Annotated in this window: 59 protein-coding genes and 1 tRNA gene (2 of these 60 only partly in view); 39 read left to right on the forward strand and 21 right to left on the reverse strand. The window is 52.5% G+C overall.

Going from position 1 to position 55,853, the window contains the following annotated elements; genetic code table 11:
• A protein-coding gene (locus INP78_RS06850) for a C40 family peptidase (protein WP_194741436.1) crosses the window boundary here: on the reverse strand, window positions 1–173 show its 5' portion. Its footprint begins 382 nt before the window's first position; 173 of the gene's 555 nt are visible here — the first part of the coding sequence; it begins with the start codon at window positions 171–173; the stop codon falls past the left edge of the window.
• Between the two features lie 185 nt (window positions 174–358).
• Between INP78_RS06850 and INP78_RS06855 the strand changes: the two genes are divergently transcribed.
• Window positions 359–2,311 carry an ATP-dependent DNA helicase gene (locus tag INP78_RS06855; protein ID WP_194741437.1) on the forward strand — a complete coding sequence of 651 codons (1,953 nt, stop codon included), beginning with the start codon at window positions 359–361 and terminating at the stop codon, window positions 2,309–2,311.
• Window positions 2,308–2,709, forward strand: a complete 402-nt coding sequence (gene arfB, locus INP78_RS06860; RefSeq protein ID WP_194741438.1) for an alternative ribosome rescue aminoacyl-tRNA hydrolase ArfB — start codon at window positions 2,308–2,310, stop codon at window positions 2,707–2,709. Before INP78_RS06855 ends, arfB begins: the two co-directional genes overlap by 4 nt.
• Before the next feature lie 709 nt (window positions 2,710–3,418).
• Here arfB and argJ read toward each other — a convergent pair.
• Complete coding sequence (gene argJ / locus INP78_RS06865; protein WP_194741439.1) at window positions 3,419–4,645, reverse strand: bifunctional glutamate N-acetyltransferase/amino-acid acetyltransferase ArgJ; 1,227 nt, start codon at window positions 4,643–4,645, stop codon at window positions 3,419–3,421.
• A 42-nt stretch (window positions 4,646–4,687) separates the two neighbouring features.
• Window positions 4,688–6,046 carry a cysteine--tRNA ligase gene (cysS, locus tag INP78_RS06870; protein ID WP_194741440.1) on the reverse strand — a complete coding sequence of 453 codons (1,359 nt, stop codon included), beginning with the start codon at window positions 6,044–6,046 and terminating at the stop codon, window positions 4,688–4,690.
• Between the two features lie 261 nt (window positions 6,047–6,307).
• Here cysS and INP78_RS06875 point away from each other — a divergent pair, with 261 nt between their 5' ends.
• The 7 genes from INP78_RS06875 (at window position 6,308) to INP78_RS14690 (ending at window position 11,306) form a co-directional block, all read left to right on the forward strand.
• Complete coding sequence (locus tag INP78_RS06875) at window positions 6,308–7,402, forward strand: tetratricopeptide repeat protein (protein ID WP_194741441.1); 1,095 nt, start codon at window positions 6,308–6,310, stop codon at window positions 7,400–7,402.
• Window positions 7,403–7,503: 101 nt separating this feature from the next.
• On the forward strand, window positions 7,504–8,751 hold the full coding sequence (locus INP78_RS06880) for a L,D-transpeptidase family protein (RefSeq protein WP_194741442.1): 1,248 nt from the start codon (window positions 7,504–7,506) through the stop codon (window positions 8,749–8,751).
• On the forward strand, window positions 8,751–9,320 hold the full coding sequence (locus INP78_RS06885; protein WP_194741443.1) for a peptidylprolyl isomerase: 570 nt from the start codon (window positions 8,751–8,753) through the stop codon (window positions 9,318–9,320). The genes INP78_RS06880 and INP78_RS06885 overlap by 1 nt, the downstream gene beginning before the upstream one ends.
• A gap of 45 nt (window positions 9,321–9,365) precedes the next feature.
• The gene (locus INP78_RS06890; protein WP_194741444.1) at window positions 9,366–9,860 is read left to right on the forward strand and encodes a peptidylprolyl isomerase; all 495 of its coding nucleotides are present in this window, start codon (window positions 9,366–9,368) and stop codon (window positions 9,858–9,860) included.
• 3 nt (window positions 9,861–9,863) lie between these two features.
• Complete coding sequence (locus tag INP78_RS06895; protein ID WP_194741445.1) at window positions 9,864–10,607, forward strand: UDP-2,3-diacylglucosamine diphosphatase; 744 nt, start codon at window positions 9,864–9,866, stop codon at window positions 10,605–10,607.
• Between the two features lie 223 nt (window positions 10,608–10,830).
• On the forward strand, window positions 10,831–11,124 hold the full coding sequence (locus INP78_RS06900) for a hypothetical protein (RefSeq protein ID WP_194741446.1): 294 nt from the start codon (window positions 10,831–10,833) through the stop codon (window positions 11,122–11,124).
• Window positions 11,125–11,216: 92 nt separating this feature from the next.
• A complete protein-coding gene (locus INP78_RS14690; RefSeq protein ID WP_368667976.1) occupies window positions 11,217–11,306 on the forward strand; it encodes a PEP-CTERM sorting domain-containing protein in 90 nt (29 codons plus the stop codon).
• A gap of 88 nt (window positions 11,307–11,394) precedes the next feature.
• Here the strand turns inward: INP78_RS14690 and nusB are convergent, their stop codons facing one another.
• Genes nusB through INP78_RS06920 form a run of 3 tightly spaced genes read right to left on the reverse strand, consistent with a single transcriptional unit; the run spans window position 11,395 to window position 14,090 of the window.
• Window positions 11,395–11,907: a transcription antitermination factor NusB gene (gene nusB, locus INP78_RS06910; protein WP_194741448.1), complete on the reverse strand. Its 513-nt coding sequence runs from the start codon at window positions 11,905–11,907 to the stop codon at window positions 11,395–11,397.
• Window positions 11,904–12,353 (reverse strand): 6,7-dimethyl-8-ribityllumazine synthase, encoded by a 450-nt coding sequence (gene ribH / locus INP78_RS06915; RefSeq protein WP_194741449.1) that lies wholly within the window; start codon window positions 12,351–12,353, stop codon window positions 11,904–11,906. The genes nusB and ribH overlap by 4 nt, the downstream gene beginning before the upstream one ends.
• A 60-nt stretch (window positions 12,354–12,413) precedes the next feature.
• Window positions 12,414–14,090, reverse strand: coding sequence for an OFA family MFS transporter (locus tag INP78_RS06920; protein ID WP_194741450.1), 1,677 nt, complete (start codon window positions 14,088–14,090; stop codon window positions 12,414–12,416).
• 153 nt (window positions 14,091–14,243) lie between these two features.
• On the opposite strand from INP78_RS06920, the gene phoB reads away from it, so the two are divergent.
• The 6 genes from phoB to lnt all read left to right on the forward strand — a co-directional run bounded on the left by phoB (window position 14,244) and on the right by lnt (window position 20,423).
• Window positions 14,244–14,948, forward strand: a complete 705-nt coding sequence (gene phoB, locus INP78_RS06925) for a phosphate regulon transcriptional regulator PhoB (protein WP_019883356.1) — start codon at window positions 14,244–14,246, stop codon at window positions 14,946–14,948.
• Between the two features lie 110 nt (window positions 14,949–15,058).
• Window positions 15,059–16,687, forward strand: a complete 1,629-nt coding sequence (locus INP78_RS06930) for a hypothetical protein (RefSeq protein WP_194741451.1) — start codon at window positions 15,059–15,061, stop codon at window positions 16,685–16,687.
• 47 nt (window positions 16,688–16,734) lie between these two features.
• Window positions 16,735–17,712 (forward strand): glycosyltransferase family 2 protein, encoded by a 978-nt coding sequence (locus INP78_RS06935; RefSeq protein ID WP_194741452.1) that lies wholly within the window; start codon window positions 16,735–16,737, stop codon window positions 17,710–17,712.
• An 8-nt stretch (window positions 17,713–17,720) separates the two neighbouring features.
• On the forward strand, window positions 17,721–18,095 hold the full coding sequence (locus tag INP78_RS06940; protein WP_194741453.1) for a GtrA family protein: 375 nt from the start codon (window positions 17,721–17,723) through the stop codon (window positions 18,093–18,095).
• Between the two features lie 8 nt (window positions 18,096–18,103).
• Entirely contained in the window at window positions 18,104–18,934 is an 831-nt protein-coding gene (locus tag INP78_RS06945; RefSeq protein ID WP_194741454.1) for a ChbG/HpnK family deacetylase, read from the forward strand.
• 10 nt (window positions 18,935–18,944) lie between these two features.
• The gene (gene lnt / locus INP78_RS06950; RefSeq protein ID WP_194741455.1) at window positions 18,945–20,423 is read left to right on the forward strand and encodes an apolipoprotein N-acyltransferase; all 1,479 of its coding nucleotides are present in this window, start codon (window positions 18,945–18,947) and stop codon (window positions 20,421–20,423) included.
• Between the two features lie 676 nt (window positions 20,424–21,099).
• Here lnt and INP78_RS06955 read toward each other — a convergent pair.
• The 4 genes from INP78_RS06955 to INP78_RS06970 form a co-directional block, all read right to left on the reverse strand.
• Window positions 21,100–24,174 carry an efflux RND transporter permease subunit gene (locus INP78_RS06955; RefSeq protein ID WP_194741456.1) on the reverse strand — a complete coding sequence of 1,025 codons (3,075 nt, stop codon included), beginning with the start codon at window positions 24,172–24,174 and terminating at the stop codon, window positions 21,100–21,102.
• Window positions 24,175–24,177: 3 nt separating this feature from the next.
• Window positions 24,178–25,266, reverse strand: a complete 1,089-nt coding sequence (locus INP78_RS06960) for an efflux RND transporter periplasmic adaptor subunit (RefSeq protein ID WP_194741457.1) — start codon at window positions 25,264–25,266, stop codon at window positions 24,178–24,180.
• Complete coding sequence (locus tag INP78_RS06965) at window positions 25,263–26,483, reverse strand: TolC family protein (RefSeq protein ID WP_194741458.1); 1,221 nt, start codon at window positions 26,481–26,483, stop codon at window positions 25,263–25,265. Before INP78_RS06965 ends, INP78_RS06960 begins: the two co-directional genes overlap by 4 nt.
• Before the next feature lie 123 nt (window positions 26,484–26,606).
• Window positions 26,607–27,041 carry a hypothetical protein gene (locus INP78_RS06970; protein WP_194741459.1) on the reverse strand — a complete coding sequence of 145 codons (435 nt, stop codon included), beginning with the start codon at window positions 27,039–27,041 and terminating at the stop codon, window positions 26,607–26,609.
• Window positions 27,042–27,194: 153 nt separating this feature from the next.
• Here INP78_RS06970 and glyQ point away from each other — a divergent pair, with 153 nt between their 5' ends.
• The 5 genes from glyQ to INP78_RS06995 are packed head-to-tail and all read left to right on the forward strand — an operon-like array spanning window position 27,195 to window position 32,223.
• Window positions 27,195–28,136 (forward strand): glycine--tRNA ligase subunit alpha, encoded by a 942-nt coding sequence (gene glyQ / locus INP78_RS06975; RefSeq protein WP_194741739.1) that lies wholly within the window; start codon window positions 27,195–27,197, stop codon window positions 28,134–28,136.
• Window positions 28,133–30,232, forward strand: a complete 2,100-nt coding sequence (glyS, locus tag INP78_RS06980) for a glycine--tRNA ligase subunit beta (RefSeq protein WP_194741460.1) — start codon at window positions 28,133–28,135, stop codon at window positions 30,230–30,232. Before glyQ ends, glyS begins: the two co-directional genes overlap by 4 nt.
• A gap of 25 nt (window positions 30,233–30,257) precedes the next feature.
• A complete protein-coding gene (gmhB, locus tag INP78_RS06985; RefSeq protein ID WP_194741461.1) occupies window positions 30,258–30,800 on the forward strand; it encodes a D-glycero-beta-D-manno-heptose 1,7-bisphosphate 7-phosphatase in 543 nt (180 codons plus the stop codon).
• Window positions 30,800–31,513, forward strand: coding sequence for a 1-acyl-sn-glycerol-3-phosphate acyltransferase (locus INP78_RS06990; protein ID WP_194741462.1), 714 nt, complete (start codon window positions 30,800–30,802; stop codon window positions 31,511–31,513). The genes gmhB and INP78_RS06990 overlap by 1 nt, the downstream gene beginning before the upstream one ends.
• Complete coding sequence (locus INP78_RS06995) at window positions 31,510–32,223, forward strand: SprT family zinc-dependent metalloprotease (RefSeq protein ID WP_194741463.1); 714 nt, start codon at window positions 31,510–31,512, stop codon at window positions 32,221–32,223. The genes INP78_RS06990 and INP78_RS06995 overlap by 4 nt, the downstream gene beginning before the upstream one ends.
• Here INP78_RS06995 and INP78_RS07000 read toward each other — a convergent pair.
• From INP78_RS07000 to INP78_RS07025, 6 genes are all read right to left on the reverse strand, one after another.
• The gene (locus tag INP78_RS07000) at window positions 32,220–32,726 is read right to left on the reverse strand and encodes an SRPBCC family protein (RefSeq protein WP_194741464.1); all 507 of its coding nucleotides are present in this window, start codon (window positions 32,724–32,726) and stop codon (window positions 32,220–32,222) included. The genes INP78_RS06995 and INP78_RS07000 overlap by 4 nt on opposite strands.
• A gap of 66 nt (window positions 32,727–32,792) precedes the next feature.
• Entirely contained in the window at window positions 32,793–33,716 is a 924-nt protein-coding gene (locus INP78_RS07005) for a DMT family transporter (RefSeq protein ID WP_194741465.1), read from the reverse strand.
• Between the two features lie 116 nt (window positions 33,717–33,832).
• Window positions 33,833–34,099: a bacterioferritin-associated ferredoxin gene (locus INP78_RS07010; RefSeq protein ID WP_368667972.1), complete on the reverse strand. Its 267-nt coding sequence runs from the start codon at window positions 34,097–34,099 to the stop codon at window positions 33,833–33,835.
• Between the two features lie 95 nt (window positions 34,100–34,194).
• Complete coding sequence (gene bfr / locus INP78_RS07015) at window positions 34,195–34,671, reverse strand: bacterioferritin (RefSeq protein WP_194741467.1); 477 nt, start codon at window positions 34,669–34,671, stop codon at window positions 34,195–34,197.
• Window positions 34,672–34,680: 9 nt separating this feature from the next.
• Window positions 34,681–35,169 (reverse strand): bacterioferritin, encoded by a 489-nt coding sequence (gene bfr, locus INP78_RS07020; RefSeq protein WP_194741468.1) that lies wholly within the window; start codon window positions 35,167–35,169, stop codon window positions 34,681–34,683.
• A 169-nt stretch (window positions 35,170–35,338) separates the two neighbouring features.
• Window positions 35,339–35,929 carry an SCO family protein gene (locus INP78_RS07025; protein WP_194741469.1) on the reverse strand — a complete coding sequence of 197 codons (591 nt, stop codon included), beginning with the start codon at window positions 35,927–35,929 and terminating at the stop codon, window positions 35,339–35,341.
• A 112-nt stretch (window positions 35,930–36,041) separates the two neighbouring features.
• Here INP78_RS07025 and INP78_RS07030 point away from each other — a divergent pair, with 112 nt between their 5' ends.
• Together INP78_RS07030 and INP78_RS07035 are read left to right on the forward strand one after the other, a co-directional pair.
• Window positions 36,042–36,977, forward strand: coding sequence for a branched-chain amino acid transaminase (locus INP78_RS07030; protein ID WP_194741470.1), 936 nt, complete (start codon window positions 36,042–36,044; stop codon window positions 36,975–36,977).
• A gap of 49 nt (window positions 36,978–37,026) precedes the next feature.
• Complete coding sequence (locus INP78_RS07035) at window positions 37,027–37,215, forward strand: zinc-finger domain-containing protein (protein ID WP_194741471.1); 189 nt, start codon at window positions 37,027–37,029, stop codon at window positions 37,213–37,215.
• Between the two features lie 843 nt (window positions 37,216–38,058).
• Here the strand turns inward: INP78_RS07035 and murI are convergent.
• Window positions 38,059–38,841 carry a glutamate racemase gene (murI, locus tag INP78_RS07040; protein WP_194741472.1) on the reverse strand — a complete coding sequence of 261 codons (783 nt, stop codon included), beginning with the start codon at window positions 38,839–38,841 and terminating at the stop codon, window positions 38,059–38,061.
• Between the two features lie 62 nt (window positions 38,842–38,903).
• Between murI and INP78_RS07045 the strand changes: the two genes are divergently transcribed.
• The 5 genes from INP78_RS07045 to panB are packed head-to-tail and all read left to right on the forward strand — an operon-like array spanning window position 38,904 to window position 42,830.
• Window positions 38,904–39,455, forward strand: a complete 552-nt coding sequence (locus tag INP78_RS07045; protein ID WP_194741473.1) for a cob(I)yrinic acid a,c-diamide adenosyltransferase — start codon at window positions 38,904–38,906, stop codon at window positions 39,453–39,455.
• A gap of 36 nt (window positions 39,456–39,491) precedes the next feature.
• Window positions 39,492–40,838 (forward strand): polynucleotide adenylyltransferase PcnB, encoded by a 1,347-nt coding sequence (gene pcnB / locus INP78_RS07050; protein ID WP_194741474.1) that lies wholly within the window; start codon window positions 39,492–39,494, stop codon window positions 40,836–40,838.
• Window positions 40,838–41,323, forward strand: a complete 486-nt coding sequence (gene folK / locus INP78_RS07055) for a 2-amino-4-hydroxy-6-hydroxymethyldihydropteridine diphosphokinase (protein ID WP_194741475.1) — start codon at window positions 40,838–40,840, stop codon at window positions 41,321–41,323. Before pcnB ends, folK begins: the two co-directional genes overlap by 1 nt.
• A gap of 20 nt (window positions 41,324–41,343) precedes the next feature.
• Window positions 41,344–41,982 carry a deoxynucleoside kinase gene (locus INP78_RS07060; RefSeq protein WP_194741476.1) on the forward strand — a complete coding sequence of 213 codons (639 nt, stop codon included), beginning with the start codon at window positions 41,344–41,346 and terminating at the stop codon, window positions 41,980–41,982.
• 38 nt (window positions 41,983–42,020) lie between these two features.
• A complete protein-coding gene (panB, locus tag INP78_RS07065; protein WP_194741477.1) occupies window positions 42,021–42,830 on the forward strand; it encodes a 3-methyl-2-oxobutanoate hydroxymethyltransferase in 810 nt (269 codons plus the stop codon).
• 843 nt (window positions 42,831–43,673) lie between these two features.
• On the opposite strand, the gene INP78_RS07070 is transcribed toward panB, so the two are convergent.
• Complete coding sequence (locus INP78_RS07070; RefSeq protein ID WP_194741478.1) at window positions 43,674–44,348, reverse strand: PEP-CTERM sorting domain-containing protein; 675 nt, start codon at window positions 44,346–44,348, stop codon at window positions 43,674–43,676.
• 171 nt (window positions 44,349–44,519) lie between these two features.
• Here INP78_RS07070 and tsaB point away from each other — a divergent pair, with 171 nt between their 5' ends.
• From tsaB to INP78_RS07105, 7 genes are all read left to right on the forward strand, one after another.
• Complete coding sequence (gene tsaB / locus INP78_RS07075) at window positions 44,520–45,221, forward strand: tRNA (adenosine(37)-N6)-threonylcarbamoyltransferase complex dimerization subunit type 1 TsaB (RefSeq protein WP_194741740.1); 702 nt, start codon at window positions 44,520–44,522, stop codon at window positions 45,219–45,221.
• Window positions 45,222–45,226: 5 nt separating this feature from the next.
• Window positions 45,227–45,688, forward strand: a complete 462-nt coding sequence (gene rimI, locus INP78_RS07080) for a ribosomal protein S18-alanine N-acetyltransferase (RefSeq protein WP_228520006.1) — start codon at window positions 45,227–45,229, stop codon at window positions 45,686–45,688.
• Window positions 45,689–45,701: 13 nt separating this feature from the next.
• Complete coding sequence (locus INP78_RS07085) at window positions 45,702–46,355, forward strand: hypothetical protein (RefSeq protein WP_368667973.1); 654 nt, start codon at window positions 45,702–45,704, stop codon at window positions 46,353–46,355.
• A 78-nt stretch (window positions 46,356–46,433) separates the two neighbouring features.
• Window positions 46,434–47,030, forward strand: coding sequence for a LemA family protein (locus tag INP78_RS07090; RefSeq protein WP_194741479.1), 597 nt, complete (start codon window positions 46,434–46,436; stop codon window positions 47,028–47,030).
• Between the two features lie 9 nt (window positions 47,031–47,039).
• The gene (locus tag INP78_RS07095) at window positions 47,040–47,912 is read left to right on the forward strand and encodes a YgcG family protein (protein ID WP_194741480.1); all 873 of its coding nucleotides are present in this window, start codon (window positions 47,040–47,042) and stop codon (window positions 47,910–47,912) included.
• A gap of 9 nt (window positions 47,913–47,921) precedes the next feature.
• On the forward strand, window positions 47,922–48,431 hold the full coding sequence (locus tag INP78_RS07100; RefSeq protein ID WP_194741481.1) for a TPM domain-containing protein: 510 nt from the start codon (window positions 47,922–47,924) through the stop codon (window positions 48,429–48,431).
• A gap of 34 nt (window positions 48,432–48,465) precedes the next feature.
• Window positions 48,466–49,047: a hypothetical protein gene (locus INP78_RS07105; RefSeq protein ID WP_228522720.1), complete on the forward strand. Its 582-nt coding sequence runs from the start codon at window positions 48,466–48,468 to the stop codon at window positions 49,045–49,047.
• A gap of 36 nt (window positions 49,048–49,083) precedes the next feature.
• Here INP78_RS07105 and INP78_RS07110 read toward each other — a convergent pair whose 3' ends face one another.
• Window positions 49,084–49,893: a hypothetical protein gene (locus INP78_RS07110; RefSeq protein ID WP_194741482.1), complete on the reverse strand. Its 810-nt coding sequence runs from the start codon at window positions 49,891–49,893 to the stop codon at window positions 49,084–49,086.
• A 228-nt stretch (window positions 49,894–50,121) separates the two neighbouring features.
• On the opposite strand from INP78_RS07110, the gene INP78_RS07115 reads away from it, so the two are divergent.
• Window positions 50,122–51,831, forward strand: coding sequence for a proline--tRNA ligase (locus tag INP78_RS07115; RefSeq protein WP_194741483.1), 1,710 nt, complete (start codon window positions 50,122–50,124; stop codon window positions 51,829–51,831).
• A 64-nt stretch (window positions 51,832–51,895) separates the two neighbouring features.
• Window positions 51,896–52,537 (forward strand): lytic transglycosylase domain-containing protein, encoded by a 642-nt coding sequence (locus tag INP78_RS07120; protein WP_194741484.1) that lies wholly within the window; start codon window positions 51,896–51,898, stop codon window positions 52,535–52,537.
• Window positions 52,538–52,600: 63 nt separating this feature from the next.
• Here INP78_RS07120 and INP78_RS07125 read toward each other — a convergent pair whose 3' ends face one another.
• The gene (locus tag INP78_RS07125) at window positions 52,601–53,473 is read right to left on the reverse strand and encodes a hypothetical protein (protein WP_194741485.1); all 873 of its coding nucleotides are present in this window, start codon (window positions 53,471–53,473) and stop codon (window positions 52,601–52,603) included.
• Window positions 53,474–53,530: 57 nt separating this feature from the next.
• The gene (gene queA, locus INP78_RS07130) at window positions 53,531–54,571 is read right to left on the reverse strand and encodes a tRNA preQ1(34) S-adenosylmethionine ribosyltransferase-isomerase QueA (RefSeq protein WP_194741486.1); all 1,041 of its coding nucleotides are present in this window, start codon (window positions 54,569–54,571) and stop codon (window positions 53,531–53,533) included.
• Window positions 54,572–54,627: 56 nt separating this feature from the next.
• Here queA and INP78_RS07135 point away from each other — a divergent pair.
• The 3 genes from INP78_RS07135 to INP78_RS07145 form a co-directional block, all read left to right on the forward strand.
• A tRNA-Leu gene (locus INP78_RS07135) sits at window positions 54,628–54,712 on the forward strand.
• A gap of 249 nt (window positions 54,713–54,961) precedes the next feature.
• Window positions 54,962–55,084 carry a YHYH domain-containing protein gene (locus INP78_RS14695; protein ID WP_194741487.1) on the forward strand — a complete coding sequence of 41 codons (123 nt, stop codon included), beginning with the start codon at window positions 54,962–54,964 and terminating at the stop codon, window positions 55,082–55,084.
• A gap of 119 nt (window positions 55,085–55,203) precedes the next feature.
• Window positions 55,204–55,853, forward strand: partial view of a type I restriction enzyme HsdR N-terminal domain-containing protein gene (locus INP78_RS07145; RefSeq protein WP_194741488.1) — the 5' portion only. It continues 115 nt past the right edge of the window; the window shows 650 of its 765 coding nt (coding positions 1–650); its start codon is at window positions 55,204–55,206; its stop codon lies beyond the right edge, outside the window.

Consider the following 55,853-nt stretch of genomic DNA (forward strand, 5'->3'; position numbering starts at 1 on the left):
ACTTTTTCTGACCAAGAGCCCGCAATGCCGGACTGGCTTTCCATCACTTGCTCTTGTGAGTAACTGTAGGCGTTTTGCCAGCGCTTATCATCGCCGGGTGCGGCGACGCTTTTACATTGGCATAACAACGCGCTGACTAGTAAAGCAGCCAGCCGAATAAACGATTTATTCATCACAATCAAGGGCTTGGAGAAAAGGGTTTTTGATGACACAGAAGTGACTACGGCCTAAACCTTGCCATACTTTAACAACATGCGCAAGTTTTTTGGGCTTTTTTAATCCGTTTCTGCCGCCATGCACCCACGCATTTATTGAAAAAGCCTGTCTGATTTATGGTGGCTCGTGGGATAATTCATGCATGTCTTTATCGCAGCAAGTCAGTTCCGTATTTTCAGAAAATGGGCCTCTCGCTCAGGCCATGCCTGCTTTCCGTAGCCGTCCGCAACAGCAGGAAATGGCGCAGGCGATTGCAGAGGCCATCGAACAGCAGCAGCAATTAGTGGCTGAGGCGGGCACCGGCACCGGTAAAACCTATGCTTACCTGGTGCCTGCCTTATTGTCTGGCGGTAAGGTGATTATTTCTACCGGCACCAAAACGCTGCAAGACCAGCTCTACCAGCGCGACCTGCCTGCGATCCGGGCAGCGTTAAAAGTGCCAGTGTCTGTGGCTATGCTCAAAGGCCGCGCCAACTACATTTGCCACTATCATTTGCAACGTGCCAGCCAGGAAGGCCGCTTTCAGTCGCGCGAAGATGCGCAATATATTCCTATTTTGCAAACCTTTGCCGAACACAGCCTGACAGGCGATAAAGCCGAGCTGGTCGAGGTGCCAGAGCAAGCCACCGTGTGGCAGCAAGTGACCTCCACGCGTGATAACTGCGTGGGCCAGGATTGCCAGTTTTATAAGCAATGTTTTGTGATGGAGGCACGTAAGCAGGCCTTGGCTGCCGATGTGGTGGTGGTCAACCATCACCTATTTTTTGCCGACGTGATGCTGCGCGACGAAGGCGTGGCCGAGCTGTTGCCGAGTGCCAATACCGTGGTGTTTGACGAAGCGCACCAACTGCCGGAAGTGGCGGGGCTGTTTTTTGGCGAAGATATTTCTACCTCACAATTGATGGACCTGGCACGCGATAGCCAGATGGCTTACTTGACGCTGGCCAAAGATTGCGTGCCGCTGGGTGAAGCCGTGCCGCCGCTGGAGAAAGCCTGCCGTGATTTCAGGTTGGTCTTCCAGTTTGAAGGGTCGCGCATGCCGGTGCAAAAGGCGCAGGCATTAAAAAATTTTGATTCTGCCTATCAGCACCTGCTGGAAACCTTGAGCGCCCTGACTGCGGTGCTCGAAACACAAGCCGGCCGCGACCCCTTGCTGGAAAAATGCTGGCAGCGTGGCGAAGCCTTGCTGGCGTTGCTGGAGGCCTGGTTAAAAGGCAACCATGCCAACCTGGTGCGCTGGGTGGAGGTGTTCAGCCAAAGCGTGCAACTGCACGCCACGCCGCTTAGTGTTGCTGATGGCTTTGGTAAACAGCTCAATGCCCAGCCACGCGCCTGGATTTTTACCTCGGCCACGCTGGCCGTTAAAAGTGACTTTACTCACTACCAAGGCCAGATGGGCTTGTTGGCCGCACAGACCAAGCATTGGCAAAGCCCTTTTGACTATGGCCAGCAGGCTTTGCTCTACGTGCCCTCCGGCATGCCCGAGCCGAATAGCAGTGCCTACACGGCGGCAGTGGCGGCCATGAGTTTGCCGGTGTTGCAAGCCAGCCGCGGCCGGGCCTTTGTGTTATGTACCTCGCTCAAAGCCATGCGCGAAGTGCATGCGCTACTTAAGCAGGCATTTGAGGAGCAAGGCATGGACTATCCGCTGCTCATGCAAGGCGAGAGTAATCGGACAGAGTTGCTGGATAGATTCCGTGCCCACGGCAACGCCGTGCTGGTGGGCTCGCAGAGCTTCTGGGAAGGGGTGGACGTGCGCGGCGAGGCTTTGTCCTGCGTGATTATCGACAAGTTGCCATTTGCGCCGCCAGACGACCCGGTGCTTTCTGCGCGCATCGAAAAAATGAACGCCGAAGGCAAAAATGCCTTTATGGACTATCAACTACCTTATGCTGTGATCACGCTCAAACAAGGTGCCGGGCGCCTGATTCGCGACGAGCAGGATTTTGGCGTGCTGATGATTTGTGATCCACGTCTGGTCGATAAACCTTACGGGCGACGTATCTGGCAAAGCCTGCCACCCTTCAGGCGCACCCGCGTGCAGCAAGAGGTGGATGACTTTTTTACTTACATCAATAACGCCCTGCAAGCATGATCACGATCGCCGCCCACGAATACACACTCACGGCCATCCGTGCGCAAGGGGCGGGTGGGCAAAACGTCAATAAAGTCTCTTCAGCCATCCATCTGCGCTTTGATATTCACAGCTCTAGCTTGAGTGACGTGGTCAAGGCCCGGTTGTTGCATAGCAAAGACCAGCGTATCACCGCAGAAGGTGTGCTGGTGATTAAAGCGCAGCAATACCGCACACAAGAAGCTAATAAGCGCGATGCGATTGCGCGGTTGCATGCGATTGTAGATGCCGCCAGTCATGTGCATGCGGTGCGTTATGCGACCAGGCCGACGCTGGCGTCTAAAAAACGTCGGGTGGCGGGGAAGTTGCAACGTGGGGTGGTGAAGCAGGGGCGGGGGAGAGTGGTTGGGGATGATTGAGAAGGTAATTCTTCGATTTCTTGGCTATATTCATCGTCAGAATTATCTGGTGGGGATTGATGCTCGCGCGGATTTTGTTGTTTGTTAGGTTACGTTTCGCCCTTAGGCGAGTTACTTTTCTTTGCTTGCCCAAAGAACAAGTAACCAAAAGAAAGTGCACCCCAGCTTCCGCTTGATTCCTGCGTTGCTCGTCAAAATAAGCGGTCACGAAACTCAACCTAGTAGCTCACACAGAACGTGAGCTACTGCGGGATTCGAACAGTCGCTCCCTTCTTCCTTATTTTGTCTGCGCTACTCGGCGCGTCAGATGGGGACCCCGAACACCATACGACTGCAACCATCGATAACTTTAATAAAAGAATCTGGTTTTTAACCGTCCAAATTGCTACGGTGCAAGTTTGGCGCGAATAATCCCATTCCATCACGCTGAGTAGCGGAGACAAAAATAAGAGTAGAGGGAGCGACTGTCTGAATCCCGCGGTGGCTTGCGTCTTTTGCAAGCTGCTAGGGCGAGTTTCGATGGACGCCCACTTTGTTGAGCAACGCAAGGGAGCCGCAGGCCGTGATGGCTGGGTGCCCTCTTTTTGGTTACTTTTTTGGGGCAAGCAAAAAAAGTAACTCGCCAACAAGGCGAAATAAAAAAGCCACTCAAACGACTAGGCGTCAAAGTGGCTTTTCAGTGATTTAAAGTAGGCTGGTTACTTGCGCATTACGATCTGTAATCCGCATTAATCTTCACATAATCATAAGAAAAATCGCAGGTCCATACTGTGGCATCCGCATTGCCGCGGTTCAGCACCACGCGTACTAAAATGTCACTTTCCTTCATCACCGCTGCGCCTTGTTCTTCAACATAGCTCTCTGCGCGGCCACCTTTTTCAGCCACCAACACATTGCCCAAATACAACTGCATGGTGGTAACGTCTAAATCGTCAATGCCTGCATAACCAATCGCGGCCAGAATGCGGCCTAGGTTAGGGTCAGAGGCGAAGAAGGCTGTTTTGATCAGCGGGGAGTGGGCGATGGCATAGGCCACTTTGCGGCATTCTTCTGCATCTTTGCCGGCTTCAACCTGAATGGTCATGAACTTGGTGGCGCCTTCGCCGTCGCGTACGATGGCTTGTGCCAGCTCGGTGGCGACATCGGTTAAGGCGTCGCGCAAAGTGGCAAAGTCCGCGCTTTGTTCGTTAATTGTCGAATTGCCCGCCTGGCCGGTGGCCATCAAGATCAGGCTGTCGTTAGTGCTGGTGTCGCCGTCGACTGTAATACAGTTAAATGATTTATTCACGGCGTGCTGGATGATGCTGTCTAGCGCGGCCTGGCTGATGGCGGCGTCGGTGGCAATATAACCCAGCATGGTGGCCATGTTTGGGTGGATCATGCCTGAGCCTTTACTGATGCCCGTGATGGTGACTTGCTTGCCATCAATCGTCAGCGTGCGTGACGTGCCTTTGGCCACAATATCGGTGGTCATAATCGCCTCAGCGGCATTCAGCCAGTTGTTTTCCTGCAGGTTGGCTACTGCCGGGGCGATGCCTGCCAGCAATCTTTCCATCGGCAGCGTTTCCAGAATCACGCCGGTAGAAAATGGCAACACTTGCTCTGGGCTAATGTTCAACGCCTGTGCGACCCCGATACAGCTGGCGCGTGCATCGTCCAGGCCTTGCTGGCCCGTGCCTGCGTTAGCGCAACCGGTATTCACCAACAGGGCGCGGATGCCTTTATTCAGTTGCAAATGCTCTTTGCAGGCCGTCACTGGTGCTGCGCAAAAACGGTTGAGTGTGAATACGCCAGACACGCTACTGCCCTCAGGCACGGTGATCACCAGTACGTCTTTGCGGTTGGGTTTGCGGATATGTGCCTGGGCAAAACCTAGTTGTACGCCTTTGACAGGCAGCAGTGCTTCGGCGGTGGGAGCAGACAGTTTAACGGGCATCCGTTTTCCTTCAGTTTTTCAAAAGAATGGTGTTTTTATAAATCAGGCGCGGCGCCAGGTGGTGCCTTGCGCAGTATCCTCTAATACGATGCCTGCATCGGCCAGTGTTTTGCGGATACGGTCTGCTTCGGCATAGTTTTTAGCAGTTTTGGCGGCAATACGTGCTGCGATCAGGCCTTCAATATCCAGCTCGCTGCTGGTTTCACCTTGCATAAAGCTTTCTGGGTCGCGTTGTAGCAAGCCGATAATCGCAGCCAATTGTTTCAATAATGCGGCAGTGGCAGCGGATTTATCTTTGTTTAAATCGTTGGCGAGTTCAAATAATACGGCAATCGCTTCAGGTGTATTGAAGTCGTCATCCATGGCGGCCTTGAATTTGGCTGCTTGTGGCAAGGCCCAGTCTATGGCGCTGTCGGTGATTTCAATGCCACGCAATGCCGTATACAGGCGTGTCAAAGAGGCTTTGGCATCGTCCAGGTGTTTGTCTGAGTAGTTGAGCGGGCTGCGGTAATGTGCGCGTAGAATAAAGAAGCGCACGACCTCTGGGTCGTATTGCTCCAGCACTTCACGAATAGTAAAGAAGTTACCCAGCGACTTGGACATTTTTTCGTCATCGACACGGATAAAACCGTTGTGCATCCAATAGTTGGCCATGGTGCAGCCGTGCGTGGCTTCGGATTGGGCGATTTCGTTTTCGTGGTGCGGAAACTGCAAATCCTGGCCGCCGCCGTGGATGTCAAAATGCTGCCCCAGGTGCGCGGCGCTCATGACTGAACATTCAATGTGCCAGCCCGGGCGGCCATTGCCCCAGGGCGATTCCCAGTAAGGTTCGCCAGGCTTGACCGATTTCCACAATACAAAGTCCAGCGGATCCTGTTTGTGGTTATCGACATCCACGCGCTCACCGGCGCGCAGGTCTTCCAGTGACTTGCCGGACAGTTTGCCGTAGTCGCTAAAACTGCGCACTTTGTAAAACACATCGCCATTGCTGGCCTGGTAGGCAAAGCCTTTTTCGATGAGCTGGCTGATCATGTCGAGCATACCTTGCACGTGTTCGGTGGCGCGCGGCTCAAGGTCCGGGCGGATAATGCCGAGTTTGGCCGAGTCTTCGTCCATCGCAGTAATAAAGCGCTGGGTCAGGCTTTGGATGCTTTCGTTGTTTTCGTTAGCACGTTTGATGATTTTGTCGTCAATATCGGTGATGTTGCGTACATAAGTCACTTTGTAGCCGCTGGCGCGAAACCAGCGGGCAACCATATCAAACACGACCATAACGCGCGCGTGGCCCAGGTGGCAGAAGTCATAGACGGTCATGCCGCAGACGTACATACTGACTGTTTTTTCTGTGATGGGCTGGAAGACTTGCTTGCTGCGGGAAAGGGTGTTGTGTAGTTTTAACATGCTAACGAAATGTAAAAAGGATGAAGGCGTGATAAAATTAGCAGAAATATTGTAGTGTTTAATTTATGTTAACACGCATGGTGCTTGTTCTTTTGGTGTCGGCGAGGGTTGCCATTGCTTGATCGTTTGTTGTCAGGTAAGCCCGCAGGACACAAATTGGTGCTGAATCATCGCGTAATAATCACCTAAACGCGCACTGTCTCTTGTACAATCCAAGTATAACATACTGCTAAAATCAACGATTGCTCAGGTAATAAACTCATGAACGCAACATTAAAAAAATCTTTGCTGGTGTTGGGTGTCCTTTTAAGCCAGGTCACCTTGTCTCATTCTGTTTTGGCGGGCCAAACCAATGTGGAGCTGCGAGAAATTAACCAGCTGTCCGAACAGGGCAATCAGGCTGCCGCGCTGGAGCGTGTGAATACTTACTTGTCTGCCAACCCTAAAAACGCTGAGGCCATGTTTATGCGCGGCGTCATTCTGGTGGAATTGGGCAAGCGTGATGATGCGATCAAATCCTTTACCGAGCTCACTGAAAAATATCCTAACTTGCCTGAGCCATATAACAACCTGGCTGTGTTGTACGCAGACCAGGGCCAGTATGACAAAGCCAGAAAGGCGCTGGAGTCTGCGATCAAGACGCATCCAAGCTACGCCACTGCGCATGAAAATCTGGGCGATATTTATGCGCGCCTGGCATCAGAAGCATATGACAAGGCGCTGAAATTAGACACTTCCAATAGCCGGGCGCAAAGCAAGCTGGCGATGATTACCGATTTGTTTGGCGGTAAGCGCACTGTGGCGCGTACGACAACGACGGTGCCGCCTGCGCCAGCAGCTACGACGCCAGCGGTGACTACACCAGCCAATCCTGCACCAGTGAATCCGCCAGCGACACAAGCTGCTGTGACACCAACGCCGTCCGCTGCTGTTGTGCCGCCGGTAGTAGAGACCAAAAAGCCTGCGGTGGTTGAATCTAAGCCAGTAGAAGAGAAGTCGGCTGCTAACCATCAGGAACGTGCAGTGCTTGATGCAGTGAATGCATGGGCGGATGCTTGGGCTGCGCAAAATGTAGACAAGTATCTGGATAGCTACGCCAAAGAGTTTAAAACGCCTGGTGGCGAATCGCGCAAACAGTGGGAGTCTACCCGCCGTGACCGTGTGAGCCGCCCAAGCAAGATTTCGGTCAAGCTGAGCAATCTGTCAGTCAAGATGGAGAGTGATAGCGCAGCCAAAGTGACATTCCGCCAGATGTATAAAGCAACAGGTCTGGATGCAAACTCGAACAAGACGCTGAATCTGGTCAAAGAAGGTGGTCGCTGGTTGATTCAACAAGAGCGCGTCGGTAAGTTCTAAGCTACGTTTTAATCACCGCCCTGACCGGCGGTATGCCTGTCAAAAACGCTCAATTAGGGGCGAATTTGGCAGGTTAAGCACGCAAGATTTTAATTAAACAAATGTATAATATCGGTATGAGGAGTTTAAGAAAGTACTGCTATATTGCGTTTGTCAGTGCTGCGCTATTGCCTTGGAATGCAACCGCGGTTAACCATGAAGCGTTGACCGCGCGTTTGTTCGTCCAAAACAAAAACACCAATGCGGTTGAACGCATGCTGGTGCAAACTCTGCAATCGATTAAAGAAGGCCGTTTGCAACAGGCGCTGGATTACGTAGACCAGTTGCTGACGATCTCTCCCAACTTTGCCCTCGCGCACCTGATTCACGGTGATTTACTCTCTGCCAAAGCCAGGATCTTAAACAATTTTGGTGATGCGAATACGGCAGATGTCACCCGTATCCAGGATTTCAAAGAAGAAGCTGAAATCCGTATCCGCAATTACTTTGACCGTAATCGCGGCCTGACCCAGCCGAATATGCTGGTTGAACTGTCTGAAAAGCAAAGCCACGTCTTGTTTGTAGATACCGCGCGTTCCCGCCTGTATGTGTATGAAAAAGGCGAGGGCGATGTGTTGCGCTATATTGCCGACTACTATGTCACCATCGGTAAAAACGGGATTGGTAAAAAAGACCAGGGTGACAAACGCACGCCTATCGGTGTCTATTTTGCCTCGCGCAAACTCAATCGCCCTTTGCCTGACTTGTATGGCGATGCTGCCTATCCACTGAATTATCCTAATGAAATTGATAGCTACGAGCGTAAAACCGGCTCTGGCATCTGGATTCATGGCACGCCTCGCGATACCTACAGCCGCCCACCGCGTGCCAGTGATGGTTGTGTGGTGCTGTCTAACCCGGACATGAAAGCCTTGCAGGAAGTGTTGCAGGCAGGCAATACGCCAGTCGTAATTGGCGTTAACTTTCAGTGGGTGAATCCTGATTCTGTGCGCAATCAGGACCGTGATAAAGCAGCGTTGAAATCGGCGATTGAGCAATGGCGTAAAGATTGGGCCGCGCAAAAGACCGATGCTTACCTGTCTCATTACACCAGCGATTTCTTCTATTCTGAAGGCGATTTGTCCAGATGGTCTAGCTACAAGCGACAGATTCAGGCGGCGAAGCCCAAGGTGAGTGTCAACTTGTCTGAAGTGAGTATGTTCACTTATCCGAACTCCAAGCGCAACATGGTGGTCGTAGATTTTGAGCAGGAATATGTGAGCGCTGCCTTGCGTAATGTCATGAAAAAACGACAGTACTGGGTGCAGGAAAACGGTGAATGGAAAATTTTGTACGAAGGATCAGCTTGATGCGAGTGTTGTCTTGGATGTTAGGGTGTTGCCTGTTGGCCGCTGTGGGTATGGCCAATGCGGCAACGCAAGTGCTGTTTGAAACCAATCAGGGTAATTTTGCCGTTGAGGTATATGCTGATAAAGCGCCTAAAACGGTTGAAAACTTTTTGCAGTATGTGAAAGATGGTTTTTATACCAATACCATTTTTCATCGCGTGATCGGCCGTTTCATGATTCAGGGCGGTGGCTTTGATCGCGAGCTGACAGAGAAACCAACGCGTGCACCCGTGGTGAACGAGGCTGGTAATGGCCTGGTGAACCAGACCGGCACCATTGCCATGGCGCGTACCCCGGACCCCAACTCGGCTACGGCCCAGTTTTTTGTCAATGTGGCCGACAACCAGTTTCTTGATTACGGTGGCCCGGAACCAGACCGGATTGGTTACTGTGTCTTTGGTAAAGTGGTGTCTGGTATGGACGTCGTGTTTAAAATCAGTAATTTGCCAACAGGCAACCAACGCGGCTTTTCGGATGTGCCGATTCGGACGGTCATCATTAAACGTGCATCGATAGTGACTAGCAAGTAACTGTTAGCAAATCACTATCATCATCCTCAATAAACGGAGAATATTTTGGTCAAACTGACTACCAACTTTGGCGATATTACGATCGAACTGAACGCAGAAAAAGCCCCGATTACCGTGGCAAACTTTTTAAGCTACGTTGAAAAAGGCTTTTATGATGGCGTAATTTTTCATCGCGTGATCAATGACTTTATGATTCAAGGTGGTGGTTTTGACACCAACATGAAGCAAAAAGCAACGGATGCTACCATCAAAAATGAGGCTGATAACGGTTTGTCCAACGACAAATACACCTTGGCCATGGCGCGTACCATGGTGCCTGACTCTGCTTCTGCACAATTCTTTATCAATGTGAAAGATAACGATTTCCTCAACTTCTCTGCACCAACGACTCAGGGCTGGGGCTACTGTGTGTTCGGTAAAGTGGTTGAAGGCATGGATATCGTTGATAAAATCAAAGCCGTACCGACTACCAGCCGTGCTGGTCACCAAGACGTGCCAGTAGAACCTGTGATCATCGAAAAAGCTGTGGTGGTTGCCTAAGGCATGACCACCTGGATCATTTCTGATCTGCACTTATGTGCGCAAAGGCCTGCGGTAACGCAGGCTTTTTTGCATTGGTTACGCACCGAGGTGGCCAAGGCAGAGGCGCTGTATATCCTTGGTGATTTTGTTGAAGTATGGGTAGGGGATGATATTCTCGCTGACCCGCAACATGGCGCCGAGTTTGTGCCTATCGTTCAGGCGCTACGTGCCTTGTCGGCACAAGGCGTGCGACTGTACTTGATGCATGGTAATCGCGACTTTTTAATCGGTGAGGGCTTTGCGCAAGCCTGCGGTTTGCAATTGCTGCCTGACCCGGCGTTGCTGGAGTTGGGCGGTCAACGCATTTTGTTGAGCCATGGCGATGCGTTATGCACTGACGATGTTGCCTACCAGCAGTTTCGGGCACAAGTGCGCAGCCCGCAATGGCAACAGGCTTTTCTTAGCCAGCCGCTGGCCGCCAGGCTGGCATTTGCCGCGCAGGCACGTAGCACCAGCGCGCAGAACAAAGCCGTACAAACCATGGATATTATGGATGTCAACGCGGAGGCCGTGGTCGCCCAGTTGCGCGCATATGACTACCCGGATGTGCTGTTGCATGGACACACTCACCGGCCAGGCCGTCACCCGCTGACTGTGGACGGTTATCAGTGCGAGCGGGTGGTGCTTGGAGACTGGCACGACACCGCAGTCGTTGCAAACATCAATCATGCATCCTGCGAGCTACAAACACTCACCTTAAGCTAATACCATCCCATCAAGATACATAAGTATTGCAGCGCTGTATTGGTGACAGCGCATGGCTTGCAAACCTCTGCTGCAGATAAACAACAATTGGATAGTCGCCTAACTACGCATGTTGGTTTTATTTGAATTGTAAATTTATTTTAATTAAAGTGGGGTTTGGCTTGCGTTGGCCACTTTAAGACGCATCCATCACAATCACCCTTTTGAGAATGAGGAGCACTCCATGCGTCACTTCAACCTTAAACACATTGCCATCCCTCTGAGCCTGCTCGTCGCCAGTGTTAATGCGCAGGCTTTTGAACAGAAAAACGTTCACACGACGTTTTCTTGCAACAGCGCGGGTAATTGTATCTTTAACCTTGACGTGCCAGACAGTGATCCTATTACCAGCTTTCATGTGCAAGTCAAAACAGATCCTACCGCCCTGACACTGATGTCAGTCACACCAGCCAGCTGGACTACTGGTAGCAATGCTGGATCGGTTTTTTTCAAGGGGATAGCTATTATGGAGACCTAAAATTTGTGATTGGTATCTCTAAAACGGACATCATTAGTTGGTCTTACGATTATCTGGATGGTGCTGGAAACACCGTTGTTACGTCACCTACGATGGTGCCCGAACCGCAGACTTATGCGATGCTTCTCTCCGGTTTGTTGATGGTCGGTTTGCTCAGGCAGTATAAAAGCTCACAAAAGTAGCATTTGCGAATGAAGTAAAAAACCCCGTACATTGAGCACGGGGTTTTTTGCAGCCAGGCAAATGACATGCCCTAGCACAAGCACATGATTATCTTTTGGTTTGCTGGCCAAACTCATGAGGCCGTGCTTGTGCGGCAATTTTATCCAGCACACCGTTGATGTATTTGTGGCCATCAATGCCGCCATACGCTTTGGCCAATTCAACCCCTTCGTTGATCGCCACGCGGTAAGGGATGCTGACATCAAACATGAGCTCGTAGCCGGAAATGCGCAAGATGGCATGCTCAATCGGGCTCAACTCTTCTAGCTGGCGGTCAATAAACTGGCTGATCATGGCGTCAATATCGGCGGTGTGATCCAACACACCAGTCAGTAATTGCTTGAAGTAGGTTTCATCGGCCTTGAAGTAATCAGGGTCGTCCAGGCTATCCAGGCGCAGTTGTTTCACATCGCCCGCATTCATGCGGTTGCGGTACAGCGCTTTCAGCGCCAATTCGCGTGATTTGCGGCGGTTTTTGCTGCCTTTGCTTTTGGCTGGCGCCGATTTTTCCTGGCTCACCGCTGCTTTATCTTCACTCCCCGCTGATTTATCCTCACTCATAGTGCGCTCACTAAATTCGCCATTTCAATCGCGGCCTGGGCGGCTTCAGCGCCTTTTACCGCGACGCGCACTTCAGCTTGCTCATCATTTTCTGTGGTGAGAATCGCATTGGCAACTGGCACGCCGGTGTCGCGTTGTACTTCTGAAATGCCGCGCGCAGACTCATTGGAAACCACTTCGAAATGGTAGGTCTCGCCGCGGATGATGGCACCCAGCGCGATCAAGGCATCGTATTTTTCAGTCATCGCCATATGCAACAGGATCAAGGGGGTTTCCAGTGCGCCAGGCACGGTAGCGAGAGTGATGTCTTCAGCGTTTACGCCCAGTTTGAGCAGTTCTTGTTCGCAGGCCTGTAGCAAGCCAGCGCCAATATTTTCATTAAAACGGGAGAGGACGATACCGATTTTTTTACCGTTACCGTCCAGGTTTTTAGCAATTTTGTTCACTTGTGCGTCCGTGGGTTAAAACATAAACCGCTATTTTAACCCAAACGGCTACGTTACGGATTATGCGAATAGTGACCAGGCTTTTTGTACTGTCATCCAGATGCCGTAGCTGATGGGAATCAGCACTGCCAGCCATGCCAGTTTCACCAAGATGCCAGGCGTTTTCTGGTCATTTTGAGCGGCGCTAGTGGTCTCGCTGGCGGTTTTTTTGCCGCCACTTTGTTCTGCTGCCAATTCGCTATCTGACATAAAGTATTTGTCAGCGACCGGCCGTACCAGCAGGTTGGCTACAAAGCCGACACCCAGCAAGGCCGCCAGCGTCATAAAGATAGGCGCATAAATATCGGCATAGGGAACATTGGCTTCCAGTCGTACATCGTGCAGGTAGTTCACAATCACTGGCCCCAGGATGCCTGCGGTTGACCAGGCAGTGAGCAGGCGGCCGTGGATGGCCCCCACAAACTGCGTGCCGAACAAGTCAGCCAGATAAGCCGGAATCGTGGCAAAGCCGCCGCCGTACATCGAGGCGATGATGCAGAACACCAGCAGGAACAAGGCCAGTTGATGATGATTTGCTGCGTAAGTACCGCAAACATACATCATGATGCCGAGGACAAAAAAGATGAAGTAAGTTGTTTGACGGCCCAGTTTGTCTGACGAAGTGGCCCAGCCAATACGGCCAAAAATATTAAACAGTGAAATCAGCCCGACAAATCCGGCGCCTACCGCTGCGGCAGCGGCTGTGAGGGCTTCGTCAGCCTTGATGTCGGCAAAGCCAAGCGTGGGCTGGCCAATCAATACGCCACCAAATGTTTCCTGCAACATGGGGGCTGCCGCACCGATAATGCCAATCGCCGCAGATACGTTCATGCACAGAATCAGCCACAGTAACCAGAATTGCGGTGTTTTGTGCGCATTTTTCAGGTGCACATGGCGCGTGGCGACCAGGCGGTTGTGCTGGGTATCAGGCGGTGTCCAGCCAGCCGGTTTCCAGTTGGCGGCTGGCACGCGATAACCCAATGAGCCGCAGGTCATAAACACGGCATAAATCAGGGCCAGTACGACGAAGGTTTGCCATACGCCGGGGGCGGTTGGTGTGGCGAAGATGCTCATGAGTTTGGTGGCCAGTGGTGAGCCTATCATGGCGCCACCGCCAAAGCCCATGATCGCCAAGCCTGTGGCCATGCCGCGACGATCAGGAAACCATTTGATCAGGGTAGACACGGGTGAAATATAGCCCAGCCCGAGGCCGATGCCGCCAATGACGCCACTCCCCAGCCACATCATCCACAGTTGGTGTTGATAGACGCCGAGCGCCGAAATCAGCAGGCCGCCGCACCAGCAAAGCATGGCCACCAGGCCTGCTTTGCGTGGGCCAGCACGTTCCAGCCAGCCACCCCAGACGGCGGCTGAGCAGCCCAGCAGCACAAAAAATAAGGTATACATCCAGCCGAGGTCAAACTGGGTCCAGTTGCAATCCGTAGCGGTCAGCGCTTTGGCGGTGCCTGCCAGTTTGTCGGCAAAGGTACTGGCCCCTGCGGCGCAGGCGGCGACTGGTTTGCCATCTGGCCCAGTGAGCGCGTTGCCCAGCGGTTTCCAGAAGACGCTGAAGCCATAAGCCATGCCGATAGAAAGATGGACTGCCAGTGCTGCCGGTGGTACCAGCCAGCGATTGAAATGGTTGCCGGCGGTGATATGTTCTTTGGAAAGATTAAGCAAGATTAAAAACCCCTTCATTTTTGTGCGTTACATCTTGTTACAATTTGCTTTAAAAGGCAATAACAGCAAAATTAAATTTATGTGATGTTGTCATTAAAATGTCATAATTCATTCATAAACTGGCGAGCATTCAATCAATACTTTGATCTCAAATTGCTTAAAGGGAGTGTCATGGCTGCAGCGAACATTTTGGTGGTAGAAGACGAACCGGCGATCCAGGAATTGCTGGCGTTGAATATCAAACAAGCGGGGCATCATGCGATCCGTGCCACCAGCGTTGAACATGCGCAAATGCTATTACGTGAAACCATGCCAGACCTGATCTTGCTGGACTGGATGTTGCCAGGCATGAGCGGCATTGAGTTTGCGCGTCGCCTGAAATCAGACAGCCTGACCAAAGAAGTGCCGATTATCATGCTGACCGCCCGTGGCGACGAGTTTGATAAAGTACGCGGCCTGGAAGTCGGCGCCGATGATTATGTGACCAAGCCGTTCAGTCCTCGCGAGTTGAATGCGCGTATCAAGGCGGTGTTGCGCAGACGTGCACCGCAAATGACGGATGATCCGATTGAAATTGCCGGGTTGCACCTAGACCCGACCACCCACCGCGTGACTGGCCATAATGTGCATATTCCACTGGGCCCAACCGAGTTTAAGTTGCTGCACTTCTTTATGACCAATCCTGAGCGCGTACATAGCCGTACGCAATTGCTGGATAAAGTCTGGGGTGACCGTGTGTTCGTCGAAGACCGTACGGTGGACGTGCATATTCGCCGCTTGCGCAATGCACTAGTGGCTTCCAAGCATGAAGAAATGATCCAGACCGTGCGTGGTTCCGGTTATCGCTTCTCGGTACATACCGATCCCGGTAATTAATCTGGCAGTTTTGCCCAGATTTATTTGAGCGTGACAGGGGTCGCGCTCTATCCTCAGGCAGGGTGTCGTGATACGCTTGCGCGTGTTGATTTTTCACGATTAAATAGCCCATGAAACACCTTTTTACCCAAGCTTGCTCAGCTGCCACGTATCGCTGGTTGATACGTTTCTTTTGGCTGGCGCTCATCCTTTGGGTAGCCCTCACGTTCCGCCAGCATGGCATCAGCAACGACGAGTATGTGCAGCATACTTACGGCCAGATGCTGCTCGACTGGTATCAGTCCGGCTTTAAAGACCAGGACGCTTTTCACTACCGCAATCTCTACCTTTACGGCGGTCTGTTTGACATCATTGCCGCTGCGCTGGACCCCTATATCCCGATCATGATCTGGGATATTCGCCATTTGCTTTCGGCTTTGTTTGGCCTGCTGGGTTTTTACGGCGTCTCCAGGTTTGCGCATTTGCTGGGCGGTGAGCGTCTGGCGTTGCTGGCGATGACGCTGCTGTTCCTCACCGTGTCATGGTCTGGCACCATGTTTACGCATACCAAAGATGTGCCGTTTGCCACCTGCATGTTATGGGCACTGTATGCCACCGCGCTGGTGGTGCGTGATATGGAAAACGTCAGTGGTAAAGCCATTGTGTTGCTGGGGTTCGCGGTCGGCGGCGCCTTGGGCTTGCGCGTCGGCGGCGCTTTTGCCGTGATTTATCTGGTGTTGCTGGTGCTTACTCGGGTCTTGCTCGACCATAGATCTGAACGCACCCCGATCTGGTCGCGCTTACTGCGTATGGTGGTTGTTTTGCTGCCTGCCGCCGTGCTGGCGTTTGTCTTTATGGCAATGTGCTGGCCGTGGAGTGTGATTGAGCCGGACAACCTGCTGGAAGCAGCCAAGTCCTTCTCGCATTTTGACTTTAATATGCAGACCATTGCCAATGGCGTGGTCTACAACATCAGCGAAGTGCCTCGCAGCTACCTGTTCCAATACCTGGCAGTCAAATTGCCAGAGGCGGCTTTGTTGGGCATTGTCAGCCTGCCCGTGATGTGGTTAGCGTGCCGACCAGCTCTGCGCCTGGCTGATCAGTCTACACGTATGGTCATGTACACTTTGTTGATGGGCATCTTATTCCCGCTCGTTTTTGTGATGGATGACCGGCCAGCACTCTATAACGGCGTGCGCCACTTTACCTTTTTGTTGCCTTTGCTGGCGATTTTCTCCGCTTGGACTATTGTGGCCGTGTGGCAGGCATTGGCCACTAGCAAATTACAGGCGCGAGTGGCTTATCAAGCGATTTGGACGGGCGTGATGGCTGGCCTGATGCTGGTGACGCTGGTCGATATTGTGCAACTGCATCCATACCAATACACCAGACTCAACCGCCTGGCAGGGGATCAAACGCAGGCCCAGTTTAAGTGGGAGGGCGATTACTGGTCGAGCGCCTTACGTGCCGCCACCGATCAACTCACCGAGATGCCTTTGCCTGCGCGTGACAAACCCTACTGGGTGGCCGCTTGTGTGGATACCCCGCAAATCGAACCTTACCTGGATGGCCGTTTTAGCGTCACCCGCCGTTGGGAAGAGGCCGACTTTTTCCTGTCCACCACCAATATGCATTGCCATGAGGTCATGAAGGGCAAGCTGGTTGGGGGGGTGCAGCGGCAGGGCATGTGGCTGGCCGTGATTAAAGATCGTCGCCAATTACAAGGGGCTGACCGTCTGGCCACCCCGGCTAAAAACTAGCGCCAATCCACTACAATAACCGCACCGAACCTGCTAACCTGATGACCATGACTACTGTTGACGCTCACCGCCCTACCGCCCAGCCGCATATCACGGTGATGGTGCCTGCTTACAATGAAGAAAAAAACATTGCACATACGCTGCAAAATATCCGTAGCGTGTTGCAGCAGATGTCACCGCATTGGGATATGGTAGTGGTCGATGATGGCAGCCGTGACCAGACCTCACAGGTGGTGCAGTCACTGGTGGAAGAGTGCCATGTCACTTTGGTCAGGTTTTCGCGTAACTTTGGCAAAGAAAACGCCATTAGCGCTGGCCTGAGTTATGCCAAAGGTGACGTGGTTATCTGCATGGATGCGGATGGCCAACATGCTTCAGAGCTCATGTTTACCATGCTGGAAAAGTGGCGTGAAGGCTATGACATGGTGTATGCCGTGCGCCAGGACCGTGAGCAGGAGTCTTCCTTTAAATTATGGGGTTCGCGCCTGTTTTACCGCATGATGAGCGCCAGTACCCATGTTGAAATCCCGCGTGATGCGGGTGATTTCCGCCTGATGAACCGCGCGGTGGTGGATGCTTTGTGCGCTTTGCCTGAGCGTAACCGTTTTATGAAAGGCATTTATGCCTGGGTCGGCTACAAGTCCATCGGCATTCCTTATACGCCTTTGCCACGTTTGCATGGCGAGAGTGCTTATTCAAAACTCAAATTGATTGCCCTGGCGTGGACGGGCATTACCAGTTTCTCGGTCTTGCCATTGCGCCTGGCCAGTTTAACCGGTGCCACACTTGCCTTGTTGGCATTTGCCTATGGCGCCGTGGTGGTGATTGATGCCTTGTTTTTCCATGAATCTGTGCCTGGTTGGCCGACGGTGGTGGCCAGCATGATGTTCTTCGCTGGTGTGCAACTGCTGTTTATTGGTGTGCTTGGCGAATACCTCGCCCGCGTCTATGACGAAGTCAAAGGCCGTCCGCCTTATATTGTGGCTGAAGTCGTTGCGCCTGTCGCAACGAGGCGCCAGCCCTGAGTGTTGATATGCGCGCCTCGGTCTTAGGGTTTGTCAGCGTCGGTGCACTGGCGGCGGCCGTGCATTATGTTGTGGCATTGCTGGCACACGCCTGGGGCTGGCAGCCTGCAGGGGCGAATTGGCTAGGCTTTTTATGCGCCTTTCCCGTGAGTTATATTGGGCATCGCCGCTGGTCGTTTCGTGGCACACAGGCCAGCCATGTGGCTGCCTTTTTCAAATTTCTGGCCGTGGCCTTGCTTGGCTTTTTTGGCAACCAGGCCTTGTTGTGGCTGGCGTTAACTTATACGCCATTGCCTTTTTGGTTTGTGCTTGGTGTGGTGATGGTGTTGATTGCGGTCAGCACCTGGTTGCTGAGCCGTTTCTGGGCTTTTCAGCATGATTAAGGCGTTGTATGGCTAAGGTGATTATTTGTGCAGATGACTATGCCCAGTCGGCCGCGATTGATGCCGCTATCCTGACGCTGATTGAGCGCGGGATATTAACCGCCACCTCTTGCATGACGCTGAGTCCACGCTGGCCAGAGAGTGCGCGGCAGCTCACCCCGCAATTGCGCATCAAGGCAGACCTTGGCCTGCATCTCGATTTCACCCAGTTTTCGCGTAGCATGCGAGTCTCTCATCCCGTGCTGGTGGTACGTAGCTTAACTGGCTTGCTCAGCACACAAACCGTGATGGCCAATATCAAGCAACAGCTGGATGCGTTTGAAGATGCGTTACATACGCCGCCAGATTATATTGATGGCCATTTACACGTCCATCAGCTGCCCATCATCCGTGAGGCACTGCTCACCATTTTGCAACATCGATACAGCCACTTGGCCCCGGCTAAGCGGCCATGGTTGCGCATATCCAGTCCCCCGGTTGGCAGTGGTCTCAAGGCGCGTATCATCCATTGGCTGGGGGCAGAAAAGCTGAAGCAACTGGCTGCGGCGGCCGGGTTCCGTGTGTCACCCATATTATTGGGCGTATATGATTTCCAGGGGGATGCCGCAGCCTATCAGGCGCGTTGGTTACACTGGGCCAGACAACTCAAGCAACTGGACATCCCTGAAAAAGACCTGCCCCCCGTCCTGATGTGCCATCCGGCACGCCCGACACAAGTCATCGACCCGCATGACCCAATCGCCATCGCCAGGATGATTGAATGGCAAGTCATGCAGTCGGCCGACTTTTCTGCCTGGCTGACCATGGCGGATATACAAGCTGTTAAAGGCGCATCGTGAAAGGGTCGCATTGAGTTTTGTTCAGGCCTGGGCAAGTCATGCCCCCATGTGGCAACGCGCCACAGTGGCACTATTGATAGGCGCGCTTAGCGTATTTGGTTTTGCGCCCTATGGTTTGTTCTGGCTGCCCTGGCTCACCTTGGCGGTGCTGCTTTACTTATGGCAACAGGCGGCCACACCTGCACAGGTCTTTAAACTGGGCCTGGCCTTCGGTCTCGGCCTGTATGGATTTGGCATCTATTGGATTTACATCAGTCTGCATATCTTTGGCGGCATGCCCTGGTGGTTTGCCGGGTTTGCCACCTTGTGCCTGTGTGCATTTATGGCGCTGTTTCCGGCACTTGCCGGTTACCTGGCCAAGCGATTGCGGTATTTGTTGTGGGCCGCACCGCTGTTGTGGGCGTTGTCAGACTGGGTGCGTAGCTGGATTTTCACCGGCTTCCCCTGGTTAACGCTAGGCTATACGCAGGCACCAGACAGCCCATTGGCAGGGTTCTTACCCGTGCTGGGTGTCTATGGCGTCTCTGCGCTGGTGATGCTGTTTGCGGCCTGTTTGGTCGCAGTGGCTAGCTCTGGTCAGCGTTTGCGCGTCGCAGTTGTCCTGTTGATTTTGCTCATCAGTGGCAGTGCGCTTACCCAGGTGCCGTGGACCAAGCCTGTCGGCAAGTCAGTCAGTGTGGCCTTGTTGCAAGGCAATATCAGCCAAACCATCAAATGGTCGCCCGAGCATGCCGAACAGACATTACGTCAATATTTCGACATGGTGCAGCAAGCCAACGCGCAGTTAATCGTCCTGCCGGAAACCGCGTTACCCGTATTGCTTGAACAGCTTGCCCCTGTGTACCTCGATGCACTGAAACAACACGCACAAAAACAGCAAGGCGATTTGCTGGTCGGTGTCGTAGAAAGTAAGCAGGGTGAATACTTTAATAGCGCTATCAGTCTCGGCGCGTCACCCAACCAATCCTATTCCAAAAGCCACCTGGTGCCTTTCGGCGAATTTATTCCACTCAAAAGCGTGTTCGGCTGGATTTACCGCGACTGGCTGCATATGCCGCTGAGTGATTTATCGCGCGGTACCTCTAAAAAACCACTGCTCATCGCCGGGCAAAAAGTCGGCGTCAACATCTGTTACGAAGACGTATTTGGCGAAGAAATTGCACAACAACTGCCGCAAGCAGAGTTGCTGGTGAATATCAGCAACGATGCCTGGTATGGCCAATCGTTTGCGGCGGATCAGCATATGCAGTTTAGCCAGGTGCGTGCGATAGAAACCGGACGCATGGTGTTGCGTAGCACCAATACCGGGGCGACGGCCATTATTGATAAAAACGGGCAGGTAATTCAACATGCGCCACATGATGAGGCGGTGGTCTTGACCGGGAATGCGCAGAGTTATCGTGGGCAGACGCCTTATGTGTGGTGGGGGAACTGGGCGTTTCTGGTGTTGAGTGTTGGTGGGTTGTTTTGGATTTGGCTGAGAAGGTAATTCTTTAGGTTTGTGGTTGTAAGTTATTGTAGGGTGGGCATCGATGCCCACGCGGTTGTGGTTGTTTGTTAGGTTGCCTTTCGCCTTTTCGGCGACCATTCTTTCTTATGCTTGTCCATAAGAAAGAAGGCAAAGAACAAGACACCCCAGCTTCCGCTTGATTCCTGCGTTGCTCGTCAAAATAAGCGGTCACGAAACTCATCCTGGTAGCTCACACAAAACGTGAGCTACTGCGGGATTCGAACAGTCGCTCCCTTCTTCCTTATTTTGCCTGCGCTACTCGGCGCGTCAGATGGGGACCCCGAACACCATGCGACTGCAACCGCTAGCTAATTCAATAAAACAGAATATGGTTTTTTAACCGTCCAAATTTCCACGCTGCTACTTAAATGAGATAAATCCCATTCATCACGCTGAGTAGCGGAAACAAAATAAGAGTAGAGGGAGCGACTGTGTGAGCTCCGCAACAAGCCACGAAGTGTGTGGCTTGTCAGGGCGAGTTTCGTGACCGGCTTATTTTGTTGAGCAACGCAAGGGAGCCGAAGGCCGTGATGGCTGGGTGTCGTCCTCTTTGGTTACTTTCTGGGGGACAAGCACCAGAAAGTGACTCGCCAACAGGCGAAAAAGGTATTTGTTTAGCGCACCATTCTAAAGCTCCAAAGAATTACTTTCTCATTTAATCCACTCTCTCTTTACCAAAAAAATGCTGATATAAAATCGGCAATACAAACAGTGTCAAGAACGTTGCCGTAATCAACCCACCAATCACCACAATCGCCAATGGCCGTTGAATCTCCGCCCCTGGTCCCGTAGCAAACAGCAACGGAATCAACCCAAACGCGGTGATGCTAGCCGTCATCAGCACGGGCCGCAGGCGTCGTTTGGCGCCTTCATAAGCAATCTTGCTCGCCGCCATGCCTTGTGCTGCCAACTGCTGAAAATGACTCACCATCACCACGCCATTGAGCACGGCGATGCCTAGCAAGGCAATAAAACCAACCGAGGCGGGTACAGATAAATATTCCCCTGACAGCCACAGTGCAAAGACGCCGCCTATCATGGCAAACGGAATATTAGCCAGTATCAGCAGCGCTTTAGGCAGCGAGCCAAAAGTCATAAATAGCAGCAGGGCGATGAGGGCAATGGCGATCGGGATGACGATGCTCAGGCGTGCCGCGGCGCGTTGCTGATTTTCAAACTGACCGCCCCATTTGAGCCAGTAGCCTTCGGGTAGTTTGACTTGTTGCTCGACTTTTTGCTTGGCTTCTTCGACAAAACTCACCAGGTCACGGCCTTTGACGTTGGCGGTGACGACGACCATGCGGTTGCCACGTTCGCGGTCTATTTTGACCGGGCCTTCTTCTCGCACAACATGGGCGACGCTGGAAAGCGGCACGGTGCCGCCTTGCGGGAGCGCCAGCATGAGTTGGCTGAAGTCGGAGGCGGATTCGCGTACGACCTGACTGCCGCGAAGCAAGATGGGCGTGCGGCGGGTCCCTTCGAGCACGATGCCTAACAATTTGCCTTCAAGCTGGCTTTGTAGCAAGGCATTGATGTCGGCCACACTGAGGCCCAGCCTGCCGGCGGCGACACGGTCTATGCGGATTTGCAGGTATTGCACGCCACTGTTTTGCGGGGTGTAAACATCCTGATTACCGGGCACCGATTCCAGCACCTTGATAATCTCATGCGCCTTCTGGTTAAGTACGTTGAGGTCGGTGCCAAAGATTTTCAGCGCCAGGTCACCCCGCACACCGAGGATCATTTCATTGACGCGCATTTCGATCGGTTGCGTAAAGTTGTAATCCAAGCCAGGCACGCTTTGCATGACGTGCCGCAGTTTTTCGATCAGCGCGGCTTTGTCCGGCACCAGCCATTGCGCGCGCGGCTTGAGCACCAGAAAATTATCTGTCTGGTTGACGCCCATCGGGTCCAGCCCCAGTTCATCCGAACCTGCTCGCGAATACACACCCTTAATCTCAGGCACTTGTTGCAACAGGGTTTGCTGTAAATGGCTATCGGTGGCCACGCTTTGCGCCAGTGCGATGGATGGCAGTTTTTCGGTACCGATAATGACATCGCCTTCATCCATGGTTGGCATAAAGGTTTTGCCGATGAGTGGATAGACGACCACTGTGAGCGCCAGCAGAGTGGCGGCCACCAGTAACACCGGGCGTTTGTGTTGCATGGTGGCGCTCAGGCTGCGGGCGTACCAGCGATTGAGGTGGCGGATTAACCATGGGTCTTCAGCGGCATGGTCCTGGATCAGGAACGATGCCAGCACTGGGATGATAGTCAGCGACAGCAGCAATGAGGAACCGAGTGCAAACATGATGCTGAGCGCCACTGGGGCAAACAGTTTGCCTTCCAGCCCTTGCAGCGTGAGCAAGGGTAAAAACACTGTAATAATAATCACGATACCGGCACTGACCGGCACGCTGACTTCACGCATGGCGGCGAGGATAATGCTGAGTTTGCTTTGCTCAGGCGTTTTTTGCGCATGCGCCAGATGGTCGACGATGTTTTCTACCACCACCACGGCAGAGTCGACCAGCATGCCGATGGCAATTGCCAGCCCGCCTAATGACATCAGGTTAGCTGACATGCCGTAGCGCTGCATCAGCCAGAACGTTGCCAGCATGGACAGTGGCAGCGCGCAGGCGACGGTGAGCGCGGCACGCAGGTTGCCCAGAAACAATACCAGTAACACCAGCACCAGCACGACCGCTTCCATCAGCGCTTTGTTGACGGTGTGCACGGCCTGTTCTACCAGGTTGCCGCGGTCGTAAAAGACTTCTATCTTCACACCCTTGGGCAATGCGGGCGCCATTTCGGCCAGTTTGGCGCGTACGCCTTCCACCACTTGCCGCGCGTTGGCGCCACGCAGGCCCAACACCAGACCTTCGACGGCTTCACCTTTGCCATTGCGGCTAACGGCGCCATAACGCGTCAAGGCGCCGATGCGCACCTCAGCCACATCGCCTATGCGTACCGGGCTACCTTGATGGCCTTTGAGGACAGTGTTGCGTACATCATCCAGTGTTTTGAAGGCGCCTTCGGCACGCACCAGCAAGGACTCTTCACCGTCTTGCAGGCGACCTGCGCCATCGTTGTGGTTGTTGTCGCTGATCGCTAGCTGCAATTCACTGAGGGCAATGCCACGCGCCTGCAATTTCGCATTGTCGGGCACGATCTCAAAACTGCGCACTAAGCCGCCCAGCGCGTTGACGTCAGCGACACCAGGCACCGTGCGCAAACGCGGGCGAATCACCCAGTCGAGCAGGGAGCGTTTTTCCTGCAGGCTTAGCGTGTCTGACTCAATGGTGAACATAAACATCTCGCCCAGCGGCGTGGTCATCGGCGCGATGCCGCCGGAGACTTGGCTGGGTAGGTTAGGCCAGGCATTGTTGAGCCGCTCGGTGACCTGCTGGCGCGCCCAGTAAATATCGGTGCCGTCTTCAAAGTCGATGGTGATGTCGGTCAGTGCGTATTTGGCTACTGCGCGCAAACTGGTCTGCTTGGGGATGCCCAGCATCTCGACTTCAATCGGCGCGGTTATCCTTGCCTCGACTTCTTCCGGCGTCATGCCGGGCGATTTGATGATGATTTTGACCTGGGTCGAGGACACGTCCGGGAACGCATCAATCGGGATGGTTTGATACGCGGTCCAGCCAGCGAAGAGCAAGCCGATGGCAAAGACGCAGATGAGCAACCTTTGCTTGAGCGAGGTTTCTATGAGCCAATTGAGCATGGTCTACTCCCCACCCAGGCCAAGCCAGTGGCCTTTCAGCGCGGCCACGCCTTGCACGGCGATGGTCTCGTTGCCACGCAAATCGGCTTGTACGGTTAACTGCTGGTCTTGCTCCAGCATGACTTTCACCGGCGTCACCGCCACGCCCTTGGCCTGCTGCACAAAGATCACCGCCTGCTCGCCTTGTCTGGCCACCGCGCTTCTGGGCAAGGCAAAACTGCCTGGTGCGGTTTGTTCCACCAGTGCCACATCGACCACTTGCCCTACCGAGAGCTGTTCTGCCCCCTGACTGATGGTGGCCCGCACTTGTGTGGTCTGGTTGTTTTTATTCAACTGCCGTAATACGGTTTCGACCTTGGCCGTCAAGTTGTGCTTAGGCAAGCGCACTAAGGTACCGGGGCGCAGTTGCTGGGCTTGCGCAATCGGCACTTGTATCATCAGCCATAATGGACTTGGATTGCTGATGGTATAGATCGGCATCGCCATGTCTACGCGTGCGCCTACCTGCTGTTGCTGCTCCATAATCTGCCCGCTGATCGGCGCGATAATCGCCATGCCATTTTGCATGCTGCGCTTTTGCGCCAGTTGCTGGATTTGGCCGTCACTCATGCCCGCCAGTTTCAAGGTCTGTTTGCGCTCGTGCATGAGTGCCTGGCTGGTTTCATAAGCGCTTTGTGTTTCCTGCATGCGGCGCTGAGCAATAATGCCATCTTTAAACAATTCCTGATCGCGTTTGAGCGCCTGTTCGTGCAGCCTGGCCTGGGTGTCGCTCTGCAAATAATTGCTTTGCAAGGCCACTAAATCCGGGCTGCTGAGTTGGCCGATGACTTGGCCTTGTTTGACGCTATCCCCCACGCTGACGCTGAGTCGCGTAATCAAGCCGCCTTGTGGTGCCGTGACGACGCGGGTTTGTGTCGGCGGTAACACCACTTCTGCCGGATAACTGGCGGATAGCCCTTCTTGCTGGGCTTGCAAATGACCCCATTGCACCTGCATTTGTTTGAGCTGTGCGGGTGAGAGCGGTAACAGGGTCGCTGCCAAGGTGTGCAACGACAGGCAAATTGCGCTGATTAAAAACAGAATTCTTTTCATGGCAGGACTCCTACGGCCTGGTTGTATTTGGCAATGTTCCATTGCACTTGTAGCTGCTGGCTGCTCAAGCTGCGTTCCGCTTCAAAGGCCAGTAATTGCAGGCGTAATAATTGGTTGAGATCGAGTTCGCCCAAGCGATAGGCTTTACGCGCCAGGCTGGCGTTTTCAGTGGCGATGGCTTGTTGTTGCTGGATGAGCGTGAGTTCCTGGCGGCTGACGTGCAGGTTATGCTCGGCTTCGTGCAGGTTGTTTTCCAGTTGGCGGCGCAATGTTTCCAGCTGGGTACGCGCATCGCCGATGTTCTGCTCGGCATTAGCCAATAGGGGCGCGCGTTGCACTTCGCTTTGTAGCGGAATATTGATCGCCACGCCCATGCTGGAGTTGTAGGCATAATCAAAGCCGCCCTGGATGGTGCGCGTGCTCAGGGTAAGCTGCGGGTTTTGCCGCTGCTCTATCATGGTCAGGTCGCGCTGGCCTTCTGCCAGCTTGACCTTGGCTTGCGCGGCCTGCCAGTAAGGCGAGTCGGCATAGTCCTCACGGGTCGATAGTGATTCTTCCAGTTTTGCCGGAATTTCGTTGAGCCCGGTGAGTTGCTGGTAGCGGAATTGTGCATGCATGAGCTCGGCATGGGCGGTCACGCGCAGGCGCTCGGCTTGCAGGGTTTCCTGGTCTACCTGCATCACCTCCAGCTTAGCCACTTCGCCCGCCTTAAAGCGTTTTTGTACATCTTCGCTCAGGCTGCGCATGGTGTTGCGACGGGCGTCAGCCAGGCCGACGTCGTTGCGGCGCATGGCAATATCCCAGACCGCATTGCGGAGCAGGTCTGCGGCCAGTTGCTGCAAACCCGCACGGTCTTGTGACAGGCTGTCGTCGGCCAGGCTGGCCACCTGGCTGCGTGCCTGGCGCTGGCCGGGTAACCAGATCGGGATTTGTACTTGCGCTTGCCATTCACGCTCGTCGCGGTTGCTCATCAAGGCATCGTTTTGATGCGAGAAGCCGACTGACGGCGCTTGCGGCAACCAGCTATTGGCCATGGTGCGGCGTGCCTGCACCATTTGCTGGTGCGCGGCTAACAACGATTGCTGTGGGTGAATCGCAACGACCTGCTGCAAGACCTCATGCAGGCTCAAGCGCGGATTGGCGGCGACCGTGTCTTCGTGGTCGCTGGCCAGATTGGCCATGCCTTCGGCCATGGCAGGCGTGACATGGCTTATCATCAGCCAGATGCCGCATGCGATTAACCGGGAGTGAAGCACTCCCCGAGATAAATGAAACATAGATTCTCCTGAACAAAACAGGCAAACGGATGGCAACTGCCAACCGATGCGTTAGGTGTTTGTTCAGGCGTGAGGAGGGCCGCGAGGGTGATGGCGTGTGAGCGGGGACGGATGAAGTGCACTGTCGTGTTGCTGTCGTTCAAATTGGCGACGTGGCAGCGCTAGCACTAAGGACAATAACAGGAGGGTAGGTATCAGTGCGGGCAGCCAAAGGTTCGCAAACGCATCAATCAATGACAATAAGGTATTGCTTTCACTGATGGCTTGCCCCAGGCCGATAATTTGACCATGCGATTTATCCGAGTGCATATGCCAGTGAAATGGGTGTTTGGAAGCTTCAGCCTGATCATGCAGCGCAGGAATATCCACCATATGCATGTGCGGGCCGTCGTCAGCCGCCGTATCGCCTGCCGCATGGGCATGCATGAGCGGCGCGATGGTTTGCAGCAAGGCAAACCATAACGTCAGCAACAATACCCATGTGCGATAAGATTTCATGTGCTCAATCTACCAAATTTTATGTGATGCCACAATCGCAAAAAACCGTAAAAAAACCATCTAACTCTTATAACGGGCCAGCAATGCGATTTCTTAACCTAGTCTGAATCAGGTAAAATATTCGTTTTACAATCAAACGGATCAGGCGCGATGGTGCTGACCTTTCAACAAATCATTTTAAAGCTGCAGGAATACTGGGACAAACAAGGCTGCACTTTGTTGCAACCTTACGATATGGAAGTCGGCGCGGGCACCAGCCACACCGCGACTTTTTTACGCGCACTGGGCCCTGAGCCCTGGAAAGCTGCTTATGTGCAGCCTAGCCGCCGCCCCAAAGACGGCCGCTATGGTGAAAACCCTAACCGTTTGCAACATTACTACCAATACCAGGTAGTGCTGAAACCGGCTCCGGCCAATATCCTCGAGCTCTACCTGGGCTCACTCGAAGCACTGGGCTTTAATCTACAAGAGAACGACATCCGCTTTGTGGAAGATGACTGGGAAAACCCGACGCTGGGCGCCTGGGGGCTGGGCTGGGAAGTCTGGCTCAATGGCATGGAAGTGACGCAGTTCACTTACTTCCAGCAAGTCGGCGGCATTAACTGCAAGCCGATTACTGGTGAAATCACCTACGGCCTGGAGCGTTTGGCCATGTACCTGCAAGGCGTGGAAAACGTCTATGACCTCGAATATTCACCCGGCGTGAAATACGGCGATGTGTTCCACCAGAATGAAGTGGAGCAATCGACTTATAACTTTGAGCATTCCGATGCTGACTTCCTGTTTACGGCGTTTAACGCCTATGAAAAACAGGCCAAGCACTTAATGGACGTAAAGCTAGCCTTGCCTGCTTACGAGCAAGTGCTGAAAGCCGCACATACGTTTAACCTGCTCGATGCGCGCGGTGCGATTTCTGTCACCGAGCGTGCGGCCTACATTGGCCGTATCCGTAACCTGGCGCGCGCCGTGGCGGCCAGCTACCTAGATAGCCGCGCCCGCCTGGGCTTCCCGATGGCCCCAAAAGCATGGGCTGATGAAGTCATCGCCAAACTGGATAGCGAACAAGCCGAACAAAACAAGAAAGCCGCCGCATGAGTACCCGCAACCTGTTAGTTGAATTATTTGTAGAAGAACTGCCGCCCAAAGTATTAAAAAAACTGGGTGAGTCTTTCAGTGGCGTGCTGGCTGACAGCCTGAAAGCTTCAGGCTTATTGGTGGAAGGCAGCGCGGTGACTACATTTGCCTCCCCGCGCCGTCTGGCTGCGCATATCACGCAGGTGTCTGCCAAAGCCGCTGATAAACAAGTCGCGCAAAAATTGATGCCAGCGACGGTGGGCCTGGATGCCAACGGCAACGCTACCCCAGCATTATTGAAAAAATTGCAGGCCTTGGGCGAGGGCGAAAGTGCCGTTGCCAAGCTGCGCAAAGAAAACGATGGCAAAGCGGATGTGTTGTTCCTGGATGCGACGCAAGCTGGCGCGACTTTACAGGAAGGGCTGCAAAAAGCACTGGATGAGACGCTGGCCAAGCTGCCTATCCCCAAAGTGATGACTTACCAGATTAATGATGGCTGGCAGAGTGTGAACTTTGTGCGTCCTGCGCATGGCTTGGTGGCATTGCATGGTGATGTCGTTGTGCCTGTGTCTGTGTTGGGATTGTCTGCGGGTAATACGACCCAGGGGCACCGCTTTGAGGCCAAGCAGCCAGTGGTTACGCTCACTTCTTCGGATACTTACGCGCAGCAATTGACCGATGAAGGTGCGGTGATTGCCGGGTTTGATGCGCGCCGTGCCGAGATCGTGAAGCAATTGCAGGCCGCCGCCGAGAAGCAAGGCTTGAAGCCGATTGAGGATGATGCCTTGCTGGATGAGGTGACTGCGCTGGTGGAGCGCCCTAACGTCTTGCTGGGCCAGTTTGAACAAGAGTTTCTGGCTGTGCCGCAAGAGTGTCTGATCTTGACCATGAAGGCCAACCAGAAATACTTCCCGTTACTGGATGCAAGCGGCAAGCTAACCAACAAATTTTTAATCGTCTCCAACATTAATCCGGCTGATGCCAGCAAGGTGATTGGCGGCAACGAGCGCGTGGTGCGCCCACGTCTGGCTGATGCCAAGTTCTTCTTTGACCAGGACCGCAAAAAGACGCTGGAAAGCCGTTTGCCTGGCCTGGGTAAAGTGGTCTACCACAACAAGCTGGGTTCGCAAGGTGAGCGCAATGAGCGTGTGGTGATGATTGCATCTGCCATTGCCCAGCAGATTGGGGGTGACGGTTTTGTCGCCAAAGTGGCGCAAGCCGCGCGTTTGTCCAAAATTGACTTGCTGACCGATATGGTCGGCGAATTTCCTGAGCTACAAGGCATCATGGGCCGTTACTACGCCCAGCACGAAGGCTTGGCGGATGATGTGGCTTACGCGATTGAAGACCATTACCGTCCACGTTTTGCCGGGGATGAATTGCCCCGTAGCCAGGTCGGTGTGGTGGTGGCGTTGGCCGATAAGCTGGAAACGCTGGTTGGCCTCTTCAGTATTGGTGAGAAACCAACCGGCGATAAAGATCCGTTTGCCTTGCGTCGCCAGGCACTGGGGATTTTGCGCATGCTGATGGAAACCGATTTGCCATTAGCTTTTGATCAGCTGATCGCACAAACCCTGAGTGTCTTTAATGGTAGCCAAGAGGTGGCCGAAGCGATCAAAGCCTTCTGTTTTGACCGCTTGGCCGTGAACCTGCGTGACCAGGGCGCGAGTGCGCAAGAGGTGGATGCGGTATTGTCATTGTCACCGAATCAGTTAGCCGAAGTGCCACGCCGTTTAAGTGCCGTGCAAGCGTTTGCCAACCTGGCCGAAGCGCCTGCGCTGGCGGCTGCCAACAAACGTGTGTCTAATATCCTGAAAAAGGTGGAAGGCGAAGTGAAAGCCGAAGTGAAGGCAGAACTGCTGCAAGAGGCTGCTGAAAAAGCCTTGCATCAGGCACTGGCGGAAACCAAGCCTAAAGCTGACCAGCTGTTTGAAACCGGTGATTACACCGCTTCATTGCAGGCGCTGGCGATCCTCAAGGCGCCGGTGGATACCTTCTTTGATGCCGTGATGGTGAATGCGGATGACCCAGCACTCAAGGCCAACCGCCTGGGGTTGCTGGCGACTTTGCATCAAGCCATGAACCGCGTCGCAGATTTGTCCAAGTTGGCCAGTTAATCCCGTTGCCGTCAGGAGTTTATGCATGAAATTAGTCATTCTTGACCGTGACGGCGTGATTAACCGCGACAGCGCGACCTTTATCAAAAATCCCAACGAGTGGATTCCGATTCCTGGCAGTCTGGAAGCGATTGCGCTACTCAACCAGCATGGTTACCGCGTGGCCGTGGCGACCAACCAATCTGGCATCGCACGTGGCTATTTTGATATGGCCACGTTGAATGCCATTCACGACAAAATGCACAAATCGCTGGCGCAAGTCGGTGGCCGCATTGATGCGGTGTTTTACTGTCCGCATGCGGCGGATGACCATTGTGACTGCCGCAAGCCCAATACCGGCATGCTGGAGGAGATCAGTCGCCGTTTTAATGTCGAGCTGGCCAGGGTGCCCGGGGTAGGTGATGCTTTGCGTGACTTGCAGGCGTTTGCCAAAGCCGGTTGCCAGCCCTACCTGGTGCGCACAGGTAAGGGTGAAGAAACCTACAACTTGTCTGACGTCCCCGAAAATACCATTGTCGTTGCCGATCTGGCTGCGGCGGTGAAAGACATTATTGCAGGTGACAGATAATGCAAAAAAGCGTGTTGTATGTGCGTGCATTGCTGTTTTATGCCGGGTTGGTAGCACTGACGATTCCTTTTTCCTTGCTGGCGATTGTGCTGAGGCCACTCCCGGCAGTGACGCGTTCGCGTTGGGTCAGTGGTTGGGCGTATGGCGTGTTGTGGTGGCTCAAAGTCACGTGCAATTTACGTTATGAGGTGACCGGGCGCGAGCATATTCCTGCCAGCGCGCATATTATCCTGTCCAAACACCAGTCTGCCTGGGAGACCATAGGCTTGCAGTGCATTTTTCCGCCGCAAATCTGGGTGATGAAAAAAGAATTACTGATGATTCCTTTCCTGGGCTGGGCATTTTGGGCGCTGGATGCGATCCCGATTGACCGCAGTGCTGGTCGCGAGGCGTTGAAAAAGCTGGTCAACAATGGCAAAGACCGCTTGCAGCAAGGCTTGAGTGTGGTGATTTTCCCGGAAGGTACCCGCACGGCGCCTGGTCAGCGTGGCAAGTATCATATTGGAGGGGCTTGGCTGGCCTCACACACCGCCACCACCGTCGTGCCGGTGGCGCATAATGCCGGGCGCTTCTGGCGCAAAAACTCCATCCTTAAATATCCAGGGGTCATCCAGGTGGTCATTGGCCCACCCATTGATACCACAGGCCTCAAGCCAGATGCGGTCAATAAACAGGTTGAAGACTGGGTTGAAGCCGAGATGTTAAACCTGTGATTGAGCAGCGCTTGCAATTGCCTAATGGGCAAAGCATCCAATACCTGCTCGACCTGCGTGCCCGCAGAACCATAGGCCTGAAAATCACGACGAATGGCCTGGTGGTGCACGCGCCCAAACGCATTTCTGCCACGCAACTACAGCAAGTCTTATTAGAAAAGTCCGGCTGGATACAGCAAAAACTCGCCTTGCGAGAAGCCAATCAGGTCGCGCCCATGCAATGGCAGGATGGTGAGCCGCTGTTGTTTATGGGGCAGGATATTGTGTTGACCTTGCAGCATCATGCCACCAATAAAGCGGTAACCCTGCAAGGTAACCAGTTGCTGGTCAGGTCGCCGCAGATCGACCAGACAGCCTTGGTTGCACGCAAAGTGCTGCAATGGTACGCGCAGCAAGCGCTGCCTGATTTCACTCGCCGGGTGGAGCTCATTGCCGCGCAAATGGGTGAAAAAGTCAGTGCCGTGGGTCTTTCCAATGCCAAGTCACGCTGGGGCAGTTGTAACAGCCGCAAACAGATTCGCCTCAACTGGCGCTTGATTCAGGCGCCGCCACATGTCATTCAATATGTGGTCTGCCATGAAATGGCGCACTTGAAAGAAATGAATCATTCGGCCAGGTTTTATGCCGTGCAGGAAAGTTTGTTTCCCAACCACGTCCAGGCCGAAAAAGAGTTAAAGGCGTTGTCGTCGATCTTACATCGTATGGCTTAACGGTTTTTTTTGATCTCTGCGACCAGCTGATCCAGTACGATACTCCAACCTTCCTGAAATCCCATGGCCTCGTGCCGTTGTTTAGACGCCGCATCGGCATGCAAGGCGTACGCTGTATATAAGGTCCCGCGCGCTGTCGGCGTTAATACCATGCTGGCCGTCATCAGTAGTTCGGCACACTCGTGTCCTGGCGATTGCTCGGGCGTTTTTACCGGCCTGAAATCCGTTTGCAGGGCATTGGTCCAACTCAGCTTTTGGTCGGGGATGATTTCCAGGTAGCAGCCGTTGTTAGGGAAGTTCTGCCCCTCCGGCGACTGCATCGTGGTGCGGAAAGCGCCGCCTGGCCGCAGGTCAATGTCACAGGCTACGGTTTTCCACGGGCGTGGACAGAACCAGGTTTTGAGGTGTTCAGGCGTTGTCCATGCCTGCCAGATCTCCGCAGGTGAGACATCCACTTCTCTTTCCAGAACTAGGTCTAGTGCTGGATTCAGTGTTATCGACATTGCATCTCTCCTTGTGCGTAAAGAAGCGTCATCATCGGTCTATCAAGCGCAGATCTTGTATCAGGTTTAAAGTTTGGCCGGCGCTATGTTTCCCGGTCTGTTTGCTACCCAGATTCCGGAAAAAATGGTCAGCATGCCCATGAGTTGATAGCCGTGAAAAGGTTCTTTTAACAACAGGCTGGAAAGCAGCGAGCCAAAAATCGGCATAGCGTGAATAAACACGCTGGCGCGTACCGAGCCCACCAGGGTCACTGCCTTTGCATAGGCGAGGAAGGCAATCACTGAGGGAAAGATGCCGATATAGAGCAGTGCCCATAAGGTCTTTGTGTGTTCAATATGTACCTGGGTCGTGTGGCTTTCCCAAACGTAGAGCGGTAGCAGCAATGCTAAAGCGATGAGCACCTGGCATAACATCAACCCGGTACGGTCTATCGTGGCCGGAATCTGTTTCAGCCATAAGGTGAACAGTGCCCAGCAAATCATGGCTAAAAAGATAATGATGTCGCCGGGGGCAAAGGCAAGTGTGAGTAGCACCTGCCAATCGCCATGAGACACGACGGTGAAGACACCGGCGAGCGATACCAATAGCCCGAGCAATTGATTGGACGGCAACTGCTGGCGGTAAAATAAAAAGCCAAAAATCGCCACTAAAAAAGGGATAAACGAATTCAGAATAATGCCATTGGTGGCGCTGGTGGTGTGTAAGCCCCAGTACACCAGCAAGTTAAATGCGGTGACGCCGGTGATCGCCGTGCCCAGCACATGCCAGCGATAAGTCAGGTAATGGGCGCGGTCTCGCAAAAAGGGTTTAAGCGCAAATGGCAGCAGGCAGAGCGTGGCTAGCCCCCAGCGGATCAGCGATAACGCGACGGGCGGCACATCGCTACTCACGGCACGTCCGGCGATAAAGTTACCGGCCCAGAACAGGGGCGGCAGCAGCAATAATATTAATATGCGCCAGTTTAGCGTGGTGCTTGAGGTGTTTGCCATGCCTATGGATGAATGATGGGTCAGCCCAGATTGTAGTAGGCAATTCGGCTAGCCGCCAAGCATGTTTTCTACAATAAAAAAGGGGCTGATCGCCCCTTTTTTGCAACTGGATATACTCAGGCCGCGCCTAATTGTACGGGGGTTAACTGAATCAGTTTTTTCACCAGGCTGGGATGCTGTTCTGCGTGCGCTTCTTTCAGGCAGGCTTTCGCGCAGCTGGCACATTTGCCGCATTCCGCTCCAACGCCTAACTGTTCTTTCAAATGTTTCACGGTTTTTGCACCATTTCTCACCGCTTGGTGAACTTGACGCTCAGTGACTGCATTACACACGCAAACGTACATATTGCCTCTCATAAGATTACTAATGATAATTATTATCATTTATTGAGAGTTTGTCAAGGTGAAAATGGTTCCTGACAGCCAAGAAAAAAGCCGCTTTCGCGGCTTAATTCAACGGCTTAGTATGAATGCCGAGTTTATTCGGATTCAATCTGCGATTGCAGGTAGTTAGGCAAGGTCACGTCTGTGATCAGGCGTTGCTGGGTTTCCAGCCAGTCTACGGCTTCTTCGCAGGCTTCCAGTAGCTCAGTCAGCAAATCGCGGGTGACGTAGTCTTGCAGTTTTTCTGCTTCGGCAATCGCTTCTACCAATTGTGGATGTTGTACTTCTTTTTCAAAGCTGAGGTCGCCTTGCAGGCATTCCACCACGTCTTCGCCAATCAGCAATTTGCCCAGGTTTTGCAAATTAGGAAGGCCATCCAGAAACAGAATGCGCTCAATCACCTCATCCGCTTCTTTCATCACGCGGATAGATTGCTTGTACTGGTAATCGTTGAGTTTTTCCAGGCCCCATTTTTTAAACATGCGGGCATGTAAAAAATACTGGTTAATCGAGGTCAGCTGGTTTTTAAGCACCTTGTTCAAGGTGATGATGATTTGTTTGTCGCCTTTCATGGCTGCTCCTTATCCTGCCGCCGGGCTGTTGTTCATTTGGCTTTGGCAATAGTTTTCCATGCCGACCAGTTTGATCAGGCTGAGTTGTTTTTCCAGCCAGTAGGCATGGTCCATTTCGGTGTCATCCAGTTGCACCAGCAACATTTCACGGCTGACAAAGTCCTGCGCTTGTTCACAGGCTTCAATGGCTTTTTTCAGGTGTTTGACCACGGTATATTCGAGTGCCAGATCAGATTCCAGCATGGACTTCACATCTTTGCCAATATTGAGTGGGTCGCGCTTGGCTACATTCGGTTTGCCTTCAAGGAACAAGATGCGCTGAATCAGTGCGCGGGCATGTTCACGTTCATGCAAAGATTCGTGCAGAATGCGCTCCGAGATCACACCCAGACCCATGTCCGCATACATTTCACCGTGAATGAGGTATTGGTCGGTAGCGGACAACTCGCCCGCCAGCAGGTCATTCAAAATGTCTATGATTTTTTTATCGCCTTTCATTTCCGGCTCCTGTTTGCATTTTTGATGCAGCCATCATACAGCAAAATAGAAATGATGCAATTAAAAATATAAATGTAAGTGTTTGATTTTAAATGGTATTTTAAATAAAAATATAAATGAAAATCGTTCTTGATGCGCGCTTTAAAGCAGCGATGATGTGATGTCGGCGTTACAGCAAAAGCTGCAAATCATGCGCGATATTTTCCGGTTTTTCGCCGTAGCCTAGATAAATGCGCGGCGCCCCGGTTTTATCAAACACATATAAACCGGCGCTATGGTCCATGGTGTAGCCCGACTTGCCTGGTTCGCTGACCTTGGCCGCGTACACCTTGTACTCGCTGAGATTGGCTGCGACTTCGGCTTCGGTGCCGCGCAAGCCAATAAAGCGCGCGTCAAAGCCTGGCACAAATTGCGCCAGCACTTCCTGCGTATCGCGTTCAGGGTCTACCGTCACAAACAATACTTGCACGTCATTGGCTTTGTCGCCCAGCAGTTTCATGGTTTGCTTGAGGTCACTCATGGTGGTCGGGCAGACATCCGGGCAATGCGTGTAGCCAAAAAATAGCACCACGACCTTACCTTTAAAGTCATTCATGTTACGCAATTTGCCCGTGTGGTCAGTCAGTGACAGCGGTTTGCCAAACTGGGTGCCAGTTAAATCAGTGCCGATAAAACTGGCAGAACTGCCTTGCTGACAACTCGCCAATAGCCCAGTCATGACCAGGAATGCCAGATAAACCCACATTAAACGCAAACGCATGCAAAAAATCCTTGTAAATCATCACTGAAATGGATTCTAGCATAGGCGAAAAGGCACCAGATTAGTTTACAATACTGGTTTTTGATGATTGACGGATTAAAGGCGAGTTTAAATGGCAATACCGAGTTCGATGGCAGACCGTGACGGCGTTATCTGGTACGACGGCAAAATGGTCAACTGGCGTGACGCCACCACCCATGTATTAACCCATACCCTGCATTACGGCATGGGCGTGTTTGAAGGGGTGCGTGCCTACAAAACCGACAAAGGCACTGCTATTTTCCGCCTCAAAGAGCATACCGACCGCTTGTTCCGCAGCGCGCACATCCTGGGCATGAAAATGCCGTTTGATAAAGAGACTATCTCAGAAGCGCAAAAAGCCGCGGTACGTGAAAACAACCTGGAATCTGCCTACCTGCGCCCGATGGCGTTTTACGGTGCAGAAGCCATGGGTATTTCTGCCAAAACCTTGTCTACGCACGTGATTGTCGGCGCATGGAGCTGGGGCGCTTACATGGGCGAAGAAGCGATTACCAAAGGTATCCGCGTGAAAACGTCTTCATTTGCACGTCACCACGTCAATATCACCATGTGTAAAGCCAAAGCCAACGGCAACTACATGAACAGCATTCTCGCGCACCAGGAAGCCGCACAAGACGGTTACCAGGAAGCCTTGTTGCTGGACGTAGATGGTTTCGTGGCTGAAGGTTCCGGTGAAAACATTTTCATCATCCGTAACGGCAAACTGTATACGCCAGACCTGACCTCTGCACTGGAAGGCATCACCCGCGACACCATCATTCACTTGGCGAAAGAAGAGTTCGGCCTGGAAGTGATTGAAAAACGTATTACGCGTGATGAAGTGTATAGCGCTGATGAGGCGTTCTTCACTGGCACCGCGGCCGAAGTGACGCCTATCCGTGAACTGGATAACCGTGCGATTGGTGCTGGCACGCGTGGCCCGATCACCGAAAAACTGCAAAGCCTGTACTTTGATGTGGTGAAAGGCAGAAATGCCAAGTACGCACATTGGCTGACACTGGTTTAATCGCTAGCGTTTAACTGATTGGTAACTGCCTGTTTGCTGGAGAGTTTGAATGTCTGATGTCAAAGAGTTTGAAGTAGACGGCAAAGACTTGCCTTTGCACTGCCCAACCAAAGAAGTGGCGTTGTGGGCATCGCATCCACGCGTGTTTTTGGATGTCGCAAAAACGGGTGAGGTGTTATGCCCGTACTGCGGGACGAAATATAGATTGAAACCCGGGACGCAGGTGCATCATCATTAAGTAGAAAACCCACGCAATGCGTGGGTTTTTTGTTAGTGGATTTGAGATGCGTGGGTTTGGATAGCTTGAGAAAGTTATTCTTTCGATTATCTACTTCGTCATTCCGGCATCGGCCGGAATCCAGGCGTGGTGAGATAGCAGTAAAAGGTCATTCTTTGGATTGTTCGTTGTAGGGTGGTCATTTTTGCCCACGCGGTTGAGGATGTTTGTTAGGTTGCTTTTCGCCTTTTGGGCGAGTTACTTTTCTTTGCTTGCCCAAAGAATAAGTAACCAAAAGAAATGCACCCCAGCTTCCGCTTGTTTCCTGCGCTACTCGGCTTGCCGGGCGTCAATCAAAAACTCGTCCTGACAAGCCACACAGAACGTGGCTTGTTGCGGGACTCAAACAGTTGATTGCCGAAATCTCCCGCCAATCCTGCGTTGCTCGGCGCGGCAGATGGGGACCCCGAACACCATGCGACTGCCACCGTAAGCGAACTGAAGAAAAAGAATCTGGTTTTTAGAACGTCCGCATTTATGAAATGTGAGTTTGGCGAGAATAATCCCATTCCATCACGCTGAGTAGCGGAGACAAAATAAGAGTAGAGGGAGCGACTGTCTGAGCTCCGCGGCAGCTTGCGTAGTGTGCAAGCTGCTAGGGCGAGTTTCGTGACCGCTTATTTTGTTGAGTAACGCAAGGAAGCCGAAGGCCGTGATGGCTGGGTGCCCTCTTCTTTGGTTACTTTCTGAGGGGCAAGCATCAGAAAGTGACTCGCCTAAAGGCGAAAGAAAAAGCGACAGAAATCTGCTAAAGCTGCAAAATACCGAAGAGTTTTTTTAATACTCTATCGTCGTATAAAAGGTCTAGCCAGTCAGTCCCCACAATTGCTGCATGACTAGCTCAGTCTCTTTCGACCCACTCGTCAAAAACACATAATCCCCAGCCTCTGTGGCTGCATTCAGCATTTTTTGTTGCTCCAGCACTTGCTGCAAACGCTTCGCCACCGCCGCACCAGTATCGATCAAGGTGACATTCGGCCCTACAATATCCTGAATATATTGCCGCACAAACGGGTAGTGCGTGCAGCCGAGTACGATGGTATCCGCGCCTGCCGCCATCAGCGGTTGGCAGTATTGTTGCAGCAAGGCTTGTGTCTGCGGCGCATCCAGTTGGCCTTGTTCTATGCATTCCACGAGGCCCACGCAGGCTTGGGTGACGACTTGCACGTTTTGGCCGTAATGCTCAAGCAGGGCGGCAAATTGCGCGCTTTGCAAGGTGCCTGTGGTGGCGAGTACGCCGATGATGCCGTTTTTGCTGGCGGCTGCCGCGGGTTTGACTGCGGGTTCCATGCCGATAATCGGCTGTGTGTAGTGTTGGCGCATGCTGCTGATGGCGGCAGCCGTGGCGGTGTTGCAGGCGACGACCAAGGCTTTGGCGCCTTGGGCGATCAGGGTGTCGGCGATGATTTCGCAGCGTTGCTGGATTTCTGTGGCGGTTTTGTTGCCGTAAGGGGCGTGTGCACTGTCAGCAAAGTAGATGAAATGCTCGTGTGGCAGTTGGCGCGTGAGGTGCTTGAGCACGCTGAGGCCGCCGACCCCGGAATCCATCACCCCGATGGGGGCATTGACTGCAATCGCTGAGCACATCGAAATGGCACGGTATGATTTATAATGACCGGATTATATCGGATTTTAGACAGGTGTCAGGCATGGCCAACAGGCTGAGCAAGATTTACACGCGTACTGGTGATAGCGGTACCACCGGGTTGGGCGATGGCTCGCGCGTGGCAAAGTCTGACTTGCGTGTGGAGGCCATGGGCGATGTGGACGAGCTGAATGCGGTGCTCGGCATGTTGCTGGTCGAGGATGTTACGGATGATGTGCGTGACACTGTGCTGGCGATTCAGCATGATTTGTTCGACCTGGGTGGTGAGTTGTGCATGCCAGGACATCATTTTATCCAGGCCGGGCGGGTGACGTTTTTAGAGCTGACGTTGGATGCCTGGAATGAGGACCTTAGCCCGTTAAAAGAATTTATTTTACCGGGCGGCAGCCGCGCAGCCTCCGTCTGTCATTTGGCGCGTACGGTTTGCCGTCGCGCCGAGCGGGTGTTGCATGCCTTGCATACGCAATCGCCGGTGACGCCGGTGTCGTTGCAATACCTGAACCGCTTGTCTGATTTACTGTTTGTCCTCTGTCGCACGCTTAACCGGCAGGCTGGTGTGCCGGATGTATTGTGGAATAACCAACATAAACTGTAGCGCAGCCCAGGCTGGCGCTCGAAATGCAAAAAACGAATGATTAAACAATTACTGCAAAAAGTATTCCGTCGTCGTGCCAACGCGAATACCCACACCCAACTGCCCGCGGCACAAATCATCCCGGTGGGCAAACACAAAATCAACCAGAAGCATATTAGCCAGGCGGCACTCAAGACCTGCGACCAACTGCAAAAGGCCGGTTTTCAGGCCTATATTGTCGGAGGTGCGGTGCGAGATTTGTTGCTTAATCATCCGCCCAAGGACTTCGACGTGGCGACCAATGCCACGCCTGAGCAGGTGCACAAGGTATTCAGACGCTCGCGCATTATTGGCCGCCGCTTTAGGCTGGTGCATGTGTTGTGGGGGCATGAGACGATAGAAGTCTCGACGTTTCGCGGCCATCACCTGAGTGATGGCGATGCTGAGACCAACGACAGTGGCCGCATCATTCGCGACAACGTGTTCGGCAGTATTGAAGAAGACTCGGTACGTCGTGACTTCACTGCCAACGCCTTGTATTACGACCCCAAGCGCCAGGAAGTGCTGGATTTTCATCACGGCGTCGCCGATATCCGCGCCAAAACCTTGCGTATGATTGGCGATCCGGTCACGCGTTACCAGGAAGACCCGGTGCGTATGCTGCGCGCGGTACGTTTGTCTGCCAAGTTGGGCCTGAAGCTGGAGCGCTCTACAGAGGCACCGATACGCAAACTGGCCGACCTGCTCGAAGATGTGCCGCCTAGCCGCCTGTTTGATGAGATGCTCAAGCTGTTCTTGTCCGGCCATGCGATTGAGAGCATCAATGCTTTGCGTGCGCAGCAGTTACATCATGGCTTACTGCCCTTGCTGGACGTCGTGCTCGAGCAGCCGTTGGGTGAGAAATTTGTGATGCTGGCGCTGAAGAATACCGACGAGCGTATTTTGTCCGGCAAGTCTTCCAATCCTAGCTTCCTGTTCGCCACCTTGCTGTGGCATGAGGTGTTGCAAGCCTGGCAAGAAAACCAGAAGCGTGGCGAGCATATCATTCCTGCCTTGCATGAGGCGATGAATGAAGTGATCGATAAGCAGGCCGAAAAAATGGCGATTCATAATCGCTATACGGCGACCATGAAGGAAATCTGGGTGATGCAGCCGCGCTTTGAACAGCGTTCTGGCAAGCGTCCTTATGCCTTACTCACCAACCCGAAATACCGTGCGGGCTATGACTTCCTGCTATTGCGCTGTGCTTCTGGCGAATTGCCGCAAGAGCTGGGCGACTGGTGGACACGTTTTGCCGATGCAGGTACCGATGAGCGTACAGAAATGTTACTGCCAGAAAGCGGGCCGAAAAAACGTCGCCGCAAACCACGCAAGAAAAAGCCTGCGGGCGGGGAGTCTGCTTGATGGCGACTGCCCTGATTGCACTGGGCAGCAATTTGCAGCAACCGGAAACGCAGGTCAGCAACGCCATTGCGGTATTAGCCAGCACGCCGGGCTTAAGCCTGATAAAAGCCTCCAGCCTGTATGCGACGGCGCCAGTGGGATATGACAACCAGCCTGACTTTATCAATGCCGTGGTGCAGGTGGCGACCGAGATACCGGCACCGCAATTGATGCAGTTGTTGCTGGAGATTGAACAGACTTTTGGTCGCGAACGCCCGTTTCCCAATGCGCCCCGCATTCTGGATCTCGACTTGCTGGATTATGACGGCATGCAACTGGATACCGAGCTATTGAAATTGCCACATCCGCGTATGCATGAGCGGGGCTTTGTGATTTTGCCGCTGGCTGAAATTGTGCCTGACTTTATGCTGCCACAGCGAAAGACTGTTGTAGAATGGATAGCAGAACACCCGCACGATGACGTGCGCAAACTGGATTCGAATTGAATTAGCTGAACGAGTGCACCATGTTTACCCGCTTTCCTTATGTCGTCATTGAAGGTCCTATTGGCAGTGGCAAAACCACGCTAGCACGCATGCTGGCAGATAAGTTTTCGGTCGAGTTGTTATCCGAAAAAGCTGAGGCTAATCCGTTTCTGACCCGCTTTTACCAGGATGCACAACGGTATGCCTTGCCTACGCAGTTGTTCTTCCTGTTTCAGCGTTCACGCCAGATTGAAGATATGGCCCAGCGCGATATGTTTGGCCAGCCCACCGTGTCAGATTTCTTTCTCGAGAAAGATCCACTATTTGCGCGCCTGAATCTGGATGAAGAAGAGTATTCTTTGTATCACCAGATCTACCATCACTTGCAACTCAAAGCGCCCAAGCCGGATCTGGTCGTGTATCTGCAAACGCCGGTCGATGCGCTCATGGACCGCATTGAAGAGCGCAATATCAGCTACGAGCAAGACATGCCGCGTGAGTATATTGCGCGCCTGGCTGAGGCTTATAGTGAATTTTTTCACGGCTACGATGCCTCACCGTTGCTGATCGTGAATAACGAAAAGCTCAATATTATTAAAGACCCAGAAGCGTTTAACTTGCTGATTGAGCGTATTGGCCAGATTAAGAGTAGCCGCGAGTACTTTAACCCCAATTTCTAACACGGACGTCGGCTGTTTGATTAAAACGGTTGCCTTACATGCTAAATAACCTTATTTCCAAAGCGAAATCAGGCGAAAAAATCGCCATGCTCACCTGCTATGACGCCACGTTTGCCAAGTTGCTGGCATTGTCTGGTGTCGATGTATTACTGGTGGGGGATTCGCTGGGCATGGTCATGCAAGGTGCGACGACGACGTTGGGTGTGACCATGCAAGACATGCTTTACCACACGCGTATCGTCGCCAACGGTGCACCGCATACCATCATTATGAGCGATATGCCCGCAGGCAGTTACGAGTACGATAAAGCTGTAGCGCTGACCAATGCACGGGCACTGATAGACGCTGGTGCACATATCGTGAAAATCGAAGGCGGCGGCGACATGGTCGCTACAGCACAATACCTGGTTAATAACGGTGTGCCAGTCTGTGCGCATTTGGGTTTTACGCCACAATCGGTTGAAAAGCTCGGTGGCTATAAAATCCAGGGTAAAACGGAAGAAGGTGCCCACGCCATGCTGGCAGATGCGCAAGCCATGGCGCAAGCTGGCGCGAGCATGGTGCTGTTTGAAATGGTACCTGCGGCACTGGCTGAGCAAATTACGCTTGCGATCAATGTGCCGACCATAGGCATAGGCGCAGGGGCGGGTTGTAGTGGCCAGGTGCTGGTGTTACAGGACTTGCTGGGGATTTATAGCGGCCCGGCGGATAAAACGCCGCAAGATTATAAAGCGCCCAGGTTTGCGCAAAACTTTTTGCAGCAATCGGGGAGCGTGCAGCAGGCGGTGGTTGAATATGTGAAAGCGGTCAAGGAAGGGCGCTTTCCGGAGGCTAAGCATAGCTATTAGTTGAGTTGTTAGCGCCATGATGCTGGGGCGTTTTAGAAGGTCATTCTTTTCTCTATTTATTTCGTATACTCAATCTATCTTCGTCATTTCGGCGTCGGCGGGAGTCTAGGCAGTCGTAGGGTGGGCATTGATGCCCACGCGGGTTTTGTTGTTGTTTGTTAGGTTTCTTTTCGCTTTTTCGGCGAGTTACTTTTCTTTGCTTGCACAAAGAATAAGTAAACAAAAGAAAGTGCACCCCAGCTTCCGCTTGATTCCTGCGTTGCTCGTCAAAATAAGCGGTCACGAAACTCAACCTGGTAGCTCACACAGAACGTGAGCTACTGCGGGATTCGAACAGTCGCTCCCTTTCTCCTTATTTTGCCTGCGCTACTCGGCGCGTCAGATGGGGACCCCGAACACCATACGACTGCCACCGCTCCTAAATTAAACAAAGAAAAAAAGAATCTGGTTTTTAACCGTCCAAACTTTGGTGTCGCTACTTAAATGAGAATAATCCCATTCCATCACGCTGAGTAGCGGAAACAAAATAAGAGTAGAGGGAGCGACTGTTTGAGCTCCGCAACAAGCCACGAAGTGTGTGGCTTGTCAGGGCGAGTTTCGTGACCGGCTTATTTTGTTGAGCAACGCAAGGGAGCCGAAGGCCGTGATGGCTGGGTGTCGTCCTCTTTGGTTACTTTCTGGGGGACAAGCACCAGAAAGTGACTCGCCGAGAGGCGAAACGAATCTCGACAAACCACTAGCGTCACACTCAAAGAATAACCTTACTCACGCATCAGGCAACAAAAAAGGCGTCACCTCTCAGTATATTCACCGGAGGCAACGCCTTTTCAGTCTTGCTAATGATTATTTTTGCTTGCGACGGCTCACAACACCCATCAACAATAAACCAGCAGCCATCAATGCATAAGACTCTGGCTCTGGTACTGTAGAAATACTCACTGAGTCCAGGTCAAAACGCAGGTTGCTGCCACTAAAGCCTGCTGGCAAGCTGAGGCCTAGTTGTACGCGGCCAACTTCATCAAACACGGCATCAAACGATTGGCCAGAGAAGCTGGTGAATGCCGGGTTGGATGGATCGATGACCAGGTCGATGCGTGTCCAGGTGTTTGGTTGTACCCAGGTGGAGACGATGGCACTCGCGCCAGGGTTGTTGCTTGGGGCGGCAATGCGGGCATAGGCTTGCAGTGCGATATCGGCATCGTGACGGAAATACCAGCTTAAGACCACATCATCGCGCCAGTCTCCCTGAAAGGCGCCATCGCTGCACGCTGCGCTCTCGCAACGGAACAGTACGGAGACTGCGCCAAATGCGCTGGCGGTGGGGCTGGCAGTGGTGCTCAGGTAGGCGCCGCCATCAGCACCGCCGCTTGCGACGATCTGGTTAGGGTTGGCGCCGGTGGTCCAGCCAGAAAGACCATCGGTGAATGTTTCTGTGTAAGGGGTGGTCAGCGCGGCAGCTTGCCCGGCAAACCCCATGGTTGCGATAAATGCCAGTGTGGCGAATAAATGACGATACATGAACCTCTCCATAGAATATTTTTATTAAATAATAACAATCAATTTGATAATGAGATTGATTATTATTAATATTATCACAGTGAGGGTGTTGGTTCAAGGTTGGGCGATCGCAAGTAATCGCTGCATGAGGGACCCTCCTTATGGCAAAATAGCGGCTTGGCGCCCTCTATGATGAAATTACTCGCACTCGAATCTTCCACCGAAACACTATCGCTTGCCTTGCAAACCGAGGCCGGGCTCAGCACGTTTGATGAAGTCACCGGCCCGGCGGCGTCACAGCGCATCTTGCCGGAAATCCAGCGTCTGCTGGCTGCTGCAGGTGTGAAGTTATCTACGTTGGATGGTCTCGTTTATGGTACTGGCCCGGGCGCTTTTACCGGGGTGCGTGTCGCCGTGGGTGTGGCGCAGGGCTTGGCCTTTGGCGCCAACTTACCCGTGGTGGGCATTAGCTCAGTGCAGGCGGTGGCCGAGACTGCCTGGCAGGCATCGCAGGCGGAGAAAGTGCTGGTTTGCCTGGATGCACGCATGGGAGAGGTCTATCACGCCGCACTTGTTCGGCAGGCGAATGGCTGGCTGGAGGTATTGCCTCCCGCGGTGTGCAAGCCGCACGATGTCCCTGTGGTTGAGGGAGCCGGCTGGGTAGGTGCCGGGTCTGGCTGGCGCGTCTTTGAGCAGGCCTTGTCTGAAAAATATGCCGGGCAACTTGTCAGCATGTTACCCGAGGTGATGCCGATGGCCAGCGCTATGTTGGCGTTGGCTCAGCCTGTGTTTACTGCAGGACACGCGCAAACTGCGCAGCAAGCTGCACCATTGTATGTGCGTAACCGTGTGGCGTTGACTGCGGCCGAGCGTGCGCAAGGACAAACGCTGTAAGCGATATGAGCGCCTTGCCCCAACATCACGTGACATTCCGCCCGATGTCTTATGACGATCTGGCCGCGATTAGCCGCATTGAGCCGACGATTTATAGTCACCCCTGGACGCTGGGGAATTTCAATGATTCGCTGAATGCAGGCTACAGCGCCTGGGTGATGGAGATTGCCGGGGAAATTGTGGGTTACGGCCTGGTGATGATGGTGCTAGACGAAGCGCACCTGCTGAATGTAAGTGTGGCCAAGCCGTTTCAGGGGCAGGGCCTGGGGCGTATATTGCTGGCGCATATGATCACGGTTTCACAACGCCATCAGGCGGCCAATATGTTCCTTGAAGTGCGCATCAGTAATACCAAAGCGATTGCCTTGTATGAGTCTATGGGGTTTTGTGAGATGGGTATTCGCCGCAATTATTATCCAACCAACAGTGGTCGCGAAGATGCGGTCTTAATGGGGTTGGCCTTGTGAACGGGAGTGCCAGGTGAGTCTTAACCGCGAAGATATGTTGCGTGAATTAGAGTTGCTGCCAGTTTGGCGTGCGCGCTTGCCTGTGCCTGCAAGCTTGCAGGCGGCAACCGTTGTTGAATCAGTGGCGACGCCGTTGGTGGCTGAGGTCGCTGTAGAGGTGGTTGCTGAGCCGGTTGTCGAGGCTGCGGTGCCCGTAGTGGTTGAGCTGGAAGTGCCAGTCTCTATTGAATTTGAACAGGCACCACAGGCACCTTTGCCTGAGGTGAATGAGCCTCTGACTGAAGTCGCCGTCGAGCTGCTGGTGCAAACGCCATGGCTGCTCTATTGCCCGCAGGCCGAGGATGCGCAGGGCCAGCAGTTGCTGCACAATATTTTGCGTGCCTTGCAACTGCCACTGGAAGTGGTGACGTTGTATCAGCAACAATTAGTCTCGGCGCAGGTAAGCAGCCGTTTTTGTGTGCTGTTTGGATTGGATGCAGCTAACCGGTTTTTGGTAGCAGATCATCTTGAAATCGCTGCCGTTCGCGGAAAAATACTGACTGATGGCGATCGGCAGGTGGTGGTGACCCATCATCCGCAGGCCATGCTGGAAAATCCTTTGTTAAAACGGGAAGTCTGGCAGGATCTGTGTTTGTTGCTGGCGAAATATGCGGAAGTGGCGGCTTGAAGAAATCTGGCCTAGCCCGCATCTAGCAGATGAATAAGGTTTTTGTTTGAATTTAATGTTTTTTGACTGGAGTCTGACATGCGTCGATTATTAAACATGTTGTTGCTGGTAGCGACTTTAAGCCTTTCTGGCTGCGGCTATAACCAGTTTCAAAGTCTAGATGAAGAAACCAAGGCCAACTGGTCTGAAGTGTTAAACCAGTATCAGCGCCGTGCAGATTTGGTGCCTAACCTGGTGTCTACGGTGAAAGGCTATGCCAGCCACGAAGAAAAAGTGCTGACCGAAGTAACCGAGGCGCGTGCCAAAGTGGGCAGCATGCAAGTGACACCTGAGTTACTCAATGACCCGGATGCGTTTGCCAAGTTTCAGGCGGCACAAGGCCAACTGACCAGTGCCTTGTCACGTTTGATGGTGGTGTCCGAAAACTACCCTAACCTGAAGGCCGATGCCAGCTTCCGTGATTTGCAGGCGCAGCTCGAAGGCACTGAAAACCGTGTGACTGTTGCACGTAACCGTTATATTGAATCTGTGAAGCAATACAACGTGGCTGTGCGTAGTTTCCCGAACAATTTAACTGCCATGATGTTTGGTTACCAGCCCAAGCCTTCATTCTCGGTTGAAAACGAAAAAGCGATTTCAACTGCGCCTAAAGTGGATTTTGGTGATAGCAAGTAATCGCTAACCATGGCTGTTCGCTGGAAATCTTTATTGCTTGCCGGGTGCTTGCTGTTTGGCATTGCATCCAGCCAGGCAGCCGATGGCCTGGTCGATATTCCGCCACTGCAAACTGCGGTGACGGATTTGACGCAGACCTTGTCTGCCGGGGAGCAAGCGGCGCTCAACCAAAAGCTCAGCCAGTTTTCGCAACAGGCTGGCTCGCAAGTGGCCGTATTATTGTTGCCGAGTACTCAGCCAGAAGAAATCGCACAGTTTGGTATCCGGTTGGCCGACGCCTGGAAAATTGGCCGTGACAAAGAGGATGATGGCGTCATTATTATCGTCGCTAAAAACGACAGAAAAATGCGCATCGAAGTGGGTTATGGGTTGGAAGGCGCGATCCCCGATGCCATTGCCAAGCGTATTATCAGTGAGCAAATGACGCCCGCGTTTAAACAAGGTCAGTTCTACCAGGGCTTGAATCTGGCGACAGATACCTTGATTAAATTGATTCAAGGCGAGCAGTTGCCAGCCCCCACCAAACAAGCGCGTCAGGCACATGCTGATGACTGGATGAGCATGCTGCCTATTTTAATGTTTGCGGCGATTATCGGCGGGGCGATCTTTAAGGGGATGCTGGGCGATTTTCCGGGGAGCCTGGTCACCGGCGGCTTACTTGGCGGCCTCGCTGGTTGGCTGGGTGCGACAGCATTGATCATGGGTCTGATTGGCTTGGCGGCCTTTGTGTTCACGTTGGCCATGGGCGGGCGTGGGGGTGGTTCAGGCTACGGTGCTTATCCCGGTGGTTTTGGCGGCTATTCCGGCGGCAGCCGCGGCCCGGATATTTTCAGTGGCGGCGGCGGTGGCTTTGGTGGTGGCGGTGCCTCCGGGGATTGGTAACACATTATTATGAAACCGACACATCCTTTAAAACGCTGGTTAAAGCATGCCTGGAGTCATCCAAGACATGTGAACGCGTTGTTCTCTCACCAGGCACTCGGGCACATAGAGCAAGCGATTGCGCAAAGCGAGCGTCACCACGCAGGTGAAATTCGCGTCGTGATTGAATCTGGTTTACCTGCGTATGCTATTCTTCGAGGCTTAAAACCGCGGCAACGCGCAATCAATTTGTTTGGCCATTTCAATATCTGGGATACCGAACACAATAATGGCGTGCTGATTTATTTGTTGCTGGCTGACCACGATGTTGAAATTGTGGCCGACCGTGGCATACACCGGCACGTCGGAGACGCAGGCTGGCAACAAATCTGCCAGCAAATGGAAGGGATATTCAGAAGTGGGCAGTTTGAAGCAGGTGTGGTGCATGGCATACAAGCGATTGGCGAACAACTGGCTGCGCACTTTCCGCCCGAAGCCGTACCTCGTAACGAACTTTCCAACCGCGTCCTCATTCTCTAGCGCTCGCATACTCAGCTTGTTCGTGTGCCTGTTCATGGGCGCGCCAGCACACGCTGACCTGAATGATATCTACCGTATTTACCACACCAAGCCTGCGCTGACTGCCTTTGAGATTTGCCAGGGCGGAGGTTGTGTACAGTCCGACATCCTGCAACTGACCGAGGCAGAGTGGGACAATGTGGTGCAGATATTTTCGCCGCTGCCAGCCAATGCAGACGCCGAACGTGAGGCGATTTCAAAGGCCATCGGTGTGCTCGAAGACATGGTGGGCACCAAGATTGGGACCACCGCCGACCGTGCAGGCACCTTCAACAATAGTGACTACCTGCATCAGCAAGACTGCAACGACGAAGCCATCAATAGCACGACCTATATGCGCCTGATGCAACAGGCCGGTTTGATCCGCTTTCACGAGATTCTGGATACCCGCACCCGCAAGTTCTTCTTTACCGGCTGGCCACACAGTACGGCCGCCATCCGTGAGCAAGCCACCAAGGCTGAATATGCCGTTGATAGCTGGTTCTACGATAACGGCTTTCCAGCCACAGTCTTACCCATGGCAACATGGAAAGAGGGCTATATCCCGACCGACAGTCCCATCCTTGAGCGCAAATAAAAGCTGAACAAGTGGGCGGCGAGCAAGCCTTAAAACCTAGCGGCGTGACCGCGCCAGCAACAAGCTTATCCCTGCCAGTAACAAAGCGACACTATCAGGCTCTGGCACCGCGCTAGGCACATCAACAGGAATAATCGATCCAGGACTCACTGCCCAGGCGAACCAGGTGGTAGCATTTTTCATATATACCTCCTGATAGCCATAAGTGGCGAAAAACTCGAATGCGCCACTGGTGTCTGTGATTAGCTCCGTACCAGTCCAGTAAAATGATTGTACGTTGTTGAATGGGCTACCTATACCATAGCCTGAGCTGTGTACGCCACCAAATGGCTCTAGTCCTAGCTCCTTATAATAAAGCTCTGCAAATTCATCGTTAGGTGTTGTTCCGTTAGTCGCAGAGCTGTATCCGCAGTCGGTGCCACCCAAACTCCAGTTGCAGCCATCATTGCCAATATCAGTCACCGTAGGTAAGCGCCATTCATCACTGCCTGCATAGTTGATGGTGTTTAGGTAGTGAACAAAGGCCATGGCGCCCCACCATGAGGTCTCGCCCACATTGCTAAAGTCAGCGTTTGAAAGCGTATAAGGTGTACTACCAAAAGTGACGCCCGTATTTGCCGTAAGAATTGCATCCACCACTGTGCTATAGCCGCTATTGGAAATCATGGTGGAGAGCAAGTTAGCATCTTTTGTCCAGGTGACGTCACTAATGCTACTGTAAAAAAGCTCGGTGTCCTCTGAGGTGTAGCTGACCAGTGCTGCATTGGCCTGAGTGCTAAAAGACAGCACAGTTAGAAGGCTGGCTGAAAAGAGGATTGAAGATGTACGATGAGTGAGTGCCAACATAGTTAATGCCTTTCTGTTGTTTGAGTCGTTAATTCAAGGACTTCTATGACATGTTGCAGGCCACGCCCGCAAGCGGCTAAGCGGCCGATAGTTAATGTATATTAGTTTTGTATAAATGTAAAATATTGAACTTGCTTATCAGTGAGCTGTGTAGCGGTGGTTTGTTACTGACTAAGTGCTGGTTTAAGGCTAAAATCCTGCCTTTAGATTTCAATTCAATTTACTTTTATGCGCGCCTCACAATTTTTCATTGCCACCCAGAAAGAAGCTCCATCGGACGCTGAACTCATCAGTCATAAACTCATGGTGCGTGCCGGGCTGATCAAAAAGCTCGGTAGTGGCTTGTATAGCTGGATGCCGCTGGGCTTGCGTGTGTTGCGCAAGGTTGAAAACATTGTGCGGGATGAAATGAACAAAGCGGGCGCGCTGGAATTGCTGATGCCAGCCGTACAGCCAAAAGAGTTGTGGGAAGAAACTGGCCGCTGGGCGGTGTTTGGTCCGCAAATGCTCAAGATTCAAGACCGTCACGAGCGTGATTTCTGTTTTGGCCCCACGCATGAAGAAGTGATTACTGACATCGCGCGCAAGGAAATCAGCAGCTACAAGCAGTTACCGCTTAATTTCTACCAGATCCAGACCAAGTTTCGTGACGAGATTCGTCCGCGTTTTGGCGTCATGCGCGCGCGTGAGTTCTTGATGAAAGATGCCTACTCTTTCCACACTAGCGCGGATTGTCTGGTGAATACCTACAACACCATGCACACGGCTTACAGCAATGTGTTTACGCGTTTGGGTTTGAAGTTTCGCGCAGTGAAGGCTGACTCTGGCGCGATTGGTGGTGACGGTTCGCAAGAATTTCATGTGCTGGCAGACAGCGGCGAAGACGCGCTGGCTTATTGCGAGCAATCTGATTACGCGGCTAACGTTGAGTTGGCTGAGGCGGTTGCTACGGGTAGCCGTGCGGCAGCGACTGAAACCATGCGTGAGGTCGATACGCCTAAACAAACCACCTGTGAAGACGTCGCCAAGTTGCTGGAGGTGCCAGTGAGCAAAACCGTGAAATCCGTCGCACTGATGGTGGATGATGTGTTCACACTGGCATTGTTGCGTGGCGATCATCAACTCAACGAAGTGAAATTTGGCAAGGTGGATGGCGTACAAGATTTCCGTCTGGCAACCGAAGAAGAAATCCGCGCCAAATTAAGCTGCCCACCAGGGTTTATTGGCCCGGTCGGCGTCAACGCCAATGTGCGCGTGGTGGCAGATAGAACCGTTGCCCTGATGAGTGACTTTGTTTGTGGCGCCAATAAACCTAAGTTTCACCTGGCCGGGGTCAATTTTGGCCGCGACTTGCCAGAGCCAGCCGTGGTCGCTGATATCCGCAATGTGGTGACTGGGGATGCCAGCCCGGACGGCAAAGGCACTTTGGATTTATGCCGCGGGATTGAAGTGGGCCATATTTTCCAATTGCGCACCAAATATTCTGAAGCCATGCAGGCGACGTATCTGGACGAAAATGGTCAGACGCAAGTGATGGAAATGGGCTGTTATGGCATTGGCGTGTCACGGATTGTCGGCGCGGCCATTGAGCAGGGCAATGATGAAAAAGGCATTGTGTTCCCATTGAGCATGGCGCCATTCTCTGTGGTCATCTGCCCGATTGGCCTCGATAAGAGTGAAGCCGTGAAACAGGCGGCGTTTGACCTTTACGGCCAATTGCAGCAAGCAGGCGTAGACGTGTTACTGGATGATCGTGGCGAGCGCCCGGGTGTGATGTTTGCCGAAAGCGATCTCATGGGCATCCCGCACCGGGTGGTGATCGGTGACCGTGGTTTGGCTGAGGGTAAAGTCGAATACAAAGGCCGTACTGACGCTGAGGCACAAAACTTGCAAGTGTCTGAATGCGTAGCGTTTTTACGTGACAAACTTGGTCAGTAATTAGAGGGCGTTAATCCCTCTGTTTTGCGCTTCTGGCGCGTGCATTTTTCTTAGAATAGATGGGATGAAAAAAGTATTCTTTTTCTCTTTTGTGTGTGTGCTGATTGGCCTGTGTGCTTGGTCAGCCCCCACCATGGCTGGCAACCAGAAAGAGGAGCCGCTGGCCAATAGTGTCAAGGCGCTGATGCAAAAGTCTGTCAGCGACCTGGCGGCGCCGCGCCTATTGTTCGATTCCGAGCAAGCGGCGCAACTTTGGTTGCAAGAGATGTCCGCACGCCTGACCAAGCGCATTCCCGACGCACAATACCGCGAGGACTTCCTGAAATCGGTTCATTACGAAGCTACGCGTGCAGGTCTGGATCCGCAGATGGTACTGGGCCTGATCCAGGTCGAAAGTGGCTTCAAAAAATATGCGGTGTCCAGTGTGGGTGCACGTGGCTATATGCAAGTGATGCCGTTCTGGGTAAAGTCGATCGGCACCAATGAACATAACCTGTTTGATATGCGTTTAAACCTGCGCTATGGCTGCACGATTTTGCGGCATTATCTGGACATTGAGCGTGGCGATTATTACCGCGCGCTTGGGCGTTATAACGGCAGCCTGGGCAAACCTGAATATCCGAATCTGGTGGTTGGGGCCTGGCGCAATCACTGGCATTATGTGTCAGCGCCAGAAACGCTTAAGCTGAATGTGGCGAGCCAGTGATGTATCAGCCAAAATAAAAAACCGCGCAATCGCGCGGTTTTTTATGGCCTGTTGGGACTTTGCTTATTTGACGACTTTAAAGCCGTAATAGGTGCCAAACTCACCTTCTGGCTCATGGTAGATAAACAGCATGCCGTTGGTATAGCCCAAGCCATTGAAGTGGTTTTGCGAGCGTAGCTTTATGGTCGCAGGCAGTGCACTTTTGCCAACAAACTGGCCATTCAGGTCAAAAATCAGCACGGCTTTATGGTCAACATCGAGCAGGGCTAACTCATTGCCCGCCACACCAGTAAACGCAATGTAATGATCACTCACGTCGTCATGTGCCACTTGGGCCTTGGCAAAGTCGAGTTTGATTTCTTGCAGTTTTTCACGCTGTTTGGCATCGACGACAAATACCAGGTTGCCTCTGTCCTGTTTGGCATAATAATGCTTGCTGGCCGGGTCGTAGCTAGGCATGGTGCCTGCATCGCCAAACGCAGGGTTAAACTGCGCCACCTCGCCCGAGGTCCCCAGCAGCTCGCCTTTGTCACCCACATCCAGACTGTAAATGCCGGTGTTAGGTGAAAAGCCTACGGCGCTGGAAATGTTATAGGTAATGGTTTCCAGCTTGCCGGAGTTGGGGTTGTAGTACAGCGAGCGGTTGTCGTAACCCGGTTTGGCCGAGTTGACGTAACTGCCGTCTGCCGCAAACGCATGCACCTCAGACTTTGAAATTGGCGCCTCGAACTCGCTGCCCATGGGGGCCAGACCACCATCGGCAATGTAATAGTGTTGATTGCTGGGCAGGTAGGCCACTGACATTGGGCGTGTGGTCGGTTTCTTTACCAGGGGTATTTTCACGCCGACTTCTGCCTCAGGCAGAATCTCAGCATGGGCGATGAGCGTCAGGCAAGAGAGTGCCAGTGCGCTCAGCGTTTTTGGGGTGAATTGCATATCTCCGTCATCCTGTTTTTTATTGGTGATTGATAGATTCTATTTTAACGTGCAAGTTTAAGATTTTGCTGACGGCAAACGCGTAATCAGCATGGCATCGCCATAACTGAAAAAGCGGTAAGACTGATCAATCGCATGTGCATAAGCCTTACGCATCAAATCATAGCCGCCAAAGGCAGACACCAGCATCATCAAAGTGCTTTTCGGCAGGTGAAAGTTCGTGATCAGCCTGTCGACCAATTTGAACTCAAATCCTGGGGTGATGAAGATATTGGTATCGCCATGATGCGCAAACAGTTTGCCCACATGCGCCGCACTTTCCAGCGTACGTAGCGAAGTGGTCCCCACAGCCGTCACGCGCTTGCCGTTGGCGCGCGCATGCAAAATCGTGCTAATGGTTTCTTCAGGCAAATGGTAAACCTCGCTATGCATATGATGCTCGGCAATATTGTCGACTTTCACCGGTTGAAACGTCCCAGCGCCCACATGCAATGTCACGTAGCGTACATGCACGCCCTTGTTGATAAGCGCCTGTAACAAGGCTTCATCAAAATGCAGGCCTGCCGTTGGTGCCGCCACCGCGCCCGCGTGCTTGGCAAACACGGTTTGATAACGCGTATCATCTGCGGCATCCGCCTTGTGCTCAATATAAGGCGGCAATGGCAACTGACCATATTGTTCCAAAAAGTCATACCAGGACTCATTGCCCAACAGGCGGATATGGAACATGTCAGCATGCCTGCCTAACACCTCGGACTGATAATCGCCCGATAAGTGCAGCAAGCTACCCGCTTTGGGCGAACGTGAAGACTTGATTTGCGCATAAGCCTCATGCTCAGACAGCACGCGGTCTATCATCACCTCAATCTGGCCGCCGGTCGCCTTTTGCCCAAACAGCCTGGCTTTGATCACTTTAGTGTCATTAAGCACCAATACATCGCCTGCTTCAAAGTGATCGGCAATCTGGCGGAAATAATTATCCTGTATGCTTTGCCCTATCGCATTGACCTCGAGCAGGCGACTTTCTGAGCGATTCGGCAGTGGATGTTGTGCAATCAGGTGTTGTGGAAGATAAAAATCGAAATCTAGAGTTTTCATAAATCAAAATTATGGTTATAATAGCTGTCTTTGAGATGTCCAACATTATATCCCATGCCGGGATGGCGGAACTGGTAGACGCACTGGACTCAAAATCCAGCGCCGCAAGGCGTGCCGGTTCGATTCCGGCTCCCGGCACCAAAAAGTACTTTAAATAGTACCGAAAAGACTCAAAACAGAATAAATTTTAAAGGCTTAGATGAAAATCTAGGCCTTTTTTCATATCGTACGGTCGCTTGATGTCCCCCGATTTACAAGGAGTGCTTAGGCGATAACAAAACTTACCCTCTTCTATCAGTATTGATAAACTTGTATTTGCAAAGTAAGCTACATGAAAATCAATATATTTTATTAGAAATATAGTTTTATTTAGGTTATAGGGGGAGGCGAATGCGATATCTTTTGTTAGCTGCCATCTTTATTTCTTCTATAGATTGCTACGCTCACTCGGGTGGTGCCGACAAGAACGGTTGTCACCACGACAGGAAAATCGGCGGTTATCACTGCCACTAAACAACTTATATAGCTTTCTAGATACCCGCTAATTAGCCGGTATCTGTTCACTTGTGACATAAGGTATTTAAAAAAGGCAGGACTCACTATTCATAATTAGTTTCAGCAAGGGGAGAGGTATGGCACTACCAAAGAAAGTAGTTGAGCGTTTAACACTAAACCTGAAGCGTTACCAAACTATTCTGGCCGATGCCAAAAATCGCGACATCAGCGAATCAGATACCGTCGTGATCCTTGCTGACATGCTTGCTGAGTTGCTTGGTTATAAAAAATATCTGGAAATTACAACTGAGTTCGCAATACGCGGTACCTATGTTGATTTGGCTGTTAAGGTTGGGGATGATGTTAGGTTTTTAGTTGAAGTCAAAGCTATCAACATTGATCTAAAAGAAAACCATGTTAAACAAGCTATTGATTACGGAGCGAACCACGGCATTGAGTGGGTGGTATTAACCAATGGCGCCGTCTGGCAGTTTTACAAGATTCACTTTGATAAGCCGATTGATAAATCATTAATCTTTGAAGTTGATCTTCTTCAAACCACAGCAAAAAATACACAGTTAATTGAGTGCTTTGGTAACCTAAGCCGTGAAGGTTTTACTCAGTCCAGCATGACCGCCTTCTATCAACAACAGCAAGCAACAAGCAAATATTCAATCGGCGCATTACTTACTACAGAGGCTGTGCTATTAACCATCAAAAAAGAACTCAAGAAATTAAGTCCGACTTCAAAAATTGAAGATGATTTCTTAAAGAACCTCTTGCTGAC

It is taken from the genome of Methylophilus sp. 14, from assembly GCF_015354345.1.
GTDB lineage: Bacteria > Pseudomonadota > Gammaproteobacteria > Burkholderiales > Methylophilaceae > Methylophilus.

Excerpts from the sequence above, each read along its gene's own strand:
- INP78_RS06855 (WP_194741437.1), top strand. The coding sequence starts at position 359 with ATGTCTTTATCGCAGCAAGTCAGTTCCGTATTTTCAGAAAATGGGCCT.
- arfB (WP_194741438.1), top strand. The coding sequence starts at position 2,308 with ATGATCACGATCGCCGCCCACGAATACACACTCACGGCCATCCGTGCG.
- argJ (WP_194741439.1), bottom strand. The coding sequence starts at position 4,645 with ATGCCCGTTAAACTGTCTGCTCCCACCGCCGAAGCACTGCTGCCTGTC.
- cysS (WP_194741440.1), bottom strand. The coding sequence starts at position 6,046 with ATGTTAAAACTACACAACACCCTTTCCCGCAGCAAGCAAGTCTTCCAG.
- INP78_RS06875 (WP_194741441.1), top strand. The coding sequence starts at position 6,308 with ATGAACGCAACATTAAAAAAATCTTTGCTGGTGTTGGGTGTCCTTTTA.
- INP78_RS06880 (WP_194741442.1), top strand. The coding sequence starts at position 7,504 with ATGTATAATATCGGTATGAGGAGTTTAAGAAAGTACTGCTATATTGCG.
- INP78_RS06885 (WP_194741443.1), top strand. The coding sequence starts at position 8,751 with ATGCGAGTGTTGTCTTGGATGTTAGGGTGTTGCCTGTTGGCCGCTGTG.
- INP78_RS06895 (WP_194741445.1), top strand. The coding sequence starts at position 9,864 with ATGACCACCTGGATCATTTCTGATCTGCACTTATGTGCGCAAAGGCCT.
- INP78_RS06900 (WP_194741446.1), top strand. The coding sequence starts at position 10,831 with ATGCGTCACTTCAACCTTAAACACATTGCCATCCCTCTGAGCCTGCTC.
- INP78_RS14690 (WP_368667976.1), top strand. The coding sequence starts at position 11,217 with ATGGTGCCCGAACCGCAGACTTATGCGATGCTTCTCTCCGGTTTGTTG.
- nusB (WP_194741448.1), bottom strand. The coding sequence starts at position 11,907 with ATGAGTGAGGATAAATCAGCGGGGAGTGAAGATAAAGCAGCGGTGAGC.
- INP78_RS06920 (WP_194741450.1), bottom strand. The coding sequence starts at position 14,090 with ATGAAGGGGTTTTTAATCTTGCTTAATCTTTCCAAAGAACATATCACC.
- phoB (WP_019883356.1), top strand. The coding sequence starts at position 14,244 with ATGGCTGCAGCGAACATTTTGGTGGTAGAAGACGAACCGGCGATCCAG.
- INP78_RS06930 (WP_194741451.1), top strand. The coding sequence starts at position 15,059 with ATGAAACACCTTTTTACCCAAGCTTGCTCAGCTGCCACGTATCGCTGG.
- INP78_RS06935 (WP_194741452.1), top strand. The coding sequence starts at position 16,735 with ATGACTACTGTTGACGCTCACCGCCCTACCGCCCAGCCGCATATCACG.
- INP78_RS06940 (WP_194741453.1), top strand. The coding sequence starts at position 17,721 with ATGCGCGCCTCGGTCTTAGGGTTTGTCAGCGTCGGTGCACTGGCGGCG.
- INP78_RS06945 (WP_194741454.1), top strand. The coding sequence starts at position 18,104 with ATGGCTAAGGTGATTATTTGTGCAGATGACTATGCCCAGTCGGCCGCG.
- INP78_RS06955 (WP_194741456.1), bottom strand. The coding sequence starts at position 24,174 with ATGCTCAATTGGCTCATAGAAACCTCGCTCAAGCAAAGGTTGCTCATC.
- INP78_RS06960 (WP_194741457.1), bottom strand. The coding sequence starts at position 25,266 with ATGAAAAGAATTCTGTTTTTAATCAGCGCAATTTGCCTGTCGTTGCAC.
- INP78_RS06965 (WP_194741458.1), bottom strand. The coding sequence starts at position 26,483 with ATGATAAGCCATGTCACGCCTGCCATGGCCGAAGGCATGGCCAATCTG.
- INP78_RS06970 (WP_194741459.1), bottom strand. The coding sequence starts at position 27,041 with ATGAAATCTTATCGCACATGGGTATTGTTGCTGACGTTATGGTTTGCC.
- glyS (WP_194741460.1), top strand. The coding sequence starts at position 28,133 with ATGAGTACCCGCAACCTGTTAGTTGAATTATTTGTAGAAGAACTGCCG.
- gmhB (WP_194741461.1), top strand. The coding sequence starts at position 30,258 with ATGAAATTAGTCATTCTTGACCGTGACGGCGTGATTAACCGCGACAGC.
- INP78_RS06990 (WP_194741462.1), top strand. The coding sequence starts at position 30,800 with ATGCAAAAAAGCGTGTTGTATGTGCGTGCATTGCTGTTTTATGCCGGG.
- INP78_RS07000 (WP_194741464.1), bottom strand. The coding sequence starts at position 32,726 with ATGTCGATAACACTGAATCCAGCACTAGACCTAGTTCTGGAAAGAGAA.
- INP78_RS07005 (WP_194741465.1), bottom strand. The coding sequence starts at position 33,716 with ATGGCAAACACCTCAAGCACCACGCTAAACTGGCGCATATTAATATTA.
- INP78_RS07010 (WP_368667972.1), bottom strand. The coding sequence starts at position 34,099 with ATGATAATAATTATCATTAGTAATCTTATGAGAGGCAATATGTACGTT.
- bfr (WP_194741467.1), bottom strand. The coding sequence starts at position 34,671 with ATGAAAGGCGACAAACAAATCATCATCACCTTGAACAAGGTGCTTAAA.
- bfr (WP_194741468.1), bottom strand. The coding sequence starts at position 35,169 with ATGAAAGGCGATAAAAAAATCATAGACATTTTGAATGACCTGCTGGCG.
- INP78_RS07025 (WP_194741469.1), bottom strand. The coding sequence starts at position 35,929 with ATGCGTTTGCGTTTAATGTGGGTTTATCTGGCATTCCTGGTCATGACT.
- INP78_RS07030 (WP_194741470.1), top strand. The coding sequence starts at position 36,042 with ATGGCAATACCGAGTTCGATGGCAGACCGTGACGGCGTTATCTGGTAC.
- INP78_RS07035 (WP_194741471.1), top strand. The coding sequence starts at position 37,027 with ATGTCTGATGTCAAAGAGTTTGAAGTAGACGGCAAAGACTTGCCTTTG.
- murI (WP_194741472.1), bottom strand. The coding sequence starts at position 38,841 with ATGTGCTCAGCGATTGCAGTCAATGCCCCCATCGGGGTGATGGATTCC.
- INP78_RS07045 (WP_194741473.1), top strand. The coding sequence starts at position 38,904 with ATGGCCAACAGGCTGAGCAAGATTTACACGCGTACTGGTGATAGCGGT.
- pcnB (WP_194741474.1), top strand. The coding sequence starts at position 39,492 with ATGATTAAACAATTACTGCAAAAAGTATTCCGTCGTCGTGCCAACGCG.
- folK (WP_194741475.1), top strand. The coding sequence starts at position 40,838 with ATGGCGACTGCCCTGATTGCACTGGGCAGCAATTTGCAGCAACCGGAA.
- INP78_RS07060 (WP_194741476.1), top strand. The coding sequence starts at position 41,344 with ATGTTTACCCGCTTTCCTTATGTCGTCATTGAAGGTCCTATTGGCAGT.
- panB (WP_194741477.1), top strand. The coding sequence starts at position 42,021 with ATGCTAAATAACCTTATTTCCAAAGCGAAATCAGGCGAAAAAATCGCC.
- INP78_RS07070 (WP_194741478.1), bottom strand. The coding sequence starts at position 44,348 with ATGTATCGTCATTTATTCGCCACACTGGCATTTATCGCAACCATGGGG.
- tsaB (WP_194741740.1), top strand. The coding sequence starts at position 44,520 with ATGAAATTACTCGCACTCGAATCTTCCACCGAAACACTATCGCTTGCC.
- rimI (WP_228520006.1), top strand. The coding sequence starts at position 45,227 with ATGAGCGCCTTGCCCCAACATCACGTGACATTCCGCCCGATGTCTTAT.
- INP78_RS07090 (WP_194741479.1), top strand. The coding sequence starts at position 46,434 with ATGCGTCGATTATTAAACATGTTGTTGCTGGTAGCGACTTTAAGCCTT.
- INP78_RS07095 (WP_194741480.1), top strand. The coding sequence starts at position 47,040 with ATGGCTGTTCGCTGGAAATCTTTATTGCTTGCCGGGTGCTTGCTGTTT.
- INP78_RS07100 (WP_194741481.1), top strand. The coding sequence starts at position 47,922 with ATGAAACCGACACATCCTTTAAAACGCTGGTTAAAGCATGCCTGGAGT.
- INP78_RS07105 (WP_228522720.1), top strand. The coding sequence starts at position 48,466 with ATGGGCGCGCCAGCACACGCTGACCTGAATGATATCTACCGTATTTAC.
- INP78_RS07110 (WP_194741482.1), bottom strand. The coding sequence starts at position 49,893 with ATGTTGGCACTCACTCATCGTACATCTTCAATCCTCTTTTCAGCCAGC.
- INP78_RS07115 (WP_194741483.1), top strand. The coding sequence starts at position 50,122 with ATGCGCGCCTCACAATTTTTCATTGCCACCCAGAAAGAAGCTCCATCG.
- INP78_RS07120 (WP_194741484.1), top strand. The coding sequence starts at position 51,896 with ATGAAAAAAGTATTCTTTTTCTCTTTTGTGTGTGTGCTGATTGGCCTG.
- INP78_RS07125 (WP_194741485.1), bottom strand. The coding sequence starts at position 53,473 with ATGCAATTCACCCCAAAAACGCTGAGCGCACTGGCACTCTCTTGCCTG.
- queA (WP_194741486.1), bottom strand. The coding sequence starts at position 54,571 with ATGAAAACTCTAGATTTCGATTTTTATCTTCCACAACACCTGATTGCA.
- INP78_RS14695 (WP_194741487.1), top strand. The coding sequence starts at position 54,962 with ATGCGATATCTTTTGTTAGCTGCCATCTTTATTTCTTCTATAGATTGC.